This window comes from Shinella sp. GW821-FHT11G07 (genome assembly GCF_058808115.1).
Genome location: NZ_JBXARJ010000006.1, coordinates 1 through 54993 on the forward strand (window position 1 = coordinate 1; position 54993 = coordinate 54993).

The window sequence follows — 54993 nt, forward strand, 5'->3', positions numbered from 1 at the left end:
CGGCCCAATATGGGCATCGCCGGCATCACACCCGCACAAAAACTGAAGAGGGCTGCGTGAATTCTACCGTAGAGCCCCGTTAAAAACGGGAGGATTACCGGGTGATTTTTCGTATGCAGTTGGCGCAAGACCGCTGCCGCCTCTTGTGCGACAATCTTTAGACTGTGAGGAACGTATGGCTCTCCTATTCGAAAGGATGCTGGCGTTACCCGGTGGCTTTCCTGGACGCCTCGAGCATTTCCTCGCAACGGTGCAGATCCTCGATGGTATCGACGTCCACGGAGGCGGCGGCACTCATCACATATGGAACACACCCAGCGACATAGAAACTCTTCGCGCGCAAAAGCGTCTCAGTGCGGATGATGTAGATCGCACCATTCTGGCGATAGATTTTCGGCAGCTCCTGGCGCGGTTTTGATAGAGAGGGGGCATCGAAGAGCGGTTCGAGCCGGCCGCTGTCGTCTACACGGAAGCTCTTATAGGGGTGGTGTTCTTCTTCGCACACGCTGATCAGCGCCGGCACGTCGACCGCCTCATAGGCGGCAATGGCTTCTGCCAGATGACGAGCGTCGCGCAAGGGCGATGTTGGCTGCAGCAACACGATATGCTCCGGCATTTCTCCCCGTTCGGCCAGAACTGCAATCGCATGTTCTACCGCCACAAAGGTCGGGGCATCGTCGGTCGCCAGCGCCGCTGGGCGGGCGATATGCTGCGCGCCATAGCGGACAGAGACAGACGCGATTTCGGTGTCATCGGTGGTCACGTAGACGCTGCCCACCGCCGCACAACCGAGCGCTGCCTCAATGCTATAGGCAATCAGCGGTTTGCCGGCCAGATCGATGACGTTCTTGCGCGGCAAGCCTTTGCTGCCGCCACGCGCCGGAATGAGTGCCGCATAATTCATCGATCGTTCCCAAATGGCCGGAACGCCGCCCGGCCGTACCAGATATCAGAAGACCGGGCTCACCCCAGGCTGGCTGTGCCGTGTTCGAACATGTTGCAATCGTATCGCGGCAGACGATACTTCTCGTTGAGATCGGCCGCGTCAATGGATCGGGGCTCGACGCTGAACGCATATGAGACCCCAAGACCCTTCAGAATATCGACGGTATCGCGGTTGAAGGCTTGGTCTCCACCATAGGGGTAGCAGAAGCTGTTCTCTTTTGCCTCGCCGCAGAGCGAGTGAAGAAAGTCAAAAGATTCAGTGATTTCCTCCCGCTGGGCGGTGGCGTCGAGATGGCTGAGCAGGGTGTGGCTCTGCCCATGGCTTCCGATGCCCATCCCGCCATCCGCCATCTCGCGAATCTGCTCGCGCGTGAGGTAGAAGCGGGTAGCAAGACCGGGCTCGCTGCCGAAGACGCTCTCCATAAGATCCGCCAGAAGGGCCTCCTTGAAGGCCGGCCTCACGTAATAATTGATGAGCTGCTTGGCGTGGGTCGTCGCCTGGTCATTCTGCTGGCTCAAATAGGTGGTCGAGCCGAATTTTTCACTTCCCTCGATCAGCATGCCGGGTTCGATCCGCTCGTGCAGTTTTTCGAGAAGGGCATCCCCGCCGAGATGGCCGAGCAGCATGTGCACCCGGTGCACGTCGAGCAGCGCGCCGCGGCGATAGGGGCCGGACGGCACATAGAACAATCCCCAGAGGCCACGTTCCTTCAGGAGGGGATAGACGTAGCGGTAGTGATCCACCAGTCCGTCATCGAAGGTGAGGACCACGCCCTTGGCGGGCTCGCCGGTCTGAACCGCGCGGTGGAAGGCTTCGCGATCGACGAAGCCGTAGCGCTCCTGGAAAAAGTCGAGCTGCCGCGCGAAATCGTCCGCATGAAGATAGCGGAAGGACGGAAGGTCGGGTTCGCTCTTGCGAACGTAGTGATACATGATGCCTAGCATACGGGTATCCTGTTCGGGCGTTCCTGGTCGGCATCTCCGCGAAGGAGGAGGAACGGCGCGTCGCTCTTGAGAGCGTAGCCGACATCTACGTTGCGGGCTTCGAACGGCTCGAAGTAGCCGGGTATGATCGTTGCCCCATCCCTCTTCTGCCATCCCGCGGCAAGCAGGGTGGCCTGGTCCTCGCCGGTGACAGTGAGGTCGACATATTCGCACCCCTCCCGAACGACCAGATCCTGCAAGGCACCGGTAATCTCTGGCAGAAGCGAAACATCCCCCACTAGATCGACAATGCGCATCACCCGCGCGCCGTTGGCTTCCACCATCCGCAGCACGACGCAGAGATCGTCGCCGGCCATGAACAGGCGGTATTTGTAGAATGGATGCTCGCTGAAGCGGCGGCGCAGATAGGTGCCCGACTTCACGGCAAGAGGACGCGGTGGCATCCAGTCGTCCGCTGGATTCTTCTCCGTCAGCAGCCGTTGCACGGGCAGGCGCGCTGCGACCTGCGGCTCGACGGCGATGGCGAAATGGGAAAGCTCCGGATTGCACAGATAATAATGGCTGAGCGTGCCTGTCCGCCAGCCGAGCATGCGATAGATCTTCTCGGCGACCTCGGTCACACCGAGCGTGCCAACGGCCTGCCAGTTCCCCTGTGCTTCGAGCGCCCGCAGCAGAAGAAGGCCGACGATCGGGCTTTGCGCATCGTCGACCACCTTCCAGAGGGAAAGCCAGGCCACAGCGTTCGACGCAAGCGCGCCGTCATAGCGGGTCGTCGGAATGAAACCGAGCACACCTTCGATCCGGCCCGAACTGTTGCGGGCCAGAAGGAAATTGTAGTCGTCGGTTTCAGGGCAGTAGTGCTGCCAATCGAGAAGCGGCTTATGCGTCGCGAGAACGTGGCCCTTGCGCCAATGCGTATCGATGAACGCCATCAGTGCAGCGGCGTCTTCCGCTTTGGCGCGCGCGATGTTCAAAACGATCCGCTCCTACGCATCCATGGAAATGGTGAGGAAATCCGGCTGCGGGTAGGCGCTCTCCAGATTCCAGCGGTAGAGATTTTCCTCTTCTTCGGAAAGACCGCTTCGCTTGAGGAATTCCAGCATGGGCTGGTTGCGTTTGGTGGGCTGGAAGCGGGCGAAGCCGAGCTTGGCGCCCCGCTCGGCCGCCTTGGCCAAGGCAACGCCCAGCATGGCCTCCTCGATCTTCCGCCCCATGACGCGGCAGCTCATGATGAAATCCACCACTTCCGCTTCTTCGCCGCGCACATCCAGCGTGACGATGCCGGTCAGGCCCGTATCGCCGAAGCGGTCGCTGACGCGGAAGCCCCAAAGATAACGGTCTCCGTCGGCCACCCAGGTTGCAAGCTCGTTTTCATTGGCACGGCGCGTTGCCAGATTGAACTGGTTCGTCTTGTTGAAAAGCTGGACGATACGCGCCTGGTTGGCGCTGTTCAATGGCGCGATCTGCACCCTCATGTCGATGGAGCGGAGCCAGTCCTCTTCCGATCCGGCATTCTGCTGGAGTTCCTGCCGGGCGCGCTCTTCAACAAACATGGCCGCGCGCTTCTTGTCTTCCTCGCTCAGCGCAGGAAGATCGAAGCAGGTCAGGGTATACAGCGCCCTGGTATAGTCGGTCGGATCCTCGGGCCATTCGGGCACAAAGACGTCCGGCAGCGCTTCGCGCACACGCGCACGCTCAGCCGGGTTGTCGTCAAGGAAGACCACCGAAGCGAGGCCGAGATTGACCGCCTTGGCGATCTCGACGATGTTCTGCGCCTTGTCCTGCCAGTTGATGCGCCAGCAGGCGAAATCGTCCTTGCGCAGAACCATTTCGGGATGCTTCTTGATGGCTTCGAGTGCGTTGCTCTCGTAGTTCTTGCTGGCGAGGGCGAGAATGATGCCCCTGCGGGTCAGGGCCTTGAGGGCGCGCTGAAAATCGACATGGGCCTCACCGATATGGTCGTGGCCACCGAGCTTGAGGCCTTCCCAACCGACATCGCCGAGAATGCCGCCCCATAGCGTATTGTCGAGGTCGACCACGATCAGGCGCCGCGAGGTTCCGCTGAGGCCATGGATGGCGGCGGCGATCTCGCGGGCACAGACTTCAAAGAACGGCAGGGTGAAGGGCACCTTCCCGGCATACCAGAAGCGCGCATTCGTCTTCGGCGCATCGAAATTGATCAGTACGCGCTCGGTATCGAGCAGGAAGACGTTGTTTACGTCCGCCAGCTGATCGGCAAGGCGATTGTTGGCGCGGTTGACCGCGTAGCGCAGGCCCTGGCCCGGACGATAGTCGGCCATGCCGTGCCCGCGCATGCCGAGCGGAATGCTCCAGGAAAAGACCAGGACCGTTTCCTGGTGGCGGGCGGCCTCGCGCAGTTCGGATGCGAAGTAATCGACATCCCGATCAAGCGCCGCCTTATCGACGGGATTGAACTGCGAAAGTGCCTGGAACGACGGCAGCGTATTTTCGATGCGGCTGAAAACCACCAGCGTTTCTGTTGCCGCCGGATGCTCTTTCAGGCCCTGGAAGACCTGTCCATAGGGAGCGACGGCCACTTCGGAACCGGGAAGGTGTTTCAAAAGGAGCGGCTTGAGGAGGTCAGCCGTGAAATCCGCCAGAATGCGATATTTGCGAGCCATGGATGTCACCTGGGGCTTCGTCAGACGCGCGCTGCGATATAGGCAGCAACACCACTGAATTTCTGGAACTGCTCTTTGTTTTTCTCGTCGGCGAGGGCCGACAAGAGATCGATGCGACCGCCCGCATCCTTGACAAATTGCTCGAGATTGATGGTCAGGGTGAGCACATTCACGGAGTCGAGTGGACTTTCTTCCGCGATGAACCATTCGTCAAGAGAGCGCTTCAACAGCTCTTCGCCGTGCATGGCGTTGATCGAGTCGATGGCTTGAAGAATAGCGTTCTCAATTGCCGGAGCTGTCGTCATGGATTGTAAAGATCACACGTTTCCTAGAGAAGAGGCACCTGTTAGCACCCTTTTCCGGCGATGTCGACGCGCCGGCCGGCAGAGAACAGGCGGCCGCAAACAGGCTGGAATTGCCCGTTTTGCGAAGCTGACGGACCACCGCAATTGCTCTGTTTCGACTTGCGAAAAAATGCTTTTGGCCACATTTAGGGCGCCCTTCAAAGGAAGAGCGGCGTCAGCGTTTCCGGCAACTGCTCAGTCGTTGAAGTTCTTCTGCATGGGGGCTGCCCAGAAATCCCGCGTATCCAGGATGTCAGCGAACAGGAGTGCTGCATTTCCACTGCCGAAGGCGTTGTTCCGCTCATAGCGCCGACCCCACTCGTCACGCAGGAATTTTTCGATCCCGGCAACATCCAATGCAGACGTGTGGGTGATGGACCCGGCCACCGACCTGTTGCTCTGGCGCGTTCCCAAATCCAGGCTGGGCACACCGAGGAACGGCGCCTCGCGCACGCCGGCACTGCTGTTGCCCACAATCGCTTTCGCATTCTTCATGAGCTCGGAGAAATACGCGAAGCGCATGTTGGGAAGGCGCCGAAACCGAGCGTCGTCCAACCGTTCAATCTCGGCGAAAATCGCTTCGCTTCCGGGATCGTTGTTGGGCGAGATGACGACGAAATTCCTGCCACTGGCATCGAGCGTGTCAAACAGGGCCTTGGCCTGCGCGCCCATCGTATCGCGCTCGGATGTAACAGGATGGAAGGTGACGATTCCATATTCCGCGAAGGGAATTTCGTAATGACGATGCACGTCCTCGATCGTCACGCCGGACGGCCGGCGATGAAAATCCAGCTCAGGCGAGCCGATATTGTAGATATAGTCCGGATTCTCGCCGAGCGCCATGACGCGCCCCTTTGCCGCTTCCGAGCTGACGAAATGGTAGGTGCAGAGCTTGGAGTTGCAGTGGCGGTAAATTTCGTCGATCGTGCCGGAAACCTCACCACCTTCGATATGGGCGGAGCGGATGTAGTTCGTCGCGCAGACCAGGGAAACCGCCAGCGCCTCGATCCGGTCGCCGTGAACAATGACCAGATCCGGCCTGTGCTCGTAAACCCAATCGGAAAAGCCGAGCACCGTCTTGGAGAGGATCAGATCCTGCGGGTCGCCGAGCCGCTGGTTGATGAACTCATGAACCTGAATGCCCGGAAGCCGCTTTACCTCTTTCTTGGTTGCGCCGTATTTTTCCAGCATGTGCATGCCGGTGACGAAAAAAGAGACACTATGGCCCACCGCCTGCGCCGCCTGCGCAAGCGGCTCGAGCTTGCCGAAATCGGCTCGCGTCCCCGTCACGAAGAGCAAGCTCTTCGCCATTTTCGCGTCGGATGTCATTGACCGAAATCGCTCCAGCGAAGCTGCTCGTTCCGGTTCCGGTCGACCTTGATCGTCTTGCCGATCAGTTCATCCAGTTTGTAGCCCGGAATGTCACCGTTGCCCGGACGCCGTGCCCATACGTCATACTCGGTAATCACGTCGCCGGCCTTTAGCGGGCGTTCCGCCACCACCGAGCTTCTTGCAAAGCGGTAGACGGACTCTTCCAGCTCGGAGCGACGCTTCTCATTGTGCAGGGCGATGTGAATTTCGCGCGAGCGATCGATGAGGAAACGCAGTTCAGCCGGATCCATCGAACAGGAGATGTCGGGACCCACGCGATAACGCGTATCCGTGAAATGACGCTCCAAGATACAGGCACCAAGGGCGACAGAGGCCAGCGCCATTTCCGGCCCGATGCTGTGGTCGGAAAATCCGACGATCGCATTCGGGAAGGCCTCCTGCAGGTCGCGTACGCCGCGCAGCGACACGATTTCCGGCGGAGATGGATAGAGATTGGTGCATTCCAGAAGAGCGTATTCGATACCAGCTTTGTCGAGCACCTCAACGGAGGCGCGGATCGTCTCGATCGTCTGCATACCGGTGCTCATTATGACCGGCTTGCCGAACGAAGCGATGTGCCGCAGCAAAGGGATGTTGTCGCACTCGCCGCTGCCGATCTTGAAGGCTGGCACGTCGATGCTGTTGAGAAAATTCGCGGCCTGACGGGAGAATGGCGTCGATATGTAGATCAGGCCCAGGCTCTCGGCATATATCTTCAACTCAGCCTCGTCCTCCAGGGACAGCGCACAGGACTGCATCACGTCCCAGATCGAGACGTCCGCGTTCGGCGGGAAGATGTTCTTGGCTTCCTCGGTCATTTCGTCTTCGACGATATGCGTTTGGTGCTTGACCAGTTCGCAGCCGCTACGGGCCGCTGCCAGCACCATCGACTTGGCGACCTCGAGGCTGCCGCCGTGGTTGATGCCAATCTCCGCAATTACGAGCGGCGGAAAAGACGGACCGATTTCGCGCGTTCCGATTTTCATGCTTCTATCCCTTCGATGACTGTTCTTCGCACTGACGGAAATTGCCGGGGGAGTCAATATTGGGCAATTCAAGGCTTATGAACGATTCAACGCGTGTTTCATGTCGTATGACTAGCGCCTTTCCGTTGCGGCAACGGACGGTCGAAGGCGGGCGCTGCCGCAGTCATATAAGGGAGGTTGGGAAATAGGACTGAAAAATGGTGCTGCTAGAGAGATTTGAACTCTCGGCCTCTCCCTTACCAAGGGAGTGCTCTACCCCTGAGCTATAGCAGCGTCCGGCGAAACAAGGTTGCTCCGCGTAAGCGAGGGCCTATTGCCATAGCTCACCCGGCAGTGCAAGCGGCGATTTCGCGATTGGTGCAACAAATGTGATGCGTACCCACTTTTATACGGGGTCGGATTCATTCAGAGAGTATGCATGACCGACAAGGAAGAGACGAAAACCAGGAAGATCAGGACCGAGGCGGAGATCCGTGCGGAGCGGCTGGCAAAGACGCTGCGCGACAATCTCCAGCGCCGAAAGCAGCAGGCACGCGCCCGGCGCTCCGGCGCGGCGGATGAAACGACCGGGCTGCCTGCCGCAAAAAAAGACGAATCGGACGGTTAGTCAGGCTTGTCTTCGCCATGAAGGCCAAGGGGGTGGTTTGCGAACCGGGCGCGCGGAAAAAACGGGCGGCGGGCACGCTCTTCATTTTTCGCTCGCGATGTTCTAAAGAGCCGCCATCTCCGAAAGCCGATATTCTTTGAGAAAGGCGGGCCCGGCCCGTAATCGCACATGGATCGTATCCGAATTGTAGGCGGCAACGAACTGAGGGGCACGATCCCGATTTCCGGCGCCAAGAACGCTGCGCTGCCGCTGATGATCGCGTCTCTTCTGACGGACGACACGCTGACGCTGGAAAACGTACCGCATCTCGCCGATGTCGAGCAGCTCATCCGCATTCTCGGCAATCACGGCGCCGACATTTCCGTTAATGGTCGTCGCGAGCGCCAGGGCGAAGGTTATTCTCGCACAGTCAATTTCACCTCGCGCAACATTGTCGACACCACCGCGCCCTACGAGCTGGTCTCCAAGATGCGCGCCTCGTTCTGGGTCATCGGCCCGCTGCTCGCCCGCGAAGGCAAGGCTCGTGTCTCGCTGCCGGGCGGCTGCGCCATCGGCACGCGACCGGTCGACCTGTTCATCGAGGCGCTTGCGGCCCTTGGCGCGAACATCGAGATCGACGGCGGCTATATCGAGGCGACGGCCCCGAAGGGCGGCCTAATCGGCGCGCGTTATACCTTCCCGAAGGTTTCCGTCGGCGCCACGCATGTTCTCATGATGGCGGCAACGCTTGCCCGCGGCACGACGGTGATCGGCAATGCCGCCCGCGAGCCGGAAGTGCAGGACCTTGCCAAGTGCCTGAACGCCATGGGCGCCAAGATCACCGGCGCCGGAACCGCGACGATTACCATCGAAGGCGTCGACCAGCTGTCCGGCGCGCGCCACCGCGTCCTGCCGGACCGCATCGAGACCGGCACCTATGCCATGGCGGTCGCCATGACCGGCGGCGACGTCGTTCTGGAAGGCACAGACGCCTCCCTGCTCGACACCGCCCTTGAGGCGATCCGCCGCTCCGGCGCCGAGGTTACCTCCACCGAAAGCGGCCTGCGCGTCGTGCGCAATGGCGGCGGCATCAAGCCGGTCGACGTGGTGACGGATCCCTTCCCCGGTTTCCCGACGGACCTCCAGGCCCAATTCATGGGCCTGATGACCAAGTCGAGCGGCATTTCGCACATTACCGAGACGATCTTCGAAAATCGCTTCATGCACGTGCAGGAACTGGCCCGCCTTGGCGCGAAAATCTCGTTGTCCGGCCAGACGGCCAAGATCGAGGGTGTCGAGCGGCTGCGCGGCGCACCGGTCATGGCAACCGACCTGCGCGCTTCGGTGTCCCTCGTCATCGCCGGCCTTGCCGCCGAAGGCGAGACGATGGTGTCGCGTGTCTATCATCTCGACCGCGGTTTCGAGCGGCTGGAAGAAAAACTCACCCGCTGCGGCGCCATCGTCGAGCGCGTCAGCGATTGATCTTCGAACGCGGCGGAGTTGCAGTCCGCCGCACTCCGTCCTATCTCGTGGAATAGATCGGGATGCCGCAGATCCGCGGCGTCCCCGGGAAGGACTACCCTATGGACAGCCTGAAATTGCTTGCTCTCGACGCGGAAGACCTTTCCGTCGTCTCCGCCCACCTGCAGGATGCGGTCTTCAAGACCGACGGCCTCTCCTATGACGCCCGCCACCACGTCTTTTCGGTCGTCATCAACCGCTTCGTCTGGGAAACGGCCGCCGGCCGCCGCAAGGCCTTCGAACGGCGCCGCGCCGTCGTCGCCTTCAAGCGCGTCAATGCGGTGCGCTCGCTCGGAATCGACCGCAAGGATGCCGACGCCGTGCTCTCCCTGCTCGCCGTGAACTTCGCCCAGAAGGACGATGGACCGGACGGCACGCTGGAACTCGTCCTGTCGGGCAACGCCTCCATCATGCTCGATGTGGAATGCGTCGAAGTTCAGCTTGCAGATACCGGCGGAGCGTGGGAAACCAGTCTGAAACCCCGCCATCCGGCGGTTTGAGGCATGGATCCGGCGTTTTTCGCCGGGAGACGACAGGACGGACGACTTGGCGATCAGACTTGACTACCAGAGCAGCGATTTCGAAAGCCGGTTCGCTGCCTTCCTGACGACCAAGCGCGAGGTCTCCGAAGACGTCAATGCGATCGTCCGCACGATCATCGACGATGTTCGCTCCCGTGGTGACAAGGCACTCGCCGAGTACTCCAAAAAATTCGACGGCCTGGACTTTGCCGTCACCTCCATGCGCGTGTCGCTCGAGGAGATCGACGCCGCCTTCGATGCGGTCGATGCCAAGATCATCGCAGCACTCGAACTCGCCGCCCAGCGCATCGAAAAGCATCACGCCCGCCAGAAGCCGAAGGATGACATCTACGAGGACGATATCGGCGTCGGCCTCGGCTCGCGCTGGACGGCAATCGATGCCGTCGGCCTCTATGTACCGGGCGGTACGGCAAGCTATCCGAGTTCCGTGCTGATGAACGCCGTGCCGGCCAGGGTCGCCGGCGTACCGCGTATCGTCATGGTCGTGCCGGCGAAGGAAGGCGCGATCAATCCCGCCGTGCTCGCCGCCGCCCGTATTGCCGGCATCGACGAGATCTACCGCATCGGCGGCGCGCAGGCCGTCGCGGCCCTCGCCTACGGCACGGAAACGATTGCACCCGTCGCCAAGATCACCGGCCCCGGCAATGCCTTCGTCGCCGCCGCCAAGCGCCATGTCTTTGGCACGGTCGGCATCGATATGATCGCCGGTCCCTCCGAAGTGCTCATCATTGCCGATGCCGACAACGATCCGGACTGGCTCGCCGCCGATCTGCTCGCCCAGGCGGAGCACGATGTCGGCGCCCAGTCGATCCTCGTCACCGACAGCGTAGACCTTGCCAATGCCGTCGAGGCCGCCGTCGAACGGCAGCTGAAGACGCTGGAGCGCTCGGAGACGGCCGCTGCCAGCTGGCGGGATTTCGGCGCCGTCATCCTCGTGCCGGACCTCAAAAAATCGGTGCCGCTGGCAAACCGCATCGCCGCCGAGCACCTGGAGATCGCCACAGCCGATCCGGATGCGCTGCTGCCACAAATCCGCAATGCCGGCGCCATCTTTGTCGGCCGCCACACACCGGAAGTCATCGGCGATTATGTCGGCGGGTCTAACCACGTGCTGCCGACCGCCCGCTCGGCCCGCTTTTCCTCCGGCCTTTCCGTGCTCGACTACATGAAGCGCACATCCATCCTGCGCCTCGGCCCGGATCAGCTGCGGGCGCTTGGTCCTGCCGCCATCACGCTGGCCGAAGCCGAAGGGCTCGGCGCCCATGCCCGCTCCGTCGCCATCCGGCTCAACCTGGAGACATGAGGCCATGGGCACGACGGGCAGCTTCCGCCTCTGCGACGTGGTGCTGGACGACACGATCGGCCGCGCCACGCCGGATGTGGAACACGAGCGTGCCGTCGCCATCTTCGACCTCATCGAGGAAAACACCTTCGAGCCGATCGGCCATGCCGGCGGCCCCTATCGCCTGAACATTTCGCTTCTCGATTCCAAGCTGGTCTTCACCGTCCGCACCGAAGCCGGCGAGAATGTCGCCACCCACATCCTTTCGCTGACGCCGTTCCGGCGCATCGTGAAGGACTATTTCCTGATCTGCGAGAGCTATTACCAGGCGATCCGCTCGGCGACACCCAGCCAGATCGAGGCGATCGACATGGGCCGGCGCGGTATCCACAACGAGGGCTCGCAGACGCTGGTGGACCGGCTCTCGGGCAAGATCAAATTCGACTTCGACACCGCCCGCCGCCTCTTTACGCTCGTCTGCGTTCTCTATTGGCGCGGGTGAGCGGATGGAGGGCGTTTCCCCGGCACCTCAGGAAACCCGGTCGCGAACACCCCGCTCGCTTCTCTTCATGTGCCGTATGAATGCCGTGCGCTCCCCGATGGCCGAGACGATCGCCCGCAGCCTGCTGCCCGGCACCTATGTCGCCTCCGCCGGCGTGCGTCCCGGCGAGCGTGACCCCTTCGTCGATGCGGTGCTCGACGAGGTCGGCCTCTCGCTCGGCCGCCATGCGCCGCGGTCGCTCGATGAACTGGAAGACGACTACTTCGACCTCATCGTCACGCTGGCGCCCGAAGCCCACCATGCAGCCCTCGAACTCACCCGCTCGATGGCAGTCGACGTCATGTATTGGCCGACACCCGACCCGACGGTTGCGACCGGCACGCGCGAGCAGATTCTGAGTTCGTACCGCGAGGTTCGCGAATTCCTGAAAACTCTGATAGAGAAGCGCCTGAAAGACCCGGGCTGAGCCTCCAGGGGCCCGATTTTCGGCAAATGCAGAAACCCGGCGCTTCGGTGTTCACAAAGCACCGGGGATTGTGTAGTTTCCGGCAAATTTTTCGAGGCGGGCATCCGGCTCGCCCTCATCCACCTACAGGAATATCATCACAAGATGGCAAAAGAAGAAGTCCTCGAATTCCCCGGCACCGTGACGGAACTGCTCCCGAACGCAACGTTCCGCGTCAAGCTCGAAAACGAGCACGAGATCATCGCGCATACCGCGGGCCGCATGCGCAAGAACCGCATCCGCGTTCTCGCCGGCGACAAGGTTCTGGTCGAGATGACCCCGTACGACCTCACCAAGGGCCGCATCACCTACCGTTTCAAGTAAGCCAGAGGGGCCGCGCCCTCGCCCGGCTGATGCCGCAGAGCGAAGACCGGCGCCCCCGGAGACCCCATGGCGCAGACCGACACGCTCATCCTTGCCTCCGGCTCGCCACGCCGCGTCGAACTGCTCGCGCAGGCCGGCATCGAGCCCACTCGCCTGATGCCCATGGACATCGACGAGACGCCGAAGCGCGCCGAGCATCCCCGCTCGCTGGCGCGGCGTCTCTCGACCGGCAAGGCTCAGGCAGCGATCGCCGCCATCAAGGGCGATCCCGCCTTTGCCGGCAGCTACATCCTTGCCGCCGACACGGTCGTCTCGGTCGGCCGCCGCATCCTGCCGAAGACCGAGATGATCGACGAGGCGTCGAGCGCGCTCCATCTCCTCTCCGGCCGCAGCCACCGCGTCTTCACCGGCGTGTGCCTGATCACGCCGGACCGCACCGTGCGCCAGAAGGTCATCGACACCAAGGTGCGCTTCAAGCGCCTCTCGACCACCGACATCGAACGCTACCTCGCCTCCGGCCAGTGGCGCGGCAAGGCGGGCGGCTACGCCATCCAGGGCATTGCCGGCAGCTTCGTCGTCAAATTGGCCGGCTCATACACCAACGTCGTCGGCCTCCCCCTCTACGAAACGCTCGCCTTGCTTTCCGGCGAAGGTTTTGACGTGCATGCCGGCTGGGCGGACGCCTGACATGACGGACGAAAGCAAAAATCCGGCCGCGACGGTCGCGCCCCTGCGCAAGGCTGTCCCATGTCCGATCTGCAAGCGGCCCTCGGCCCGCGAGCACTATCCCTTCTGCTCGCCGCGCTGCCGCGACGTCGATCTCAACCGCTGGCTCTCCGGTTCCTACGCCATTCCCGTTGCCGATGATGAAACGAAGGCCGACGAAGACGACATGTGACGCCTTTGTCACACGGCAAAAACACAACCTTTTCCATAGCTTGCAAGACCCGTCATTTTTCCCGCAAAAAACCGCCCATAGGGCTGGACACATTTTTGCAAGATGCTATAACCCCGCTCGCTCCCGGGGCGAAACCAAGCGCCCCACGGATTTCCAAGCGAAATCCACATAGATGCCCGGATAGCTCAGTTGGTAGAGCAGCGGATTGAAAATCCGCGTGTCGGTGGTTCAAATCCGCCTCCGGGCACCACTCTAAGCCCTTATTGCGCCTATCTTTTTCCATATCCGCACATATCCTAAACTAACCCGGTTTGACAGTTTCAGCCATCGGGTTTGACAGCTTTTGTTTTCCGTCTGTTCATTTCAGCATTGAGATCGGTCACCGCAGCCGAGGTCTTTTTCGACACATCGGCGCGGCGTGAATAGTGCTTTGCCATGGCTTCAGTCTTCTGCCCGAGCACGATGGCGATGGTCTCATAGTCTGCGCCCATCTCTCGCAAGATCGTCGCCACCGTGTGACGCAAGCCCTTGAGCGTCAGCCCCGGCCTAACCTTTTCCTCTTTTTCCAGCGCCAGTTTGATCGGCCGCCAGGAGGCCCGAAACCCTGAAACACTCCACGGCCGCCCGTAACTGTTCGCGCAGAGCGTTATGGCGTCGTGCGCGGGCGCGGCGGCGAACGCCGCTTTGACCGGTGGCAACAACGGCAACAGCACCGCCCCGCCCGTCTTGCCACGCCGCGTATCGATCAGGTCGTTGACGATCGCGGTTCGCGGCAGCTTGAGCGCGTCTTGCGGATCGAGCCCGTAAAACATCATGAGCGCGATCGGCGGCACCATGTGCGCGGGAAGCGCGGCCATCACGGCGTCGCGCTCGTCATCGCCCCATGGGCGGTTCGCCTCCGGCGCACCCTTCGGTTTCCGGATGCCCTTGATGGAGCCTGCGGGATTGTCGCGGACATAACCGCGCTCCTTGCCCCAGGCGAAGAGCAGCGAAAGAACCTGGCGAATGTAGTTGCCGAAACGCCGCCCCCGGCTGTCGCCGGCCTTGTCGCGGATGCGCACGACCAGCGGCGGCGTGAAGCTGGAAAGCGGCGTGTTCTCGATCTTTCTGAGATAGTCGAAACACTTCTGGTAATCGGCCTGCGTGCGCGTGGCGAGATCGCGGAAAGCGGCGCTCGCACGATAGCTCTTGATGAGCATGCCGAGCGTGCCGGGTTTCGCATCATCCGCCGCCTTGTGCAGCTCGGCAATGCGATAGCACTCGCCATAGAATTCGAGGCTGTGCAGCGGAAAGCGATCGAGGTCGATCGCCGTTCCCGTCCTGCGGTGGTAGCAGCGCCATTTGAAAGGCGGCTTCTTGTCCTGGAATATCTGGAAGCCCTTGAGCTTCTTGCGCTCGGCCATCAGTCGAGCCTTCCAATGATATCGTCATCGCTGGTCGCGCCGTCCTTCAACGTATCAATCCAGCGGTCGAGATCCTGCATGTCGTACAGCCGCGCGCCATCAGGCATCTTCACCGGTGACACCTGACAGGCAACAGGAAAGCGCTTGACCGGAAGGCCGCAGTAGTCTGCGGCCTCCTTCGGTTTCAGCATGCGCCGAGGCGCGAGCTTGATATTTAAGGTGGCCGATGCCATCCCTATGCCTCCACCCTTCGGATCAGATCGCGCTCCGAGACGATCGAGCGGGGCCCGACCGTATATCCGTCGATGAAAGGCGCGGCATACAAATCCCCCCGCACCCCCTCCGGAAATTGCCGCACATGGCTAACTGTACACGACCCGTCAGCCTTCAGAACTTCGTAGTAACCGTCGCCAGTGAAGCAGCTTGGCTTGACTGAAACCGTAACCCATTGACCGCCGTCTAGATCGGTCATGATCTGTCCGCTGACGATCGGGCAATCCGGGTTCATCTTCCGCAGTATCGATTTCAGTTCCCGGATGCACTGATTGAGTTCGTGCTCGAGAGAGATGGCTGTGGGCTGCACCACGTCGGAAGAAATCCGATCGGGTGCAGCCATCGCCGCGGCTGGCAGAGTTGCGGCGGAGCCGGCGGCGGCGAGTTTCAGGAGATGGCGGCGAGGAAAGCGCTTGCCCATGTGTCACGCCCTCACTTCGCGGCCGGCGAATTCCAGCGTCTCGATTGACGTGGAAAGGGCCTTGCTCGTTTCCCGCAAAAGGAAGGTCAGGCCGTTGAGTGCGCGACTTTCGCCATGCTGGTCGTGACGCTCGGCGATATCATCGGCGACACGGATCAGGATTTCCAGAACGGCGAGCCGTTCGACCAACGTGCACTCCACATCCATGATGGCCTGCACGGCACTTGCTTTCGGATGCGGCTTGGGTGTAACCTTGTCTTGCATTTCGATAGTCCTCCAGGGCTGTTGATACCAAAGAGGGCGCTGCGGTTTTCTTAGGACCGCGCAGCGCCCTCTTTCATTTCCAGCGGATCGAAAAGCGCACGCTTCAGATGGAAAACGATCTCAGCGTTCATTGAGCGCTCGTTGCGTTCGGCCTCTTCCCTAATCCGGTTACGCATGCCGTCAGGCATGCGAACGATGAATGTGTCGGCTAATTGGCTCGGGTATTTCTTCACCTGCGTCTCCTAGCGATTTGCTATGAAGTAAACATAGCGGCTCGCTAGGATTGCCGCAAGCGCAAAACATAGCTACTCGCTACATAAAACGCCGAGGGAGCTTCAATGGCCAAAAAGACGTACCCCAGTGACGCGCAGGACCAATACATGGTTCGCTTCCCCGACGGCATGCGCGACCAGATCAAGGATGCCGCTGAGGCCAACGGCCGATCCATGAACGCGGAAATCATCACCCGCCTGGAGGCATCGCTCGCGGGAGCGACAGGGGGAGTGGGGGGTATCGATCAGATATTCGCTCAGGCCATCCAAGGGCTACTGAGCCGGCCGGAGCCGCCGGCGCCTGCGATCATCAAACGCCTCGAAAACGCGCACGCGGCATTCCGCCAGGCCGAGTCGCAGCAGCTCCGTGACTTCCTCGATCTCGTTCAAACCCTCGATCGCGGCGACGATATGTTCGGCACGTCCTATGAGGAACAGACGGCGCGCGCTAGGGAATATGAGGTCAATGAGTTGCGATCTCGCGCCCACCAATTAGGGTTCCGACTGGAAGCGGATAAAAAATAGCGTAGGGAAGATTCGATGAACTGCTACGACCTGATCGCATCGATCGTCCAGTCTCTGACGTCATTGGCATGGCCGGCCGCCATGGTCTGGATCGTGTATCTCTTCCGCGAAAAGCTCCGCGAAATCTTGCCATTGCTCCGCTTGAAACATAACGACACCGAAGTGTCGTTCCAGCTTAAGGAAGCCGCTGACCTAGCTGAGGCCCTCCCCGCACCCCCTGCCGGTGCGGCGCCGGCTGAGGAGCTGCCGCCCAGTGAGCAATCCCTCCGCCTTGCAGAACTTTCGCCCAGAGCCGCGATCATCGACGCTTACCGCGCGGTAGAAGCTGAAATCATGAAGATTGCTGAGGAGCGCGGTATGAGGCCCGATGGCACCTTGTATCGCGTCGTCGTCGAGAAGCTACGAGAAATGCAGGTTATTGATACCATCTCCTACAGCCTCTTTCAGGAACTGAAACTAATTCGTAATCGCGCGGTCCATGAATCACGTTCATACGAATTCACGAAGGAAGATGCACTCACATTTCAGACCCTTGCGGCACGGCTTGTAAAATCACTCCAGGCGCGCCCAGCCGTCTAGCGGGATGGGCAAGGTGATGACGAAGTAGGTTCCTGATTCGCGCAAAGTCGCGAGCCGGAGGCAAATTATTCCGGAATTTTGAATTTCTCGGAAAATCGCTTGTGTAAATTCAACGACTTACAGTTACACCTTTAACAGATTGATTCCGCAGGGTTTCTAATATGTTCTCCACAGGCGACGACCTTTAAAGGTTGAATCCGCATGCCTGTGAATTGCTGTGAGTAGTAAACCAGCCCTTGACGGGAATCGCCCAGGTGAGGTTACTTACCCTTGCCCGCCGCATGGTGGACCGAGACGAGAAAGCCGGGGTTCGCCAAAACCCCGGCCTCGTATCGTAACGCAAATGGCCCGGAAGGCCTGCGAAGCGATCTCTGCAACAACGCGACACTGCCGCGTAGAGACCGAGCTGTCAAGTTTTCCGGGCCCCCATAAACCTGTGAAAGTTGACAAACATGTCTCAGAATACCCCTTACCATCTCACCCCCGATGATGCCGTTCAGGTCTGGCTCCGCCACTGGAACGGTGACTACCAGCACGTCATCGCCGCCGACTTCGGCGTCAACCAGGGCCGCGTCAACGAAGTCCTGAAGGGCAAGCGCTACCCTGGCAGCGAGACCATCGCCCGCCACAAGCGCGACCTGCACTAAGAGAGGTGGATCATCATGGCTGTCTATATGATCACCTATGACCTCAATGCGCCTGGTCAGGATTACAATCCTCTGATTAAGGCCATTGAGAGCTATACGCACTGCAAAGCCCTGAAGTCGGCGTACTTCATTGACTCAGCGCAGGATGCAGCACCAATCCGCGACGCGCTGATGAAGCTCATCGATGGCAATGACATGCTGTTTGTCATGGAACTGAAAAAACACTGGGCGGCGAATCGAACGACGACCGCTACTGAGTGGCTGAAAAACCCGGCTCGGAATTGGGGATAAACACACTTTGATGGCCGGGCGAAGCCCGGCCATCTTTTAATCAAGGAGGAGCCATGACCCAGGACAAACCTGTAATCCGCATCTACATCGAGAAGGACGGCAAGGTAGAGGACGCCGTGCATGACATGTCGCTCGATGAGCTTGGCGGCATCCTACCGGCCGTCGGTGACTGCATACTCGCAGCCGGCGTCCTTCAAGGCGTCAACCGCTACAACCCAAAGAACCGGGAAATGTGGGAAGTCCGCAAGCGCGTCTTCAATCCCCGTGACTTGAACGACTATATCGCGCTTGTCGTGCGGGAGCGCCCGCTGCTGCCCGAGGAAGAGGATTTCGCCCCGCGGGGATGATGGCGACCGCGAGGCCGCCATCGCTTCATATTAGGACATCCGGCGGCGCGTATCGCGTTCCATAGCGCGTCGCTGCTGCCGGTTTATACCCGGAAAGTCCGTCACGTTCTGCCGCTCGGTTGCCGGAACTATCATCTCCCCCACGCGGTCATTCCAACGGTAGATTGTCTTCGTCTCAATACTATCCGGCGTCAGCACGGTCATATCGAGAAAGCCGCCGATGACATGGCGTGGGGTCTTGTTCTGCGACCATGGCGCCGCCGGCTGAGGTATCGCACGGCAATACTCGAAAAGCTGCGCGCCGAACTGGCTCCAATATTCTGCCGGTGTCTCACCGCGCCATGGCGCTCTGATCCCGATGTCTGAAAGGCCGATATCGCGCATGCCAGTAGGAACCGACATGACCATCTGCCCGGGATCAGAGACCTGAAGTGTGGCCGCACCTCCTGCCGAGACATTGCAGATTTCCCGGTGCTTGGTTTTGCCGTCCTCCCCCACACCGGCCATGACGAGCTGCAGCGCATTGTCGTCTTCGGCCGAGAAGGCAAGATGTTGCGCCTCCTCTTCCAGCTTCACCATCGCGTCATCAAAGCCGAGGGCGTTTATCCAACCCATAACCGTCGGCGCGATGCGGTCGAGATATTTGAAGTTCCCCCGGCCGCTGATGACAGCAGGTGCTCGCTCGGATACCCACACCTTTCGCCGAATACCAGTGACGCGGCCGGCGGCATTGTAGATCGCCCCATCGGTCAACATGACCACCTGAAAATTTGTTGCTACAGACAGGATGGCGCTCATCGGCCTACCTCCTCTTCATCGCTGAAACTGACCTCTCTGGCGAGCATTGGCGCGACTACGCTTTCACACAGGTCGCCCATGGTTGCCGCATCCTTGGCGATGGCCGCACGCTGCTCAGGGCTCAAGGCAATGTGTTTGTCGATCGCCGCATTCAACGCCTCCTGCTCGAAGCGGGCCTTTGCCGCCGCGCCTCCCACGAAGCCGAACAACTCGACCTCCTGCCGCATGTCACGAAGACGATCCCGGCCAGCCGACAATGCCGGATCGCCCGTCGTGGGGTCCGCGTTCAAGCTGTATCGCGGGTCTTTGCCGGGAACGGGGCCGAAGAGCGGCAGTGTCGTTTCCACCCGGCCAAGCACGCGCTCATACACGCTCTTGAGGTAGTCCCAGATCGGGCTCGAGGCGTAGTCTGTTTGCTGCTTGATGCCGTGCGCATCGTTCGCAGCGGTGAAGCGCCGGCCGGCGACATTGTCGATTTGGCCGATGTATTCGGGAAGGACAGGGAAAGGCTTGATGCCCTGCCCACCCCCCATCCATGACGGCAACTGGTTGATGCGTTCAATGATGCCGTTCAGGAAGTGGGTAACGTTCTGGATGCCCTTATCGACAAACGACGAAACCGTGTTGAGCGCCCCGATGAAGGCACCTTCGATCATATCCGGGAAGTTCTTCCAGAGGAATACGATGTCCTGATAGACCCACCGGAACTCCTTGAAGATCATTTCCCCTATATCAACCGCAGCCGAGCCGAGGTTTGCTCCGACATAGTTGAAGGCGAAATCGAAGGCATCTGTGACCGGCTTCATGATGCCGGACAGGTCCTGTTTGATCACGTCCACGGTCTCGGAGAAAACCCGTCCGAAGGTGACGGACTGGCCGCTGGCTTCCGCGATGTTATCGCGCATCGTGCCGAGTGCTCCCGCCCCTACAGCCGCAACCGCACCGATCGGCAAGAGGCGAGTGACGAGCGTTCCCGCCATCCCGGCCGCATCAGCCAGGGCGGCCTTAAAACCGCCCGCACCGGCATAGACCTGCGCGAGCTGCGGTCCCTGCTGCGCAAAGACCATTGCAGGGTTCATGCCGCCATATAGGGAGGTGGCCGTATCGAGATACTGATAGGCGGCGTTCTGGCGACGGAAACGGGCGCTGTTGTCGTTCGACGCGATCAGCGTCTTGTCGGCCATGAGCTGCGCATCACGCACGCGGTTGATGGCCTCGACCTGCTGCTGTTTGAGGCGCACGATATCGCGCGTTGCCTCAGTTTCGGTCGTGACGCCGAGAAGAACCGCCTGATTGATGATGCCAAGGCTGCGTGTCATCTCGCGTTCGGCGCGCAGCTGCGCGTGAAACACCGGGTCCATCTTCGCCTTGAGATTATCATAGGATCGCGCGACCGCATCGACGGAGCGCGGCCCCTGCGTTTCAAAGATACCGTACTGGCGCAAAGCTTCGTCATGCGCTTTCTTCATCGCAGCATCTGCTCGCGCCACGTCCATCGCGAGATGATCGTATGCGGCAGATGCGCGGCGCTGGCCGGCCTCGACGCCAGAGGCGTCAATCACCAGCTCAACGATGCGCTGCTCGCGTTCAGCGGCCATGGATCAGCTCCTTTACGATTGGAGTAACTGCATGGAGCGAAAGCTCCGGCGGCACATCCGCCATAAGCGCCACGCTATCGATGCACTCTTCGATAAGCGCCCACGCCTCGCGCTTGCGGTTCGCGCGGCGCAACTGGCGGACGCGCTGCATAGCCCCGTGCAAGGTTTCGATATAGCGGTCGAACTGAGCATGGACTTCCATGCCCTTTTCGAAGGTCTTGACGGCTGCGTCACGCTCGATCCGCAGCGTCTCTAGTTCAAGGTTTTCCATTTGCTCACCTCACCAATATGAGGTGGCGGAGCTATCGCCCCGCCACCATTGTCGATCAGGCCGAGAACTTGAGAAGCTTCAGAGCGTCGTCGTTCGTGAGGCCGCCGCCGACGCGACGATAAGCGTAGAACAGGACGTTCGGCTTGTCGGTGTACGGATCGGCGAGGAGCTTCACATTTGGCTTCTGCACGATGCAGTAAGACAGCTTCATGTTGCCGAAGGCGATGGAGCAAGCCCCCGAAGCGATGTCGGGCATATCCTCGTTGATCTCGACGGGGTAGCCGAGAAGCGAAGGCTGTGCGCCGGCCGTGATGCCGTCACGCCAGATGTAGTCGCCGGTATCGTTCTTGAATTTGTCGATGCGACCGGCCGTGTTGGAATTCATCTGCCAGACCGCGCCCTTGCGATAGGGGGCACGCAGCGTCCAGACGAGGTCCTTCAGCTTGTCCGCCGGGCTAGTGGCCGGAAAATTGCCGTCGACGCCGGTCTTGATGAACTGGAGCGTCCCCCATTTGCGCGCGAAGTCGCCGTCCGTCGACATAGGGTAATTGAGAAACCCGCGCGGCTTCTTGATCGCATTGCCGTTGACATAGGCCGCGCCTTCGGTCCGCTCGAATTTATCCGTGATTTTCCCCCACACCCACTGGCCGATATCGCGGTCGCTGTCATCCAACAGGCGCTGCGTGACGGGTTGAAGGCTGTAGATCTCATCTACCGGGATTTTCCACTTCCCGATTTCAGGCGTATCCGTCTTCGGGCGAGCCTCTTTTTCGCCCGCCCAGGTGGCGCCGGCCTCGCCGCGATCATCGATTTCTTCGAATGCATCGCCGGTGGTGATCGTTTCGACGCGGGACAGGCGGAACATGGGCGAGGTGTCGAACAGCCGCTTGGTCAGGTCGCTCGACAGGTGGGAGAGAACCGTATAGCCGCCATCAGGATCGGAACCGACACTGAGGGATTTAAGCTCGGCATCATTCCGGCCGCCGCTGCGAATGAACGTGGAAACCGCCTTGTACTCGGCGGTCCGATCACCATCGTTGCCGCCAGCGCGCGGGCCGCCATTGCGGTTCATACGCGCCTCCAAGTCCTCGCGCTCCTTCTTCTCGTCCGCGATCTGCTTTTCCATACGCTCGGTGAAGGATTTGAACTCGGTCGCCTGCTCCCCGAGCAGAGCCGCAATATCGGCGATGGATTTGACCTCAGGGGCCGATTTCGTTTCGAGGCGGGCACCTGCCAGCTGTTTGAGATTGATCACTTCCATGATTTCAGTTCCTCAGTTCGCGCCTTGATCGCCTGCGCCAGGTCGGCAAGGTCGCTGGTTTCATCGGCTCCGAGTGCCGACCAGCCGCCAGCGGCGACGCGTGCGGCAGCAGCCTTCGACAAGCCGCCGTCGCGCAAGAGGTCGATCAGTTCGGATTTGGTTTGGAGGCTCTTCACGGCAGAGACGCGCGCCCGCTGGTTGGCAGGAATAGCCACGACGGACACTTCCCAAAGCTCCAGTTCGGTCAAGACACGAAAGCCCTCACCGGAGCGTTTTGCCCCGCCCTTTGCGACGAGGTAACCAATGGAGAGGCCGGAAACATCACGCTGTTTCAGGTGCTCCAGAGCATCACGACCGCGCTCGGTCTGCGTGTTGAGCTTGCCGCGAACGAGGAGACCGTAATCATCCTCCTCCATCTCCGACCAACGTCCAATCGGCTGGGCCATGTCGTGGCTCCAGAGCATAGCGGGCATGGTGCCCGCCGCCTTGTGCTGCGAAATGGAACGCCGGAAAGCGCCTGGATCGATGATATCGCCGTAGCTGTCGGCAGGCCCGCCGAAAGCGCTGGCGTAACCCTCGATGACGCCGGAGGCCAACGCGCTGGAAAAGCGAACTTCCAGCGCTGGCGACAGACGCACAGAAGCATCGGATTTGGTCGAAATGGGGAGTTTCATAAGGCCACCTTCAGATACGACAAAGCATTCGGGCTGGATGCCCGGATTGATGCTTCGCGCCCGGTTTGGTGGCCGGTACTGCCGAAGGTGGTTGTCGGTTTGCTCCCCGGCTAGGCCAGTGAAGGACCCGATCAACGCAAATCGGAGAATGCCACCAGACCGAAATCGCGTCAATGCTTCTCGCCGGCCGAGAAGTTTTCGCCGGTGATGTGGTGAAACATGCCGGCGTCGAGCTTGTCGGCAATGTCGCGGAAGTGCTCGGCGGCCATCATCGAGCCGCCATTCAGGCACATGTGCGCCGCGCAGAATGTCAGCATCCGATCAAGGATCAGGTCGAAATCAACCCCATCCTGCCGGAGCAGGAGCCGTGTGGAATAGTCTATCGCCTTGTCGCAAAACTGCTCGTGCGGCGTTGCTGTCGGTGCTTCAGTCATCTGCTATCCTCGATCTTAGGATTGTGGGAAAAACACATCGCGCCGCCGTGCTTTTTCAGCGGACTGACGCTTTAACTAGCTGTATTTGCTTCTCATTTTTTCGACTGTGGCCGGCTCCCTTCGTCCAGAAATCCGTTTCGGTGGGAAAAACCATCGACAAAAAATAAATCTGGCCGTGCCACCCGTGCGGTCTCGGCCCCTGTGGCCTTCCAGACTTTTGCCCCCCCCCTGCTCCCTTGGAATTTCATCCCCTCATCTTCCTCTTTCCTTCATTTGGGCAGCTAGGACAGCAAGGTTTAAATAATGGACATGTAGAATACTAATAGGGCAGAGATTATTTAATGAAATCAACAAATGGACAGCTAGGACAGCAAGAAACTAACCTACACCATGAGGCAAATTTATTTTCTTTTGCTTCACTTCATCTCGCGCATATAGCGCCGCGCGGATTTTGCTGTCCTAGCTGTCCATTTGTTGATTTCATTGTCATATCTCTGCCCGAGCCCTTTGGCTTGGTGTCCGACTGTGGACAGCTAGCTGTCCTTGATGTCCGCGCTACCGCGCCGAGGGTGTGGGCCTGGCGCGGACATGAGCGCCAGAAGGTCGGCTTCGCCATACTCAGAGGGTCCGGGCGAGTGAGCAAGTCGGACACCGACGTAGATCGTCCCATTGGAACGTCGCCTGGGCACGCCGGCTGCCAGCATAGCCTTCCCGAAAGCTGATCTATTTATAGGGGGGCGGTTCCGGCGATGAAGCCAGTCTGACATTGATGCATGCGCCATCGAGGCGGGCACCACCGACGACCTATCAGCGACAAGACACTCTTGAATGAACTCACTGATGTCGGCATGTCGACCACCAGTCGCCCGAACCGACCAACATGCATCTGGGTCTGGAAGATGGAGTGCAGCCCACAGTCGTTTCGCTGATCGCTCACCGAAGAGGTGCCGCGCCTCTCGAATGATCTGAAGGCGGCATTCCAGGCTTGATTGTAGAGCTTCGGGAAGCCCGCCAGAGTTTGACAAATCGCCGCTAAGCCTTTGAAGTTCAGGCGGCGGTTTGACAGAATTTCCCTCAGAAGCTATTGAACAACCAGAAATAGCGCAGGATTGAAAATCCGCGTGTCGGTGGTTCAAATCCGCCTCCGGGCACCATTCCTAATGGCTTGGCTTTTCTCAATTTTTAGCTCGTTAGTTCGGTCTCATCCTTGTCGCGTCTAGACAGGATTTTCTACCGTTCTAGACGGTTCCTGTTTTCCTTCTGTTCACCTCGGCGTCAAAGTCACCGATGGTCTGAGCCATCTGCTTCGACATGTCGGCACGGCGTGAATAGTGCTTGGCCATTGCTTCGGTCTTTTGGCCGAGCATTTCGGCAATGGCGCTGTAGTTCTTGCCCATCTCTCGAAGAATGGTGGCAACGGTATGCCGCAGGCCCTTGAGGGTTAGCCCCGGTTGGACTTCTCCAGCCTCTTCCAACTTGGCTTTTATCTTCGCCCAGTTCGTTGAGAAGCCGTTATAGGTCCATGGCTTGCCGTAACTGTTGGCGCATAGGGTGATTGCCGAGTGCTTTGGCTCCGATGCTATGGCGTCCATGACAGGCTGCGGCAGGGGCACCCATACAGGCGTCTTACCACGGCAAGTTATCCAGCCTGCCGCCTGATGCCGCTGTGCGGGGCAGTGTGAGGGCATCCTGGGGGTCTAAGCCGCAGTACATCATGAGCATGATTGGCAAGCGCATATGAGCTGGCAGGACGCCAGAAACCGCATGGCGCTCAGCATCCAGCCAAGGCCGATTCGCTTCCGGCGCGTCGGTCGGCTTGCGCACGCGCTTGACCTTCGCCACGGGATTAACAGCCATAAGCTCTTGTTCGATGGCGTGCTCGAAGAGCATGCTAAGGACGGTGAGCGTGTAGTTGGTGAACTTCCGCTTCTTTTTCTCGAAGGTCTTATCCCGCAATCTGGCGACCCACCCTTGCGTTAGCTCTGATAGGGGCGATGGGCCGAGGGGCTTCAGATACTCAAGCACCTTCTGATAGTCCGACTTGGTGCGGATCTTCAAAACTTGAAAGCCCGTTGAGCGGCGGCACGTTTCTATAAGGGCAGCAACGTTTCCCGGCTTGGCTTCTTTGCCTTTGGTCTCCACCTCTATGGCGTTAAACTCGGCGAAGAATTCCGGCGTGCCGAACTCGGCTGCAATGCGGCGCCCCGATTTGCGGTGATAGGCGTACCACTTCCCGCTTTTCGGCTCGAAGTAGCGTTTGAGCCCCTTAATCCGAACAATCGTGCCCGTCATAGGGCGTCCAATAGTTGATCGGCCGTGCGCAAGGACTCGCCCGCACCGGCTAAGCCGTCGATCCACCGGTCGATCGCGCGAACATCGTAGCGCTCCATACGCACGCCGACACCCAGTGCGATAGCGCGCACGGGGCATACTGAACCAAATGTCGGGACGCTTAAACCGCAGTAAGACGCCGCCTGCGACTTCGGCATCCGGGTAGTAGGTGATGCCGAAGATGGAGGATTTCTTCACCCGGGCGCCATCGGGACCATAGGAAAAGTTGACAGTCACATCCGCCGCCGTGCCGTTCAGCAGTGTCATCTTAGGCCGCATTCGCTCGATCACAGCGATGCCATCAAGACCCCAGCCGTATCCGAGCCAACCTTGATATGTACCGTTCACAGCCGTCTTTCGGCTTGAATTGTAGTTCAAGAAGAGTTTGGGCTCCAAACCGCGGAACGCCGGCACCTTGATCGGGAACTTATAGCTCAGCCCGCCATTGCTCATGACCTCTGCCAGCGACGGAAGCACAGGGGTGGGGGTTTCGTCCACACCCGTGATTTGCCCGTCAGTCGCCGCATTGTTTTCCGTAGATACGGCAGCGGACGCGGATGCGCGAGAGGATGACTTTTCCGGCGTTGCCAGATCGAGTTTGGGTTGCATACTTTCCAGATCGTCCGGGCTTAGTATCTGCCCGTCACGTTGCCCTTCATAGGCATGCGGCTCAATCGGAACCTTCAGGCTGTCGTCGATTGTCCCGGCGTCATCACCACCAGTGCTTTCAGTCAATTGTGGCAGATTCCCGATCGGAATCTCGTCGGCCAGGGCTGGGGAAATCGAAAAGGAGGAGACGAAGAGAAGTAAGCAACTGACAACGCAACGAAAATGACGAAGCATGAAGGAGCACCTAGCCAAAGATCGGATAGCGCTATCGAAGCCCTGCGCCACAATCGCTAAATTACTCAATCTTTAAACAACCTATGAGTTTTCAGCCCCTGAGCGATCATTGGCCACCGGATTTAAACCTGTGGATTATCGCCACACACTATAGCGGATCGCAGCAAACGCCTCTTACGCTAGCGCTCACACATCCGAGGGGACCCGGTGGATAGGTTGAGAATTTGCGCCGGAGCAATGGCTTTGGTGCTTTGCGGCTGCGCCGCCGAAACCGCTGCCGAGAGATGCTTAGAACATCGCCGGTAGCCACTGCCGCTAATGCTTTTGACACGACCATCGCCAGTTCCATGATGAACCTGTGCTGGTCCCCCTCCGGTCGTTTCGTTTTAAGGAGTGCCAGCGCGGCCGCCAGTGTCGTAGCTGGAGTTCTTCGCCTCTTCTTTAATCTGTAGGGGCGGTTGCAATGAGTGACGTCCCACCGACGATCCTGTTTCATACCGGCGAGCTGCCGATTTATGCTCTCGGCTACATCAAGTAGTGTATTGCCTGATTCTGCTATAGACATGGGTGAGAGTTTCGAAGTGCCGAGGTGCCTGACTCTCAGCCGGCGAATGACTGGAGAATATTATGGCTTTCGATCCAATTGGCGCATTCTCAAAATACGCCAACGCTGAATGTTCAGTTCAGCTTTGGACGGCGGATCATGCGGTTGCAGTATTGCCCTCGTTGACGACCGCCGTAGCTTATGCTCGCGAGAATGGCGCCGGCTGGAAGGAGGTTGAGATCACTGTCCACATGCCGAGTGAAGACATCGTCTACGCGACGGGGAAAGTTCGGTCGTTAATCGAATTTTTGCGGAAATCAGGCGCTTGAAACACAAAAGACGTCTCCACACGATAGTACCAGTCACCCTTTGCACCGATGTTTCGGTGGCGCTAAGTCTCTCGGCCCCGCACTCCTGTGCTGGTTATATGCTGCAAAAATAGCGTCGAATTTGACGCACTGCCAACGAGCGTAGTCCTGGAGCAAAACCTGAGAGACGGACAGGTCGCCTTGGTTGCCAGGAATGCTCCAGACAAGTAGCCCTTCCGCCCGCGCCCGAGAAAATACTCTCTGCAGATGACCGCGCGACAGGGTGTGCCGGGTAGATATCCCGCTCGCATGGAGCCGACCGAGACAAACAGGCTTATCAAGATTTGTAATGGCAGGTAGCCGGCAGATGAGTTCGTGGAGGATGTTGCTTCCCGATTCCGTGCGGACGAACAGATCTACGCTCGCAGGCGGCTCGGCGGGCAAGCTGGTAAGCGCGATCGCCGCCATCCAGCCGATCAAGAGCGGAAAGATGGCTTTCCAGCCACCGACCGACCAAGGCTTCGCCATGGGTGCTCAGTTGCAGCGGCTTGACGCGCCTGTCGCTGCTTTCCTGCGATAAGAGCAATCCATAAGCATGCATTTCCGCCAGATGGGCGGTCAATGTGTTCTTGCTGAAGGTCTGCTGTTGAGCGAAGAATTCGATCAGCGAGCCGGCTGTCAACGGCGGGCGTGTCTCGTCATGTTTTCGCTCAAAATGAAGGGCGATGATTGCCTGTGTGATCAACCATTTCTGCATGCTGGCGACATAGCGCACCACTCTCGGCGCAACATCATGCATCGCGAGCAGTTGTTCCGCGGCATCGCGCAGGACGGCAAAGAATGCGGGGCCACCGCTCCCTGTCATCGGATTGAAATCAGCGTTCGGTTCTGAAGGCTGCGTTGTGTCGATTGCGCCAAACACTGAAAGATCTCCTTCCCAGCGCTTCTACCAGGCCAATTTCGCACTATGATATTGCTTCGTCATGCGCGTGACTCAATTTTGGGTGCACCGGTGTGCCAGCTGCTTCTTGTGTTGATCCTGTCTTTTTCTCTGGTTATGAGTGCATAACCTTTAAGGAAGCGTCATGAAATCAATTATTTGGCGTCTGCCACCCAACTTCGCCATAGCATTGCCGATGTAAAGGCAAGCCTTCCTCATTTCAAATAACAAGCAGGAATATCTCCACCATCCTGGCGGCGTCGCGGCCGGGAGCGTCTGCCCTTGTGCCGCAGCGGCTGCTAACCGCCGTGCCGCCCGGGCACATAATTGTTCAGAGGTCCCAACGTGAGCACGTTTGCCGAAATCCACTCCCAGATCCAGCCCGGCCTGCCCAAACAGGAGATCGACCTCGACGATAACGGCGCCACGCTGACTGTGGCGGAGGCTGCGGAGCTTATCGCGGCGGGCGGGCATTTCGGAGAAGACGACGTCATTACCATCAAGGACAGTGCCATCAATCTGGAAGGTTTGAGCGCAGCCGGCATCGATGGCATCGCAGGCTTGGGCGGCTCCGCGCTCGTCGCGACCGATCGCGCACTGGACCTCACACTGGCACAGATCAAGGCGCTTGCCGGTGCCGATATCACGGCGATCAGCCGTTATGAGACCATCAGCGCGACCTCGCCGGATGATACGCGGGTCAATACGTCCACGAGCGGTAACCAGAACCAGCAACACGCTATAGCCTTGGCAGACGGCGGCTATGTGGTGGCATGGCTATCCTACCAGAGTAGCGACGGCAAAACAGGAATCTACACGCAGCGCTTCGACGCCGACGGCAAGAAGGTCGGCGGCGAGACACCCGCCAGCACCTATGCGGGCAACCTTGGCTTTCCGGTCGCCTCTAAGCTGGCAGACGGCGGTTACGTCATCGCATGGCAATCCTCCGGCCAGGATGGATCGGGTGTCGGCCTCTATGCGCAGAAGTTTGATGCCGACGGCAATCCGGTTGGTGTTGAAACGCAGGTCAATACCGAAACGGCAGGCGCGCAGGTGCGCAACAACGTGACGGCGCTTGTCGATGGTGGATATGCCGTGAGTTGGGTGAACGCGGACGATGGATCCGTCCGGGCCCAGCTGTTCGACGCTGGCGGCAACGCCGTGGGAAGCGAAATTCTTGTGGGCACCGACTATCGGGAGAGCGACCAGCAGCCTATCGGCATAACGGTCCTGTCGAATGGCAACCTCGTCGTCGTTTGGACGGCTCTGGACGGCAGCGGTATGAGCGACGTGCGCGCCCAGCTCATCAGCGCCGACGGCAACAAGATCGGCGGTTCATTCCTCGTCAACACCGATACGTCGTCCTACCAGTTCAATGCGATGCTGTCCAAGCTGCTCGGCGGCGGGTTCGTCATCACCTGGGTATCCTTAGAGGGCGACGTGCGTGCCTTGTACGCGCAATTGTTCGATGGGTCCGGAAACCCTGTCGGTGGGGCAACAAAGGTCCCAACCACTCCGGACGGAATCCAGTCCAACCAAACGGTTACGGCCCTTGCCGATGGCGGTTATGTCATCACCTGGCTCGCCGACGACGGCTCGTCGACCGGCGTTCACTCGCAAGTCTTCGATGCCACAGGCGCCAGGGTGGGGCTGGAAACCCGCGTCAACACTACGGTGGACGGCGAACAGCGCCAGCAGGACGTGGTGGCATTGCCGGATGGCGGCTTCGCCGTCACCTGGGTGTCGCCGCTTCTCAATGGAGCCGAAATCTTCGTCCAGATCATGGATGCCGAAGGGAACAAGGTGGGCGGAGAGACCAGCGTCACACTCGGAGGACGCGGGCTCGAATCCAATCCCCGGATCAGCGTCCTGCCCAATCGCGACGTTGCGGTCACCTGGCGGTCCTATGACGGTAGCGGCTCTGGCATCTTTTCCAAGCACTTCACACATGACACCGAAGCGGTTTCCTTCAAGGCGAACGCCGATGCCGTCTCCGCTCTGACAAGCGGCGATGTCGAGGATTTCGCCGAACTTGGCGTGACCACGATCAAGGTCTCCGATGCTGGCGCGGTGACCCTTACAAAGGATATCGCTCTTTCCCTGAGCGCCCTAGCGAGCTTCAAGATCGCAGGCGCGATTTCGATGACGGTGACCGGCTCCGGCGCGGCGCTGGACGATCTCTCCGTGGCGCAGATTTCGGCCCTGAAGACCCTTGGTGTGACACATATCGACGTGACCGACCAGGTTATTGCGCTGACATTGGCGCAGGCCGACGCTTTCTTGACGGCCGGCATCGAGTTTGCGAGCACCAATGTCTTCACAGTGACGCTGACGGCGAGCGAGCTTGCGGCGCTCACGGCTGAGAAAATCACGACACTTGCGCAGATGGGTACCGATATCCTCGATCTTCCTGGCAATGCGGCATCGCTCACGCTCGAACGGGCTGGCCTGCTGATGGATGCTGGACTGCGGTTTGCTGCCGGCGATGTCATCACGATTGCCGATACGGCTACCCATCTCGCCGCCCTTGCCAATGCCGACGTTGCCGCACTCGGCGCCTGGGGCGTTTCCCTCATAGACCTGACCGACGACGCTTTCACGCTGACGGTCAGTGCGCTCGGCGTCTTCCGCGCGGCCGGCATCCGCTTTGCGGCAGGCGACGGGATATTTGTCGAAGACAGCGCGGCAACAATCGGAGGGCTTGGCGCCGCCGAAATCGCTGAGCTCGTCGCAAGCGGCGTCGATGGTGTGCGAACGCTCGACGGCCCTGTCGCGCTGAACACTGCGCAACTGGTGGCCTTCGGAGCAAACGGCATGTCGGTCACTGCCGGTAGCGACAGCGTGACGGTCGTCGATACGGCAGAAAATATCGCGGCACTCGGCACAAGCGCGATCGCCTACTTCCTGGCGCTGGGCATTACGTCACTCGATGTGAGCAACGACCAGGTCACGCTGTCCCTCGCACAAATCAATGCCTTGCGAAGCGCCGGCGTACAGATCGCCGGCAACGATGTCGTCACCCTTTCCGTGACGGGCGGCCAGGCGGCAACGCTTACCGGCTCAACGCTGACGTCCTTTGCCTCATTCGGCGTCAAGTCGCTGGCCACCGACGAGGCGGGCCTCTCCTTCACGGCCGCACAGGTCTCCGCAATCAAGACGAACGGCATGACCTTCGCCTCCGGCTATACAGCAACCATGGCTGACAAGGCCGCCGCGCTGCTGGCGCTCACCGGCGGCGTGATCGACAGCTATGTCGGCATCGGTCTGGACAAGATCAAACTCACCGACTACGCGAGCACGATCGCCGGCTTGACGATCGCCAACATCACAACCTTGAGCCGACTCGGCGTGACCGCCGTCGACGTCACCGATGGCACGGTCAACCTGAGCATGGCGCGCGCGATGAGCTTTGCCGCCAACGGCCTGGTGTTCGATGCGGCCGATACGGTCATCGTGACCGCCACGGCAGCGTCGCTGAAGGACCCTGATATCACCGACATTCCGGCATTGAAGTCCATCAACGTCGACAGGATCGACGTTTCCGACAACGCACTGACACTTTCGCTGGCGCAGGCCGACGCTTATGTCGGCGCGGGGATCGGTTTTGTCGCGGCAGATGCGATTACCATCAAGCTCAGCTACGCCGAGGCGAAGACGTTTGCCAAGGCGACGGGCGACGTGCTCGGCGCAGCCGGTGTCGACCGCATCGAGATCGACATGACGGCCACGGAGCTGAAGTCGCTGACCTACACCGAGCTGAAGGCCTTCCTCGCCGCCGGCGTCGATGGCATTACTGGTTTGACGTCCGTCAGCTTTTCCAACCTGACCTACAATCTCGTCACCCACACCTTGAACTATAACCCCGTCCTCACCTCGACTGGCGGCGGTGCGACGGCCACGATTTCGATCGCGGAGAACACGAAGGCCGTCACCACCGTCAAGGCAACCGACAAGGAGGCGGCAACGCTCACCTATTCCATCGTCGGCGGCACGGACAAAGCGCTCTTCACCATAGATGCCCGCACCGGCGCTCTTCTTTTCAAGGCTGCGCCCGACTTCGAGACCCCCAAGGACAGCGGCAAGAACAATATCTACGACCTGATTGTGCAGGTCAGCGACGGCCGGCTGATAGATACGCAGACCCTTATGATCAACGTGAAGGACGTCAACGAGGCGCCTGCGGTTCCGGCGCTGACCGGCACCGGGCTGAAGGAAAACGCCGCGACCGGAACACTCGTCGGCACATTTTCGGCGAAGGACCCGGAGGGCAAGGTGCTTACCTACAAGCTCCTCGACAGCGCCGGCGGCCTCTTCAAGCTCTCGGGCGCCAGGCTCGTGACGGCGAAGGCCATCGACTACGAGAAGGTGCAGAAGGACACGGTGACGATCGAAGTATCCGATGGCGTGCACAAGGTGACGAAAGTTTTCACCATTGTTGTCACCGACCTCCTGGAGACGACCAGCGGAACGGCAAAGGGAGACGTGCTGAAGGGGGGCATAGGCATGGATCGGCTCGTGGGCCTGGCTGGCAATGATGTGCTCTACGGCTATGCTGGCAATGACACGCTTGAGGGGGGTGACGGCAATGACGTGCTTAACGGCGGGGTTGGCGCAGACTATCTGTCTGGCGGTATCGGTTCTGACCTAGCTACATACGACAATGCGGCGGCGGCCGTGATCGTCAACCTGTTCAATCCCGCCAGCAACACCGGTGAGGCTGCCGGCGACCGATACAATTCAATCGAAAATCTAACCGGCTCGGCCTTCAACGATGCGCTGACGGGCAACAACGCCAACAACAGCATCGCCGGCGGTGGTGGCAACGACACCATTTCCGGGCTCGGCGGTAGTGACAATCTGGCCGGCCAGGACGGCAACGACACCCTGATTGGCGGCGCGGGTGCTGATGCGCTGTCCGGTGGCGCTGGATCGGACAGGTCTTCTTATCAGACGGCAACTGCCGGCGTGGTCGCAAGCCTGACAACCCCCGCCAGCAATACCGGCGACGCAGCGGGCGACACCTATTCGTCGATCGAAAACCTGACCGGTTCCGCTTTCAACGATGCGCTGACTGGCAACAGCGGTAACAACATCCTGATCGGCGGCAATGGCAACGATACGCTGAACGGCAGGGCCGGCAATGACACGCTGACAGGGGGCGGCGGAAACGATACGTTCCTGTTCAACACAGCGCTCGGAGCAACAAACGTCGACACGATCACCGACTTCAGCTTCGTCAATGACACGATCTCTCTGGACAACGCCATCTTCACGGCGGTGGGTGCGAACGGTGGGCTTTCCTCAGCCGCTTTCCGTATCGGCTCAGCCGCCGCGGACACAAGCGACCGGATCATCTACAACTCTTCGACCGGCACGTTGATCTACGACAGCAATGGTTCTGGTTCCGGTGGAGCCGTCGAGTTCGCCAAGCTTGCAACAGGCCTTGCGTTGACCAATGCCGACTTCTTCATCATCTAGGAGGATGGCCCCTTCAAGAAAGTCTTAGAGCCGCGCAGATCGATAAGGAGGTAAGCGCGGTGTGTGAGGCGAGGCTATTGGGAGCGAGTCATGCCGGCCTGCTGGCTAACGAGGTTTTGGAACTCATTGATGCGGTCTTCGTGATGGCCGCAGAGCTACTTCCAGCGCCCAGTTGCGCGGAGACGGGCCGTGATGGAACCAACCCTGGCACCAGAGACGTTGAACACGTTGAAGCCGACCGCAGTATTCGACGGCCCGCCGGACAAATTGAATATGTGCGGTACAGGGGTCGCACCGGGGCCGTTAGCCACGGTTCCCGTCACATTGGGGGCAACCCCGGACGCGAAGGCGTGCGGAAAAACCCAACTTGTATCCGCCGTCGGAGCGGGCGGAATTGCGATCGTGGCCTGTATCTGCAACCAACCGTCCTTATGCTTCCGGTACTCAAAACCAATTCCTGAGGCATTGCGTAGGCCATCATGCCAGTTATCGACTCCGGCATCCTTTATGCCCTGCGCCGCCGTGCTCTCCGCGATGTTGTTCGATGCCTCTTCACAATTGTTCGCAGAGGCGAGGAAACTGATGGCGTGCCCCGAAGGGCCTCCCGCTACAAAGGTGTTCCCGGTGGCGTTCATGCCGTCGCCACCGTAGGTTATGTCGCCAGCAGCGGCGCTGCCCGGGACGCCCACGTTGTTACCCACGAACTGAACCCCCGTTACGGTGACTGCCTTAGCCGTGACACCATTAGGCGTAGTAACGATGCCGTTACGGGCGCTATCCCGAATTGTGCCGCCCGTAATGCCGAGGCGTTCGACAGCTGCGTCGATGACAATTGATCCAAGAGATCCTTTGGCGTCGCGGAATTGGCACCCTGTGAAGAAAATGTTGCGGTAGCGGCGCTGATTGGTGGAACCAGTGAATGTCACGTGCGATCCGAACGACGTGTCGAAATAGCAGTTTGTAGCGAGTATGGATGCGACCGTGCTATCTTTTTCGGCCCCGGTCGGGTTAATAAGCCAGTGGCTTTCAGTTCCCTGGAAATGGCACGTCGTGAAATAAATGCCGTCGCAAACATTGATCCGTACAGCAGCTTCAAGCCCGCTTTCATTCAGACCCGATAACTGAGCAAAGATGTCGCAATTACTGATGTGGAGATCGTATGCCTTTGCCGCTTCGCCAACCGTTTCAAAATTGAAGCCGAAGCGGCCCCTCTCCCCCGGGAGATAGCGGGGCTGCGTCAAATAACAATTTCGTATCCACCCTTGAACACCGTTGAAATGGAAGCCGTCGTAGACGTTTTCGAACTCGATGTCCTCGAAGTATGCACGAAGAACGGTCTTCACACCCCGTATGTGGGCGCCGGAAAGCTTCCGCCCCGTCCCACGATATCGGATCGTCACGCCCGTAGCCTGCGGCTCCAGCACTCGATTTTCGGAGGGATGGTCGAAAGAAATGATATCGATATCGTTGCGCAGAGTTTCGACGAAAGTTCGCTCCGATCCCGCACCAATCAACCCAGTCGCATGACCAGAGAAAACAATACCGTCGCTCACCAGGTATCGGCTGGGGAAAAGCCTTTTGAACCCGCCAAAAGCCGACGAGGCGTTTAACGCTGCGGTCATGTCTGTCGTGCCCGGTGTGGTATTCTCTTCCCAATGGTCAGGATAAACATCGCCCGCCGGGGACCACTTTGCACCATCAGCGGTCGTCAACGCCGTACCCGCTGTATCGCGGATGTAGTGGAGCAAGATGTCGCGTGAAGCCACAGTCAAGGTTCTGACCGTATTGGCTACGTTTGCGGCCTCCGCAGCGGCTCTGTTCTGAAACGGAGGTAGGAGATCATCTGTCGTAAGCGGAGTTGCCGGCATAACTCACCTCGTGTGGAGACTGAAATTGCACGCCTTTCTTCAACATCGATGAAAAAGCGGAAGACGCGCCGTGCAATCGTTGACTGTTTTTCGGCACCGCGCAAGAACAGCCTGCCACCTGTGGATGCTACCGGCCGCTCAACAGCCTAGCGATTCTCTTGAGGGCGTCCGCAAATGAAATGCCAAGCGCGGCGCCGCCTATGCCGAGAGCTCCCATGCCGAGAAGCTTCCACCGCCTCAACCCGTCTGTGACGGGCTTCATTTCCAGCGCGGCCGCACCTCGGCATGAATTTGCGTTAGCTTTGACGAACCGAAACAAATTCGCCAATATTTTGACCGAGGGGCGCCTCTTGGAAAGACCTATGCTAGCTTTCGGACATCACGACAAATCTGTTTTGAATATATTTACCGCCTCGTCCGTAAAAGCATCGTCGATCGGTTTCGTGAAGTGCTCGCGAAACCGCCAGAAAGATTAATACGGAGACGGACGAATGGCATGGTTGCAGCTAACGACGGAGAACAACTCCCCCATACTGCTCGATTCCGAGAAAATACTGTTCGTCAAACCACATGCTGTGGGGTCCCATATCACTCTCACGATCAGCGCCGAGAACAAGGAAGGCAAGGCGTCCCTCAGAACGGCAACCGTTCAAGAGGACGTTTCGTATATCGGCAAGCTCATGAGAGCCACCGTATCTAAACGGTAGCAATCACCCAACGCGACGCGTTTACGTCCGTGGTGGCCACTCCTCAGACTGTCGAGCTACCGAAGATGGAATAGAGTTGCTGCTCTGACGGAGGCAGCAGCTTCGCGCTAGAAGCGGTCATTGCATTGGAGTTGTGGGCTTATAGGCCGGACCATGTAAGTATGACGCATGACAGCAGCGATCATGACGTTAATCGATCTCGAAAATAAGCACTTCGCGGCTCTTGGTGGCTGGCTCAGCAGTGAGCGCGACCTCGTGCAATGGGGAGGGCCTGATCTGACCTATCCGATCACCGACCATCAGCTTGAGCAGATGCTGATCGAGGGAAAAACAACACCACCCAAACGTTTATGCTGGATGGCTGCTGATGCCACTCAAGCTCTTGTAGGTCATGTCCAACTAGCCCTGGATTGGAGAAATGGTGTCGCCCGGATCGCACGCGTCATGATCGCACCGAATAGTCGAGGACAAGGCCTCGCGGTTCCCATGCTTAAAGCAGTCGTGGAAAAGGCCTTCTCCTACCCGGAAATCGAAAGGGCGGAACTGAACGTTTATAGCTGGAACGACCCCGCTATTCGGACCTACACCAAGATTGGGTTTTCCCATGAGGGGGTAAGGCGATCGTCTGTCAAAGTGGGCAACGAGCGGTGGGATACCGCAATTATGGGATTGTTGCGGCCAGAATGGAAATCAACCCAAGCCAGCTGACTATTTGTGGGCGATAGCGGCCGAGACGCAGAGGCCAACGTGTTTTTTGCTGGCCTCCCCTTTCCCGCTGGCGATCCTGTTTTAGGCAGGCGGGCCTCCCGAGGTGGAAATAGCGTACGCCATGGCGTAGATGGCGATTTCGCAGCAATAGCAGACGTTCACTGGCAGAATCGGCTAATTTCGGTCGTCTCGTACGCTAGCGGATGCGCTCATGCCAACTTTGGTCGAACTCGTTCCTTACGATCCGAATTGGATAAATGATTTTTTGGCGGCTGAACTTCTGCTGAAAACGATACTCGGGGACTGTGTTGTGGCCGTCGACCACATAGGAAGCACGGCTGTGCCGGGTTTGGCCGCAAAGCCGATACTAGACCTTGATATCACTCTATCGGACATAGATGACGTTCCGAAGGCAAGCGCGGCCCTCGTCGACGCAGGCTTCGAAGCTCGCGGTAATCGGTATGATGACGATGTTTGGGCCTTCCTTTTGAATCGCCATGCACCGCAGATCAGGGTCTATCTCTGCTCTCCCTCAAACCAGACTCATAGGCGGCGGATGCTGTTTCGAAACTACCTACGTCAACACGATGACACGGCCGCGGCGTACGTAGCCCTAAAACGGCGACTTGCGAAGCGGTTCCCCTATGACGGAGATCGCTACACGTCGGAAAAAGATGCTTTCATCTCCAAGATAGTCTGCGCAGCACAAAAGGATGCGGATTGACTGTTTAGGGCCGATAGCGGTCGTTGCGCGGAAGGCGCTTCTCGTGGCGGTTGAGAGTTCGACAGGGAGAAAAGCGCTAAGAAAGCGGACGCCTGTCCTACACTTTCATCCGCCCTCTCCCATTGGGAACACCGGCAAGAACAAAGCCCCTAGGGAGCACTTGAGTTGCCGCGGGTGCAGTTTCTCTGTATAAATGTTCCAATCGCCGCAGATGGGGCGACTAAGGGCAGCACGCGATGATCACCGAAAAGACTCTGGGCTACGCGCTGAAGGAAAATAGCAGGGTCATTTCAGCGCTTGTGGTGAGAAATGCTGTCACCCGGTTCAGCAAGAGCCGTTTCGGCTTCATATGGATATTATTGGAACCGGCCGCCTATGTGGGGATCTTCTTGGCGGTTCACTCGTATTTCAAAGCGACAATTCCTTTTGGCGACAATGCGGCACTGTTTATTCTAGCCGGCGTGTTTGGATTCCGGATGACACGCGGCATCTCCCGCAAAACCGAGCGCGCCATCATCAGCAACCAGCCAATGCTGACATACCCTCTCATCCGGCCTCTCGATACGATCTTCGCAGCGTTCCTACTCGAGTCGACGATCTGGATCATAATCTGTGGCCTGTTCATGACCGGCCTCGCCTACACCATGGAGCGATCGATCATCGTATATCCGGGCGATTTTATGGAATGCCTGCTGGCCATACTGTTCTTCGCGCTTGCGTTCGCGACGTTCAATGCCGCGTTGGGGGGGCTGATTCCCCGCTACGACACATTCTTGAATATCTTGAACCTGCCGCTGATGTTGCTCTCGGGCGTGTTCTATATGCCGACACAGCTTCCACCGGAGGTTCAGGACATTCTTTGGTGGAACCCGTTCCTGCATTGCGTGGAATGGTTCCGCACTTCCACCTACATGGACTACACGCCACTGCTCAGCAAACGTTACCTTCTGGGGATGGCGACCGGGCTGTTGGCTATCGGCCTCACGATGGAGCGGTTGTTTCGAGCGGATATCATTAGCAGAGCGTAATACCACTGCGCCGGAGCGGCATTGACCGAGCCGTATCAGCCCAAATACTGACGGAAGCAAACGGGCTTCGGAGAACGCAACACGCCGACGGACTTCGATTGGACCGGCCCCGATAGTGTCGCCTATATCGGGCGGATGTGGAGAGACATCCCCGGCCCGTCTAATGGGCGGTGGCAATGACGTGGCTCGTATCCCCGAGGGCTACGCGGAGCGAAAGAACTACCCGATACCGGCTTTGTCGACACGGCGCGGATCGCCGACATGCAGAAGTGGCTCGTCCACCACTGTGCTAGCGCAGCGACCAAGTCCCCACTCGAGGAGGCTCTCGCCTACATTGCCAAATACTGGGGACGGCCCGAAGCTGTTCCCCAACGAGGGCCGCATCGAGATCGACAACAACAGTGTCGAGCGGACTATCCGGCAGATAGCCCTCAATCGGAAGAATGCGCTCTTTGCAGGGCACGATGCCGGAGCCGAGAACCTGGCGACTATCGCCTCGCTGATCGAAACATACAAACTTAACGCCGTCGATCCACAAGTCTACCTGACCCACACGCTCTCAACCATCGTCAGCGGGCAAAAGCGAGCCGAATCGATGATCAGCTTCCGTGGAATTATCAGGCTGCGTAACGTTCGTCAGGGATCGCGTTAGGTCCACCATTGTAACCGCCGATTTCGCAGTGATCAGCCCCGTGAGGTCATCCATACGCCAAGCAACGTCACCGCCAGCCCGGCAAACATTGCGAAGGTCAGAGGCTCCGAGAACAGCATCCAAGCCCATAGCATTGTTACGGGTGGGCTGAGGTAGATGGCGGCGCTCACCTTGGCAACCGGGAACAGCCGGAGACTGGTATAGTAGACCGCATAGGCGAGGAACGTTGCGATGAACACCAGCCAGATCATCCCGACTGCAAAGTCAGGAGTCAACGGTGGAGCAAGGCTGCCCTGCGTCAATGCGCAGAGGCCGAAGAGGACCGAACCCATGAGCGTCTGGATGCAGAGGCTCTGATGAACCGGCATATGCTGCGTCTTACGTCGCTTGTGGAGGACCGAGGCCACGGCGAATACCAGCATCGAACCTACTGTCAGACCGTACGCCCAGATCGGAGCGGTGCCGAAACTGAGGCTATCGAAAGAGACAATCAAGACGCCGAAGACGGCAATCGCGGTGCCTAGCCATTGCCGGTGCGTCAACCGCTCACCGAGGACGGGTTGGGAAAGGGCGGCAATAGCAAGCGGAAGAAGGTCTGCGATAAGCGCGACCAGCCCGGTTGGCACTTTCTGCTCTATGGCGAGCGCGAAGCCTCCCAGATAAAGGAAGACCGCTTTGATGCCGAATAGCGCCTGATCCCTGACCGCACGCATCGATATCCTTGGCCCGATGGCCAACGCGAAGGGCAGGAGGATCAAACCCGAGAGCAAAGTCCGCCAGAAGAGCAGAAGCATGACGCTCGCCTCCTGATTGGCATATCGAATACCGACGAACCCAGAACTCCATCCGATGATGAGAAGCGTGGCAAGCAATGGCCATAACAGCGGATGGCGAATGGCAGTGACGGAAGGCAGAGAGGTGTCGGTCATTGGGGCTCTATCGCGAGGACACTATCTACCGGTACGGGGAAAACACAGGAATCGCACATGACAAATATCGATGCGCACATGACATTCCTTAATTTCCGTCATGATCTGCGAGGTTCGTGGTAGGCTCGTTCAACAGACAATCATGTGGATATCGCCATGAACGAACTGAACAGTCGCCGCCTCGAAATCGACGCTCTGCGAGCGCTTTGCGCAATCCGCCAACATGGAGGCATTACCAGAGCCGCCGCCGCACTCGGTCTCTCCCAATCCGCCGTGAGCCATAAAATCAAAAGGCTTGAGGTTAGCCTCGATTGCGCGCTGCTCGGACGGAAATCGGGAGGACCGATGTTCACAGCCGCTGGCGAAGACCTGCTCGACTACGCTGGCCGCATTCTTGGGCTGCACGACGAGGCGCTGATAAGTCTCTCCAAGACGCCACTCGCTGGAAGACTTCTACTGGGGCTCACCGAAGACACGGCATGTACTGATCTCGCTCGCATCTTTGGCCGCTTCAGGCGGCTTCACCCAAACGTCGCGGTCCGAACCAAGGTGCGCATGAGCTTGGTGCTCCGCGCCATGCTGGAGCGCGGAGAACTTGATGCTGCAATCGTCCAGGTCTTCAGCCACGAGGTGCGACCGAACGACCTGGTACTTTACAGAGAGAGCCTTCACTGGGTGAAGCATCCTGAGTTGCTAATCCGGCAGGATGAACCAATACCCTTTTTGTCGTTCGATGACGAATGTTTCTATCGACAATGGGCACTCGATGTCGGCCAGGAGAACTCAGTTCTCGAAACCGTGTTTGAGTGCTCAAGCGCTGCTGGGATTGTGTCCGCCGTCAACGCGACAATGGGCGTAGCGATGCTGAGTGACCGCCATATCCGAGGGGAGATGCAGATAATGACCGACCGCCTGCCTCTGCCTCCGTCCTTAGCATACGTTATCCGGCGGGCCCGTAAGTCAAGAAATCCAGCACTTGATAGCTTGGTCAGAGAAATTGAGAGGGACATCGGTCGTCAGGGAGGATTGGCACTGGCTGGCTGACATGACCACGTCCACAACGATATATAGTAAGCGGGTCGCGCCAGCAAATCGTCATCCGGAGGATTGTCGCCCTCGATGTCCTTGGACGCCTCTCGACGCTTTGCAACGTCCCTCGCCTCGCCCGCTTGCGCACGCGTGTGAAGCGACAACGATCGACGGAAAGACAAGATTGAATTCGCCATGGCCTCACCTCACGCAAAAATCTGTATTAGCACTAACGCTGAACCCCGACGCCGATGCCCATGCCGACAGGTCCAGACATTGACCCACCCCCTACCGTCACCCAATGTCGATCGGATACCCGTCGAGACCATAGGTCACGACCTTGAATCCTCGGTCGATCGACTGCTTGGCGCTGTCGTGGTGGTGCTTGCATAGGGATTGCAGGTTGGATGGGTCATGGAATAGCACCATGTCGCCCTTGTGGGCCTTGCGATGGTCAACGACCTCGGCCGCCGTCACCTCCCGCCTCGTGCAGGATCTCAATACCCTCGTTCTTCGACAGGAAAAGTCCTATCGAGCCAAAGACCGATTTGTTTCCGAAGAGCAATGCGCCGCCCGCGCCGAGTACTGGCGAACCGTTGCCGAGAACGTGAAAAAGGCACTCGGCGCGAAAGCCCTCCATGATGGAAGCTGGACCGCTATCCGACTGTGCTACCGGCTGTATGACAGCCCAGAAAAAGCCGGCCCGCCCTGCTAGCTCCCAAGCAACAATCATGGGTCAGAGCGGGCCAAACTCGGTTCAAAAGATTACGACACCGGCAGCGTAACGCCGGGGAAATATGTGACCACCTGCTGCTGAGCAGCGGTCTTCATACCAGCCCGGTTAAGGTTACCATTCGTATTCGGATCATCAGCCGCAGGTCGGTTAACGATGCGCCATACGGTATCACAGACGATACCACGGATTTCCTTAGGTTCAGGACTCGTTGATCAGAGCCAGAAGATAACGGTTGCAGCGAGAGCGATGGCGGAGAGGAAGGCCATTAGGCACCTGTCATAGCGCGTCGCGACACGCCGCCAGTCTTTGAGACGCCCGAACATGATCTCGATCCGGTTGCGCCGTTTGTAGCGCCGTTTGTCGTATTTGATGGTCTTGTTGCGGGATTTCCTACCCGGAATGCAGGGAGTGATCCCCTTCGCCTGTAAAGCGTCACGATACCAGTCGGCATCATAGCCACGGTCGGCCAGCAGCCATTTGGCCTGGGGAAGCTCATCAAGCAAGGCGGCAGCACCGGTGTAATCGCTGACCTGACCGGCCGTTATGAAGAAACTGATCGGGCGGCCACTCGCATCCGTTACGGCATGAAGCTTGGTGTTCATGCCGCCTTTCGTGCGCCTAATCAGGCGGCCCGCGCCCTCTTTTTTACCCGCAGGCTGGAAGCCGTGCGGTGGGCCTTGAGATAGGTCGCATCGATCATGATGGTATTGTGCTCTGCAGCTTCGGGCACGGCCAGGCCGTCCATCATCTGGATAAAGATGCCTTTATCGCCCCAGCGTTTCCAGCGGTTATAAAGCGTCTTCGCCGGGCCATATCCTTCGGCGCATCGCACCACCTGAGCCCGTTGCGGTTGACGAAGATGATGCCGCTCAAAACACGTCGATCATCAACGCGCTGGCGACCATGGCTCTTGGGAAAATAGGGCTGAAGACGAGCCATTTGCTCGCCCGTCAGCCAAAACAAATTGCTCATCAGTCAGGCTCCTATACGCCAGCCTGAATCACAGCCGTTTCTTCAAATCAATGGGTCCTGAGCCTAGCGAGCTAGCGCAGTCTTAGCACATCTTAGTATCGCCTTATGTAAATCAATTACTTGCGGCTAGTTCTTCCAATTGAAAATCCGCGTGTCGGTGGTTCAAATCCGCCTCTGCGCACTATTTTTTCCATTTATTGCCGCAAGCTGGACTGCCCGATGAATTCGGGGTTCCCGCTCTGACACATCCTCCTCCCATCACAGAATTCGATAGATCTGTCAGCGAAACTCGCGTGAACGGTCTCGCGAAACCGGATAGACCTTCGACGCTTCGTCTCTCCTGGCGATGGCCGGATTTCTGTTTGCGGAGTTTTCATGAGCATCGTCGAAAGCCTTAGCCCCCGTTCGCTCCGGGCGCCGGAGAGCGGGATCGTCGAAGTCGTCAATTATGCGCGCGGGCGTGAGGGGCTGATCCCGCTTTGGGTGGGCGAAGGGGATCTGCCGACGCCGCAGTTCATTGCGCGCGCGGCGTCCGAGGCGCTGCTTGGGGGCGAGACATTCTATACGTGGCAGCGCGGCATTCCCGAGCTCCGGGCGGCGCTGTCGCGCTATTATGCCCGGCGCTTCGGCAAGGTGCTGCCGGCCGAGCATTTTTATGTCGTTGGTTCCGGCATGCAGGCGATCAAGCTTGCCATTGAGGCGCTCGTCTCACCGGGCGACGACATGGTGTATCTGACGCCGGCCTGGCCGAATTTCGCGGCGGCGGCGGAACTGTCCGGGGCCAATCCAATTGCCGTGCAACTCGATTTTACCGGCGGGCGCTGGCAAGTCGATCTTGGTCGCGTCGAGGCGGCAATCACGCCGAAGACCCGCGTGCTCTTCGTCAACACGCCGTCCAATCCGACCGGCTGGACGGCGACGCGCGAGGACCTGGAAAATCTTCTCGCCATCGCACGGCGCCATGGCCTTTGGATCATGGCCGACGAGATCTATGCGCTCTATCACTATGCCGGTGGACGCGCTCCCTCCTTCCTCGATGTGATGGAGGATGGCGACCGGGTCATCTTCGTCAACTCCTTCTCGAAGAACTGGTCCATGACGGGCTGGCGCGTCGGCTGGATCGTCGCACCGCCGGAAATGGGCCAGGTGCTGGAAAACCTCGTGCAGTATTCCACCTCCGGCGTGCCGCAATTCCTGCAGCAGGGCGCAATTACCGCGCTGGACGAGGGCGATGCCTTCGTGCAGGCGAATATCGACAAGGCGGCCAGGAACCGTGACATCTTCTGCGATGCGCTGATCGCCACCAACCGGGTGGAGACGCTGAAGCCGGATGGTGCGCTCTATGCCTTCCTCAAGATCGACGGCGTGACGGATTCGCGCCTGACGGCACTCGATATCGTCGACCGCACCAATGTCGGCCTTGCGCCCGGCACGGCCTTCGGTCCTGGCGGCGAACTTTTCATGCGTGCCTGTTTCCTGCGGGATCCCAAACAGGTCGCAGAAGCGGCCGACAGGCTGGCGCGCTACATCGCGGCCCGCTGAGGCCGTTCACAACTGGTCGAGCAGGAAGTCGGCGCGCTCGACCACCGACACCTTGGGCAAGATCACCGTCTCATACCCAAGGGCGGGATAGAGCTTTTCGAGCCGGTCATATTCTTCCAGGGCGGCATCGAAGCCATGGCGGCGCTCCGCGTCGCCGGCATAGATTTGCGGCCAGGGCGGCGTGAGGAAGACACGCCTGTTGTAGCGATGCCCGGCCGCCGACCCGGCCAGGACCGGCTCCCCGCCTGACGCCTCAAGCGCCGAAGCGGCATCGACGAGGCCACGATCGAAGAAGACGAGCCCCGGGTGATCGCGCATCGCTTCGCGATCGGCGAGCGCCATGGCAATGGCGCGACGGGCGAAGGCAGCCAGGTCAAGCCATGGCAGGGCCTCGCCACCGCTTGCCAATTCCTCCTGCACGATGCGGCGTCCCGGTTCCTCCACGACGGCATGGCCGCGCCGGCGAAGTTCTTCCAGCAGGGTCGATTTTCCGCCGCCCGAGCAGCCGGAAAGCACGATGAAGCGGTCGGACATGATGTTGCCTTTCTGGAACGGGAAAACGGCGCGGCGCGATTGCGGTTGCGTCCTGCCGGTCGGCAAGGTGATATGCCTGAAATTCGGGCGATTCGGAGGGTTATATGGCGGTTCTTGTCACGGGCGGCGCGGGTTATATCGGCAGCCACATGGTCTGGGCGCTCATCGACGCCGGCGAAGAGGTGGTGGTGCTGGACCGGCTTTCCACCGGCTTCCGCTGGGCCGTGGCGCCGGAAGCACGGTTCTATGAGGGCGACATCGCCGATGCCGCGCTGCTGGCACAAATCTTCGCCGAAAACGCCATCGACGCGATCATTCATTTTGCCGGTTCGATCATCGTGCCGGAATCGGTTTCCGACCCACTCTCCTATTACGAGAACAATACGGTCAAGTCACGGGCGCTGATCGCCGCCGCCGTCGCGGCGAAGGTGCCGTATTTCGTGTTCTCCTCCACCGCCGCCGTCTACGGCACGCCTGATGGCACCGAGCCGGTGCTGGAAACGGCCGCGCTCCGACCGGAATCGCCCTACGGTTCCTCCAAGCTGATGACCGAGATCATGCTGCGCGATACCGCCGCAGCGCATGACTTCACCTACACGGCGCTGCGTTACTTCAACGTCGCCGGCGCCGATCCACGCGGCCGCACCGGCCAATCCAGCGCCGGCGCCACCCATCTCATCAAGGTCGCCAGCCAGGCAGCCCTTGGCAAACGCGACGGTATGGATGTCTACGGCACGGACTACCCGACGCCGGACGGCACCTGTATCCGCGACTATATTCACGTCAGCGACCTTGCCAATGCGCATCTCAAGGCGCTGCAGCGCATGCGTGCAGGCGGTGGCTCGATCGTCGCCAATTGCGGCTATGGCCGTGGCTTCTCGGTTCTGGAGGTTCTGGAGCAGGTGAAGGCGGTATCCGGCATGGATTTCCCGGTGCGGGTCGCCGGCCGCCGGCCGGGCGATGCGGTTCTGATCGTCGCCAATCCCTCGGTCGCGATGAAGGAACTCGACTGGAAGCCGGAGCATGACGACCTCACCTTCATCGTGCGCACCGCTCTCGACTGGGAAGATCACCTCGGCAAGCGCAACCAGCGCTGACCCTTAGGCCTCGCCGAGCTGCGCCTTCTCGTAAGCGATGGCGTGCTCTATGAGCTGCGCCCAGATCTCTTCGTAGAAACCGCCGTCGAGAGCGTGGGTCTCGGCGTTGTGGCGGGCGTTGTCGCGCACTTCACGAACGCGCTCGGGAACGTCGGCGGGAATGCCGAGGCCGGCCTTGATCTCGGCAGCGCGGCGAATGAAACTCCAGCGTTCGGCAAAGAGCGCCATCAGCGCATGGTCAACCCGGTCGATGTTTTCCCGGATTTCCGCCATCGTCGTGCAGTCTGCCGCAATCTTCGCCATTCCGGTCTCCTTCATGGGCACCCGGATAGCAGAGGAATGTTTGGGGGGAAAGGCATCTCTCCGCCGCGAGACACAAGGTCACGGTCGGGGCCACATGCAGGCCCGGGGGTAAAGCGAAAGGAGGGTGCGGTCCTGTCTTTCGCTTGCGGGCCTGCATGCTGGCCGAGGCGGAACCTAGGCATGTAAGCTGGCGCGAAGCTGGATGATATCACGTTACGTGAAGTCACGTTCCGATCACCAGTTTGATGGCGAAGCCGACCACGGTGACCACCAGCACACCGCCCGCCCACAGGCCCACGAACCACAACAATTTCCGCCCTGTCGAGTTCTCCGCCATCAATGGTAGCCCTCCTCCGGATCGACCTTGCCGCGGAAAACCCAATAGGCATAGGCCGTGTAGCCGAGGATCATCGGTACGAGCACCAGGGCGCCGACCAGCAGGAAGGAAAGGCTTTCCTCGGGTGCGGCCGCCTCCCAGATCGTCAGCGAGGCCGGCACGATATAGGGATAGAAGCTGATGCCGATGCCGGCAAAGCCGAGCACGAAGAGGCCGAGTGCGGCGATGAACGGCCGTGAATCGTGTTCGGTGCGCAGCCCGTGGATCAGCAGGGCGAAGCAGCCGAGCACAAGCAGCGGCACCAAGACGCTGAAGGCAACGGTCGGCCAGCCGAACCAGCGGTCGAAGTAGAGTGGCTCCATGAAGGGCGTCCACAGGCTGAAGATGCCCATGGCGGCGAGCGTGCCGATGCCGGCCTTGAGCGCGTAGCCGCGGGCACGGGCAGCGAGATCGCCGCTCGTCTTCATCACCAGCCAGGTCGCACCAAGCAGGGCATAGCCGACGAGGAGGGCAAAACCCGTCGCGATGGAGAACGGTGTCAGCCAATCCCACCAGCCGCCGACATAGGCGCGATTTTCCACCGGAATTCCCTGCACCAGCGCACCGAGCGCCACGCCCTGGGTGAAGGCCGCAACCATCGAGCCGCCGGCAAAGGCGATGTCCCAGAGGAACTCGCCGCGCCGCGTGCGCCAGCGATATTCGAAGGCGACCCCACGGAAGATGAGGCCGAGCAACATCAGGATGAGCGGCATGTAGAGCGCCGGAAGGATCGTCGCATAGGCGAGCGGGAAGACGGCCATCAGCCCGCCACCGCCGAGCACCAGCCAGGTCTCGTTGCCGTCCCAGACGGGCGCGACAGAGTTCATCATCACGTCGCGGTCGTGTTTTTCCTTGAAGAAGGGGAAGAGGATGCCGACGCCGAGATCGAAGCCGTCGAGGATGACATAGGCGAGCACGGCAAAGGCGATGATCGCCGCCCAGATGAAGGGAAGGTCAAACGCCATGGTGGTGGCTCCCGGATTTGCTGGCAAGGGCGGCGGCCGGCGTGATACCGGCGGTGCGGAGCGGACCGTCCTGGAGGTCCGGCATCGGATCCCGCGGCAGGCGGCCCATCAGGCGCAGGATGTAAAAGGTGCCGGCGCCGAAGACGAGGAAGTAGACGACGATGAAGGCGATCAGTGAGGTCGCGACGGCCGGTGCATCGATGGGGGCGACGGAATTGGCCGTCAGCAGGTGGCCGTAGACCGTATAGGGCTGGCGGCCCACCTCCGTCGTCACCCAGCCGGCCAGTACGGCGACGAAACCGGCGGGACCCATCAAAACAGCGGCGCGGTGCAGCCAGCGGTTTTCGCCGAGCGTGCCCCGCCACCGACACCAGAGCGACCAAAGCCCGATGGAGAGCATGGCAAAGCCGATGGCGACCATGATACGGAAGGACCAGAAGACGATGCCGACCGGCGGATGCAATTCCTTCGGTACGGAATCCAGCCCGGCGAGCGGGGCGTTGAGGTCATGCTTCAGGATAAGGCTCGAAAGCTTCGGGATCTCGATGGCATAATCGACACGCTGCTCGGCGGAGTTCGGAATGCCGAACAGAATGAGCGGCGCCCCGTCCGGATGGCTCTGGTAGTGCCCTTCCATCGCCATGACCTTGACCGGCTGATGCTCCAGCGTGTTCAGCCCGTGCATGTCGCCGGCGAAGATCTGGATGGGTGCGACGATCGCCGCCATCCACATCGCCATGGAGAACATCTTTCTGGCACGCTTTGGCGCATCGCCGCGCAGCAGGTGGTAGGCGCCGACACCGCCGACGACGAAGGCGGTCGTGAGATAGGCGGCGAGCACCATGTGCACGAGCCTGTAAGGGAAGGAGGGGTTGAAGATCACCGCCCACCAGTCGACCGGCACGAACTGGCCGACATCGTTGATGGCAAAACCGGCCGGCGTCTGCATCCAGGAATTGGCGGCAAGGATCCAGGTGGCCGAGATCAGCGTGCCGACGGCGACCATGAGGGTCGCGAAGAAGTGCAGCTTCGGACCGACGCGATTGAGGCCGAACAGCATGACGCCGAGGAAACCCGCCTCAAGGAAGAAGGCCGTCAGCACCTCGTAGCCCATCAGCGGCCCGATGACCGGCCCGGCCTTGTCGGAAAAGACGCTCCAGTTCGTGCCGAACTGGTAGGACATGACGATGCCGGAAACCACACCCATGCCGAAGGCGAGCGCAAAAATCGTCTTCCAGAAATTGAAGAGCGAAAAATAGACCTCGTCCTTCGTCCAGAGCCACAGGCCTTCCAGTACCGCGAGATAGCTCGCCAACCCGATCGAGAAGGCCGGGAAGATGATGTGGAAGGAAACGGTGAAGGCGAACTGGAAGCGGGCAAGCAGTGTTGCGTCCAGCGATTCGAACATTGGCCACGACCTTTCTGAAGCCGCCGCAATCCCAATCAGGCTGCGGTCACCTTAAAGAATGCGGCGCAAAACAGGCAAAGGTCAATTCCGTCCGTACACCCACGTTGCCGCAGCGCGACAATCGCCCGCGTGCGGCATTTCCGCCCCGACCTTGGCAGGGCCGAAACGAACGAAGCTCCCGGCGGGGGCGCACCGGGAGCTTCGCGAAGGCGTCGAACGTGGCACTATGCCTTAGCGGGCATCGGGGTTCGCGCCCTGATAATAGTCACCGTTCGCCGGGCCGACCTTCACGCTCTGGCGGTAGCCACCGTCGGCAGCATAACCGCTGCCGATGCTGTTGGTGCGGACGCGATCGATTCTCTGGCTATCCATTTTCTGGTTCTGCTCCGATTCCGGATAGGCACCCTTGTAGTAGTCCCCACCGGCGAGAGCGGCCGAGCCACCGAAAACGGAAGCGGCAAAAAGAGCGGTTGCGAAAGCTGCGTTAATGGTCTTGGTCATTGTCTTGGTCCTTTTCATATGTGCTTTGCATCAAAGCTTGAAGGGAGTTTCAGCCAGGCTTTTCGGCATCGGTTACGACATCGCCATTCCCTTCGCTTATCTCCGGAAGCGGGTATTGCCGCTTTCGTCAAATAAAGATGGTCCCTCATTTTGTGGGCCGCAAGGGTCTCAAAATGGAAACAGTCGTCAACGTTTTTCGAACAATGAAAATTGTCGCTTTAGCGCACAACCGAAGGCGCCAAAAACCAAGAAACCGTCCATCTGGACGGTTTCTGTCAAAGAGGAAATGACATCTCAAGATATTGATTTGGCGGGGATTTTAAATACGCGAATCCACGCAAGCACGCCGAGGGTGCAGCGAACGGCAGGAGCGTTAAGGATTGAGGCACTAAACGGCTCGGCACCGATTTCAAGAGTTTCACGAATGTGTGACACTCAAAAAATCAGAGCCGAAAGCCGCCAAAACACGGAATGAATCGTGGCAAAATTGTGGTGAAACCGCCCTGTGGACCGGGTCCCACTCGCGTCGCCGAAACCGCTGCGCGGGCGTCAGGCCGCCCGCAGGTAATGTTCCGTCAGTTCCGTCCAGAAGGCCGCACCGACGGGCAGCAGGTCGTCGTTGAAATTGTAGGCGGGGTGGTGGAGCGAGTGATCGTTTTCGCCGCTCTTGCCACCGAGGAAGAAATAGGTGCCCGGTCGCTCCTTCAACATATAGGCGAAATCCTCGCTGCCCATGAAGGGGCGCTGGAGGTCGACGACCTTGTCGGCACCGGCAAAGCGCGTGGCGAGTTCACGCACCAGATCGGTCTCGGCCTTGTGATTGATCGTGGCGTCATAGAAGCGCTGGTAGTTCACCGTCGCGCTCATGCCGTAGCTTTCAGCCTGGCGTTCCGCAATGAGGCGGACGCGACGCTCCAGCTCGTCGCGCACCTTCGGATCAAAGGAGCGGATACCGACAACGATTTCCGCTCGGCTCGGTATGATATTGCTCGCCGAGCCCGAATGGAACGAGCCGACCGTCACCACCGTCGGATCGATCGGGTGGATGTTGCGCGAGACGATGGTCTGGAGCGCCATGACGATCGAGGCGCCGCAGACGATCGGATCCAGCGTCTCCTGCGGCTCCGCACCGTGGCCGCCGACACCGTTCACGGTGATGCGCGCCTCGTCGACCGCCGCCATGATCGGGCCCTCACGGAGCGCAAACTGGCCGAAGGGCAGACCGGGCTCGTTGTGGAGGGCGAAGACGGCGTCGCAGGGGAATTTGTCGAACAGTCCCTCCTCCACCATGATTTTTGCACCGCCGAAATTCTCCTCCGCCGGCTGGAAGATCAGGTGCACGGTGCCGTCGAAATTGCGCCGTTCGGCGATCGCCTTGGCGGCACCGAGCAGCATGGTCGTGTGTCCGTCATGGCCGCAGGCATGCATCTTGCCGGGCGTCTTGCTGGCATAGGGAAGGCCGGTTTCCTCGAAGATCGGCAAGGCATCGATATCGGCGCGGATACCGATCGACTTGCGGCTGGTGCCGTTCGTCAGGGTGGCGACGAGGCCGGTCGTGGCAAGGCCGCGCGTGACTTTGTAGCCATAACTTTCCAGATGGCGCGCGATGACATCAGAGGTGCGCACTTCTTCCAGGCCCAGTTCCGGGTGCTCGTGCAGGTCGCGGCGGATCGCCACCATTTCAGGCATGGAGTTCTTGAGAGTCGTATGGATTGTCATGTCATTGTCCGTTTTCAGGCACCGCGTGTGGGAATTCTGCTTTCGAAATAGCGAAAGGCGACCACCAGGATAGCGGTCAGGCAGAGATAGATGAGAGCAAGCAGCAGCAGCGGCTCATAGGTGATGTAGGTTTCCTGCCGCACCTTGGAGATGACGGCATAGAGGTCGATGACGGTAATCGTCGCCACCAGCGGCGTGGCCTTCAGCTGCAGCACGGTTTCGCCGTTCAGCGTCGGCAGCGCACGGTGCACGGCGCGCGGCAGCCAGATGCGGCGGAAAACGGTGAAAGGGCTCATGCCATAGGCGCGAGCGGCTTCCAGCTCGCCGGGCGGCACACCGGCAAAGGCGCCACGCATCACCTCGCCCTCATAGGCGGCGAAGGACAGCGTCAGCGCCGCCACACCATAGGGCCAGGCCTCGCGCAGATAGGGCCAGAGAAAGGAACTGCGGATTCCCGGAAACTGCGGAAAGAGAGAGCCGAGGCCGTAATAGAGCAGCCAGAGCTGGAGCAGCAGCGGTGTGCCGCGGATGATCGTGCAGAAAACGCGGGCCAGCACCTTCAGCGGCCAGGGGCCGGTCACCTGCACCAGCCCGATCGGCACGGCGAGGAAGAAGCCGAGGATCGAGGTGCTGAAAAGCATCAGCAAGGTCACACCGACGCCGTGGACAAGGCGACCAGAATATTTCGGCACCCAGTCCCAGCGCATGAACCAGACGATACAGAAGACGAGAAGGGCCGCGATCGCCATCAGCACGATGCGATGCGGCTTGAACATGCTCGCCTTCGTCGGCAGTTCGGTCAGCGCGAGGGCGGAAATGGTCGGGTCACTCATCAGGCGGTCCTCGCCATGCCACGCCGATAGTGGCGCTCGATGAAGCCGATCAGCACGTTGGAGACCAGGGTGATCATCAGGTAGAGCACGCCGGCCGCGCAGAAGAACAGCAGATAGGCCTTGGTGCTGCCCGCCGCCTGGCGCGTCACCAGCGTCAATTCGCTGAAGCCGACGACAGCAAGCAGTGCCGTATCCTTGGTGGCGATCAGCCAGAGATTGGAGAGGCCGGGAATGGCATGCGGCAGCATGGCCGGCAGCGTGATGCGGCGCATGATCTGCGTTGGCGACATGCCATAGGCGCGCGCCGCTTCCATCTGCCCCGCCGGCACCGCCTTGATCGCGCCGCGCAGCACCTCCGTCGAATAGGCGCCCTGCACGACGCCGATGACGAAGATACCGGCCGCAAGGCCGCTGATATCGACCGGGCCGAAGCCGACCAGTGCGGAAAGCTGGTTCAGCACATCCGTGCCGGCATAATAGAGAATGAGGATCAGCACGAGTTCCGGCACCGCGCGCACCAGAGTCGTGTAGACCTCGAGCAGGTCCTTGGTGACCGGGCCGCCGTAAAGCTTGCCCATGGCGCCGCCGGTGCCGAGAATCAGGCCGAGCGTGTAACCGCCGACAGCAATCTGGAGCGATTGCCAAAGCCCCGCCAGCATGACCCCGCCCCAGCCGGGTGGGTCGAAGGCAAGCAGGCTCCAGTTGATCAGCGATCCGGCATCGGCCATAGGGTCTCGTGTCCGTTCGAGGGGAACTGCCGGCGACGTGCGCCGCCGGCATCAGGCACAAGGCAGGCGATCAGCCGCCGTAGATGTCGAAGTCGAAATACTTCTTCGAGAACGTGTCATAGGTGCCGTTGGCGCGGATCGCCTTGATCGCCGCGTTGATCTTGTCCTTCAGCTCCGTCTCGCCCTTGCGCAGGCCGACGCCGACGCCGAGACCGAGGATTTCCGGATCATCCTTCACGGTGCCCTTGAGGTCGCAGCACGCGCCCTGCTCCGTTTTGGTGAAGTCGGTGAGAGCGATGGAATCCGCCTGCACGGCATCGATACGGCCGGCGGCGAGGTCGTTGTTGGCCTCGTCCTGCGTCTGGTATTCCTTCACCGTCACGCCGGCGGGCGCGAAATACTTGTTGGCATAGACCTGGTGGATGGTCGCCACCTGCACGCCGAGCGTCTTGCCGGCAAGGCCTTCCGGCGTCGCATCGAACTTCACGTCCTTGGCGCCGATGATGCCCGGAGGCGAGTTGTAGTATTTGTCGGAAAAGTCGATCGTCTGCTGGCGTTCCGCCGTGATCGACATGGAGCCGATGATCATGTCGATCTTGTTGGTGGTGAGCGCCGGGATGATACCGTCCCAGGCGACCGGTGTCACGACGCAGTCGAGCTTCGCTTCGGCGCAGATCGCCTTCATGAAGTCCACTTCCCAACCTTGCCAGTTGCCGGAGGCGTCCGGCGAGGTGAAGGGCGGATAGGGCTCGGCGGCAAAACCGACGCGAACCTGCTGGGCCGCCGCACCCGAGACGGCAGCAAGGCCGATCGCGGCGGCAAGGGCGATTGTCTTCAAGGCACTCTTCATGATTTTCCCTCTGTTGGTTTTTTTGGGTCTCAGTGAATGGAGCTGATGAACTTCTTCAGCCGCTCCGATTTCGGCGTTCCGAACAGTTCGTCCGGCGGGCCCTGTTCCTCGATGACGCCGTTCGCGAGAAAGACGACGTGGCTCGCGACATTGCGGGCAAACTTCATTTCGTGGGTGACGAGGATCATCGTGCGCTTCTCCTTGGCGAGGTCGCCGATGACGGAGAGCACCTCGCCGACCAGTTCCGGATCGAGCGCGGAGGTCGGTTCGTCGAAAAGCATGACATGGGGCTGGATGGCGAGCGCCCGGGCGATTGCGGCGCGCTGCTGCTGGCCGCCGGAGAGAAAGGCGGGATAGGCGTCGCGCTTCTCATGGAGCCCGACACGGCGCAGCAGCGTCTCGGCCCGGGCGATTGCCTCGTCCTTCCTGATGCCGAGAACATGCACCGGCGCCTCGATGACGTTTTCGAGGATGGTCATGTGCTGCCAGAGATTGAAGCTTTGGAACACCATGCCGAGGCGGGAGCGCAGGCGCTGCACCTGCTTGCGGTCCGATGGCATCATGCCGCCATGGCCGTCCGCCTTCATGGCGATCGTCTCGCCATGGATGGTCACCGAGCCGGCGCTCGGCAGTTCCAGCATGTTGATACAGCGCAGAAATGTCGACTTGCCGGAACCCGAACCGCCGATGATGGCAATGACGTCGCCTTCATGCGCGGTGAGCGAAACCCCCTTGAGAACTTCAAGCGGCCCGAAGCGCTTGTGCAGGTCCCGGACCGCGATTGCCTCGGCACGTTCCGTCATCGTGGAGAGGTCTCCAGCGCACGGAAAATCGATGCATGGATCATGCCAAACTTCCCCCGTTTTCAGCGTTCCCGCGGGCATCTTCG

At 59.8% G+C, this 54993-nt stretch carries 59 protein-coding genes, 2 tRNA genes and 3 pseudogenes; 26 read left to right on the forward strand and 38 right to left on the reverse strand.

From position 1 onward, the window contains the following. Window positions 1-205: 205 nt before the first annotated feature. From AC1RT2_RS12935 to AC1RT2_RS12970, 8 genes are all read right to left on the reverse strand, one after another. Window positions 206-904 (reverse strand): acylneuraminate cytidylyltransferase family protein, encoded by a 699-nt coding sequence (locus AC1RT2_RS12935; RefSeq protein ID WP_493102378.1) that lies wholly within the window; start codon window positions 902-904, stop codon window positions 206-208. 59 nt (window positions 905-963) lie between these two features. Further along, entirely contained in the window at window positions 964-1890 is a 927-nt protein-coding gene (locus AC1RT2_RS12940) for a polysaccharide deacetylase family protein (RefSeq protein WP_493102380.1), read from the reverse strand. After that, window positions 1884-2864 carry a hypothetical protein gene (locus AC1RT2_RS12945; RefSeq protein WP_493102382.1) on the reverse strand — a complete coding sequence of 327 codons (981 nt, stop codon included), beginning with the start codon at window positions 2862-2864 and terminating at the stop codon, window positions 1884-1886. Before AC1RT2_RS12945 ends, AC1RT2_RS12940 begins: the two co-directional genes overlap by 7 nt. Before the next feature lie 12 nt (window positions 2865-2876). Continuing rightward, entirely contained in the window at window positions 2877-4532 is a 1656-nt protein-coding gene (locus AC1RT2_RS12950) for an HAD-IIIC family phosphatase (protein WP_493102384.1), read from the reverse strand. 20 nt (window positions 4533-4552) lie between these two features. Beyond that, window positions 4553-4837 carry a hypothetical protein gene (locus AC1RT2_RS12955; RefSeq protein ID WP_493102386.1) on the reverse strand — a complete coding sequence of 95 codons (285 nt, stop codon included), beginning with the start codon at window positions 4835-4837 and terminating at the stop codon, window positions 4553-4555. A gap of 234 nt (window positions 4838-5071) precedes the next feature. Further along, window positions 5072-6187 (reverse strand): UDP-N-acetylglucosamine 2-epimerase, encoded by a 1116-nt coding sequence (gene neuC, locus AC1RT2_RS12960; RefSeq protein WP_493102388.1) that lies wholly within the window; start codon window positions 6185-6187, stop codon window positions 5072-5074. Between the two features lie 14 nt (window positions 6188-6201). After that, window positions 6202-7305, reverse strand: coding sequence for an N-acetylneuraminate synthase family protein (locus tag AC1RT2_RS12965; protein ID WP_493102390.1), 1104 nt, complete (start codon window positions 7303-7305; stop codon window positions 6202-6204). Between the two features lie 126 nt (window positions 7306-7431). Next, window positions 7432-7506: transfer RNA gene (locus AC1RT2_RS12970), tRNA-Thr, on the reverse strand. A 145-nt stretch (window positions 7507-7651) separates the two neighbouring features. On the opposite strand from AC1RT2_RS12970, the gene AC1RT2_RS12975 reads away from it, so the two are divergent. The 10 genes from AC1RT2_RS12975 (at window position 7652) to AC1RT2_RS13020 (ending at window position 13643) form a co-directional block, all read left to right on the forward strand. Then, the gene (locus AC1RT2_RS12975; RefSeq protein ID WP_069060062.1) at window positions 7652-7840 is read left to right on the forward strand and encodes a hypothetical protein; all 189 of its coding nucleotides are present in this window, start codon (window positions 7652-7654) and stop codon (window positions 7838-7840) included. A 168-nt stretch (window positions 7841-8008) separates the two neighbouring features. Continuing rightward, window positions 8009-9301, forward strand: a complete 1293-nt coding sequence (gene murA, locus AC1RT2_RS12980; RefSeq protein WP_069060063.1) for a UDP-N-acetylglucosamine 1-carboxyvinyltransferase — start codon at window positions 8009-8011, stop codon at window positions 9299-9301. A 101-nt stretch (window positions 9302-9402) separates the two neighbouring features. Next, on the forward strand, window positions 9403-9840 hold the full coding sequence (locus AC1RT2_RS12985; protein WP_493102393.1) for a DUF2948 family protein: 438 nt from the start codon (window positions 9403-9405) through the stop codon (window positions 9838-9840). A gap of 46 nt (window positions 9841-9886) precedes the next feature. Then, on the forward strand, window positions 9887-11185 hold the full coding sequence (gene hisD, locus AC1RT2_RS12990) for a histidinol dehydrogenase (protein ID WP_493102395.1): 1299 nt from the start codon (window positions 9887-9889) through the stop codon (window positions 11183-11185). A 4-nt stretch (window positions 11186-11189) separates the two neighbouring features. After that, entirely contained in the window at window positions 11190-11666 is a 477-nt protein-coding gene (locus AC1RT2_RS12995; RefSeq protein ID WP_444800948.1) for a UPF0262 family protein, read from the forward strand. Window positions 11667-11670: 4 nt separating this feature from the next. After that, a complete protein-coding gene (locus AC1RT2_RS13000; protein ID WP_069060067.1) occupies window positions 11671-12132 on the forward strand; it encodes an arsenate-mycothiol transferase ArsC in 462 nt (153 codons plus the stop codon). 144 nt (window positions 12133-12276) lie between these two features. Continuing rightward, window positions 12277-12495, forward strand: a complete 219-nt coding sequence (infA, locus tag AC1RT2_RS13005; protein WP_069060068.1) for a translation initiation factor IF-1 — start codon at window positions 12277-12279, stop codon at window positions 12493-12495. Between the two features lie 66 nt (window positions 12496-12561). Then, window positions 12562-13182, forward strand: a complete 621-nt coding sequence (locus tag AC1RT2_RS13010) for a Maf-like protein (protein WP_493102398.1) — start codon at window positions 12562-12564, stop codon at window positions 13180-13182. 1 nt (window position 13183) lies between these two features. Continuing rightward, the gene (gene yacG, locus AC1RT2_RS13015) at window positions 13184-13393 is read left to right on the forward strand and encodes a DNA gyrase inhibitor YacG (protein WP_493102400.1); all 210 of its coding nucleotides are present in this window, start codon (window positions 13184-13186) and stop codon (window positions 13391-13393) included. A 174-nt stretch (window positions 13394-13567) separates the two neighbouring features. Continuing rightward, window positions 13568-13643, forward strand: a tRNA-Phe gene (locus AC1RT2_RS13020). A 70-nt stretch (window positions 13644-13713) separates the two neighbouring features. On the opposite strand, the gene AC1RT2_RS13025 is transcribed toward AC1RT2_RS13020, so the two are convergent. From AC1RT2_RS13025 to AC1RT2_RS13045, 5 genes are read right to left on the reverse strand one after another with little or no spacing between them, the layout of a single operon-like run. After that, a complete protein-coding gene (locus AC1RT2_RS13025; RefSeq protein ID WP_493102402.1) occupies window positions 13714-14796 on the reverse strand; it encodes a tyrosine-type recombinase/integrase in 1083 nt (360 codons plus the stop codon). Beyond that, a complete protein-coding gene (locus AC1RT2_RS13030) occupies window positions 14796-15029 on the reverse strand; it encodes a hypothetical protein (protein WP_493102404.1) in 234 nt (77 codons plus the stop codon). Before AC1RT2_RS13030 ends, AC1RT2_RS13025 begins: the two co-directional genes overlap by 1 nt. A gap of 2 nt (window positions 15030-15031) precedes the next feature. Next, on the reverse strand, window positions 15032-15490 hold the full coding sequence (locus tag AC1RT2_RS13035; RefSeq protein ID WP_493102406.1) for a hypothetical protein: 459 nt from the start codon (window positions 15488-15490) through the stop codon (window positions 15032-15034). Between the two features lie 3 nt (window positions 15491-15493). Next, entirely contained in the window at window positions 15494-15754 is a 261-nt protein-coding gene (locus AC1RT2_RS13040; protein ID WP_493102408.1) for a hypothetical protein, read from the reverse strand. A gap of 50 nt (window positions 15755-15804) precedes the next feature. Further along, window positions 15805-15987: an Arc family DNA-binding protein gene (locus AC1RT2_RS13045; RefSeq protein ID WP_493102410.1), complete on the reverse strand. Its 183-nt coding sequence runs from the start codon at window positions 15985-15987 to the stop codon at window positions 15805-15807. A gap of 105 nt (window positions 15988-16092) precedes the next feature. Between AC1RT2_RS13045 and AC1RT2_RS13050 the strand changes: the two genes are divergently transcribed. From AC1RT2_RS13050 to AC1RT2_RS13070, 5 genes are all read left to right on the forward strand, one after another. After that, window positions 16093-16551, forward strand: a complete 459-nt coding sequence (locus AC1RT2_RS13050) for an Arc family DNA-binding protein (RefSeq protein ID WP_493102412.1) — start codon at window positions 16093-16095, stop codon at window positions 16549-16551. Window positions 16552-16566: 15 nt separating this feature from the next. Beyond that, window positions 16567-17130: a DUF4145 domain-containing protein gene (locus tag AC1RT2_RS13055; protein ID WP_493102414.1), complete on the forward strand. Its 564-nt coding sequence runs from the start codon at window positions 16567-16569 to the stop codon at window positions 17128-17130. 452 nt (window positions 17131-17582) lie between these two features. Next, entirely contained in the window at window positions 17583-17777 is a 195-nt protein-coding gene (locus AC1RT2_RS13060) for a hypothetical protein (protein WP_493102416.1), read from the forward strand. A 15-nt stretch (window positions 17778-17792) separates the two neighbouring features. Continuing rightward, window positions 17793-18068, forward strand: a complete 276-nt coding sequence (locus AC1RT2_RS13065) for a hypothetical protein (RefSeq protein WP_493102418.1) — start codon at window positions 17793-17795, stop codon at window positions 18066-18068. Window positions 18069-18121: 53 nt separating this feature from the next. Next, window positions 18122-18415 (forward strand): hypothetical protein, encoded by a 294-nt coding sequence (locus AC1RT2_RS13070; protein WP_493102420.1) that lies wholly within the window; start codon window positions 18122-18124, stop codon window positions 18413-18415. 30 nt (window positions 18416-18445) lie between these two features. Here AC1RT2_RS13070 and AC1RT2_RS13075 read toward each other — a convergent pair whose 3' ends face one another. From AC1RT2_RS13075 to AC1RT2_RS13110, 8 genes are all read right to left on the reverse strand, one after another. After that, window positions 18446-19213, reverse strand: coding sequence for a hypothetical protein (locus AC1RT2_RS13075; protein WP_493102422.1), 768 nt, complete (start codon window positions 19211-19213; stop codon window positions 18446-18448). Continuing rightward, on the reverse strand, window positions 19210-20811 hold the full coding sequence (locus AC1RT2_RS13080) for a phage tail length tape measure family protein (protein WP_493102424.1): 1602 nt from the start codon (window positions 20809-20811) through the stop codon (window positions 19210-19212). Before AC1RT2_RS13080 ends, AC1RT2_RS13075 begins: the two co-directional genes overlap by 4 nt. Then, window positions 20801-21082, reverse strand: coding sequence for a hypothetical protein (locus tag AC1RT2_RS13085; RefSeq protein WP_493102426.1), 282 nt, complete (start codon window positions 21080-21082; stop codon window positions 20801-20803). The genes AC1RT2_RS13080 and AC1RT2_RS13085 overlap by 11 nt, the downstream gene beginning before the upstream one ends. Window positions 21083-21137: 55 nt before the next feature. Beyond that, window positions 21138-22343: a phage major capsid protein gene (locus AC1RT2_RS13090; protein WP_493102428.1), complete on the reverse strand. Its 1206-nt coding sequence runs from the start codon at window positions 22341-22343 to the stop codon at window positions 21138-21140. Next, window positions 22334-23017, reverse strand: coding sequence for an HK97 family phage prohead protease (locus AC1RT2_RS13095; RefSeq protein WP_493102430.1), 684 nt, complete (start codon window positions 23015-23017; stop codon window positions 22334-22336). The genes AC1RT2_RS13090 and AC1RT2_RS13095 overlap by 10 nt, the downstream gene beginning before the upstream one ends. Before the next feature lie 170 nt (window positions 23018-23187). Beyond that, complete coding sequence (locus tag AC1RT2_RS13100; protein WP_493102431.1) at window positions 23188-23451, reverse strand: hypothetical protein; 264 nt, start codon at window positions 23449-23451, stop codon at window positions 23188-23190. Window positions 23452-24689: 1238 nt separating this feature from the next. Further along, a complete protein-coding gene (locus AC1RT2_RS13105) occupies window positions 24690-25043 on the reverse strand; it encodes a tyrosine-type recombinase/integrase (RefSeq protein WP_493102433.1) in 354 nt (117 codons plus the stop codon). A gap of 34 nt (window positions 25044-25077) precedes the next feature. Next, on the reverse strand, window positions 25078-26625 hold the full coding sequence (locus AC1RT2_RS13110; RefSeq protein WP_493102435.1) for a hypothetical protein: 1548 nt from the start codon (window positions 26623-26625) through the stop codon (window positions 25078-25080). Window positions 26626-27252: 627 nt separating this feature from the next. Between AC1RT2_RS13110 and AC1RT2_RS13115 the strand changes: the two genes are divergently transcribed. Further along, the gene (locus tag AC1RT2_RS13115; protein ID WP_493102437.1) at window positions 27253-27498 is read left to right on the forward strand and encodes a hypothetical protein; all 246 of its coding nucleotides are present in this window, start codon (window positions 27253-27255) and stop codon (window positions 27496-27498) included. Window positions 27499-27814: 316 nt separating this feature from the next. Here AC1RT2_RS13115 and AC1RT2_RS13120 read toward each other — a convergent pair whose 3' ends face one another. Further along, entirely contained in the window at window positions 27815-28399 is a 585-nt protein-coding gene (locus AC1RT2_RS13120) for a hypothetical protein (protein WP_493102439.1), read from the reverse strand. A gap of 363 nt (window positions 28400-28762) precedes the next feature. Between AC1RT2_RS13120 and AC1RT2_RS13125 the strand changes: the two genes are divergently transcribed. Continuing rightward, window positions 28763-33895 carry a beta strand repeat-containing protein gene (locus AC1RT2_RS13125; protein WP_493102441.1) on the forward strand — a complete coding sequence of 1711 codons (5133 nt, stop codon included), beginning with the start codon at window positions 28763-28765 and terminating at the stop codon, window positions 33893-33895. A 155-nt stretch (window positions 33896-34050) separates the two neighbouring features. On the opposite strand, the gene AC1RT2_RS13130 is transcribed toward AC1RT2_RS13125, so the two are convergent. Both AC1RT2_RS13130 and AC1RT2_RS13135 read right to left on the reverse strand, forming a co-directional pair. Continuing rightward, complete coding sequence (locus AC1RT2_RS13130; RefSeq protein ID WP_493102443.1) at window positions 34051-35643, reverse strand: hypothetical protein; 1593 nt, start codon at window positions 35641-35643, stop codon at window positions 34051-34053. Between the two features lie 247 nt (window positions 35644-35890). Further along, window positions 35891-36025 (reverse strand): annotated as a pseudogene (locus AC1RT2_RS13135) (DUF1515 family protein); the annotation flags it as partial. 613 nt (window positions 36026-36638) lie between these two features. Here AC1RT2_RS13135 and AC1RT2_RS13140 point away from each other — a divergent pair. From AC1RT2_RS13140 to AC1RT2_RS13155, 4 genes and pseudogenes are all read left to right on the forward strand, one after another. Further along, window positions 36639-37178, forward strand: coding sequence for a GNAT family N-acetyltransferase (locus AC1RT2_RS13140; protein WP_493102445.1), 540 nt, complete (start codon window positions 36639-36641; stop codon window positions 37176-37178). A 211-nt stretch (window positions 37179-37389) separates the two neighbouring features. Further along, window positions 37390-37902, forward strand: a complete 513-nt coding sequence (locus tag AC1RT2_RS13145) for a GrpB family protein (RefSeq protein WP_493102447.1) — start codon at window positions 37390-37392, stop codon at window positions 37900-37902. 236 nt (window positions 37903-38138) lie between these two features. Further along, a complete protein-coding gene (locus tag AC1RT2_RS13150; protein WP_493102449.1) occupies window positions 38139-38930 on the forward strand; it encodes an ABC transporter permease in 792 nt (263 codons plus the stop codon). A gap of 270 nt (window positions 38931-39200) precedes the next feature. After that, a pseudogene (locus tag AC1RT2_RS13155) lies at window positions 39201-39560 on the forward strand (IS66 family transposase); the annotation flags it as partial. Between the two features lie 54 nt (window positions 39561-39614). On the opposite strand, the gene AC1RT2_RS13160 reads toward AC1RT2_RS13155, so the two are convergent. After that, complete coding sequence (locus AC1RT2_RS13160; RefSeq protein ID WP_493102451.1) at window positions 39615-40511, reverse strand: DMT family transporter; 897 nt, start codon at window positions 40509-40511, stop codon at window positions 39615-39617. A 156-nt stretch (window positions 40512-40667) separates the two neighbouring features. On the opposite strand from AC1RT2_RS13160, the gene AC1RT2_RS13165 reads away from it, so the two are divergent. Further along, a complete protein-coding gene (locus AC1RT2_RS13165) occupies window positions 40668-41555 on the forward strand; it encodes a LysR family transcriptional regulator (protein WP_493102453.1) in 888 nt (295 codons plus the stop codon). Here the strand turns inward: AC1RT2_RS13165 and AC1RT2_RS13170 are convergent. Continuing rightward, a complete protein-coding gene (locus AC1RT2_RS13170) occupies window positions 41528-41737 on the reverse strand; it encodes a hypothetical protein (RefSeq protein ID WP_493102455.1) in 210 nt (69 codons plus the stop codon). The genes AC1RT2_RS13165 and AC1RT2_RS13170 overlap by 28 nt on opposite strands. 97 nt (window positions 41738-41834) lie before the next feature. After that, a complete protein-coding gene (locus AC1RT2_RS13175; RefSeq protein ID WP_493102457.1) occupies window positions 41835-41969 on the reverse strand; it encodes a hypothetical protein in 135 nt (44 codons plus the stop codon). Between AC1RT2_RS13175 and AC1RT2_RS13180 the strand changes: the two genes are divergently transcribed. Then, entirely contained in the window at window positions 41968-42255 is a 288-nt protein-coding gene (locus tag AC1RT2_RS13180) for a hypothetical protein (protein WP_493102458.1), read from the forward strand. The two genes, AC1RT2_RS13175 and AC1RT2_RS13180, sit on opposite strands and share 2 nt — an antisense overlap. 233 nt (window positions 42256-42488) lie before the next feature. On the opposite strand, the pseudogene AC1RT2_RS13185 reads toward AC1RT2_RS13180, so the two are convergent. Next, window positions 42489-43248, reverse strand: a pseudogene (locus AC1RT2_RS13185) (IS5 family transposase). A 375-nt stretch (window positions 43249-43623) separates the two neighbouring features. Here AC1RT2_RS13185 and AC1RT2_RS13190 point away from each other — a divergent pair. Then, entirely contained in the window at window positions 43624-44790 is a 1167-nt protein-coding gene (locus tag AC1RT2_RS13190) for a pyridoxal phosphate-dependent aminotransferase (protein ID WP_493102460.1), read from the forward strand. A 6-nt stretch (window positions 44791-44796) separates the two neighbouring features. Here AC1RT2_RS13190 and AC1RT2_RS13195 read toward each other — a convergent pair whose 3' ends face one another. Next, entirely contained in the window at window positions 44797-45324 is a 528-nt protein-coding gene (locus tag AC1RT2_RS13195; RefSeq protein WP_493102461.1) for an AAA family ATPase, read from the reverse strand. 104 nt (window positions 45325-45428) lie between these two features. Between AC1RT2_RS13195 and galE the strand changes: the two genes are divergently transcribed. After that, window positions 45429-46421: a UDP-glucose 4-epimerase GalE gene (gene galE, locus AC1RT2_RS13200; protein ID WP_493102462.1), complete on the forward strand. Its 993-nt coding sequence runs from the start codon at window positions 45429-45431 to the stop codon at window positions 46419-46421. A 3-nt stretch (window positions 46422-46424) separates the two neighbouring features. On the opposite strand, the gene AC1RT2_RS13205 is transcribed toward galE, so the two are convergent. From AC1RT2_RS13205 to AC1RT2_RS13220, 4 genes are all read right to left on the reverse strand, one after another. Then, on the reverse strand, window positions 46425-46724 hold the full coding sequence (locus AC1RT2_RS13205) for a chorismate mutase family protein (RefSeq protein ID WP_444800954.1): 300 nt from the start codon (window positions 46722-46724) through the stop codon (window positions 46425-46427). A 336-nt stretch (window positions 46725-47060) separates the two neighbouring features. Next, complete coding sequence (gene cydB, locus AC1RT2_RS13210; RefSeq protein WP_493102464.1) at window positions 47061-48065, reverse strand: cytochrome d ubiquinol oxidase subunit II; 1005 nt, start codon at window positions 48063-48065, stop codon at window positions 47061-47063. Beyond that, on the reverse strand, window positions 48055-49473 hold the full coding sequence (locus AC1RT2_RS13215) for a cytochrome ubiquinol oxidase subunit I (RefSeq protein WP_493102465.1): 1419 nt from the start codon (window positions 49471-49473) through the stop codon (window positions 48055-48057). Before AC1RT2_RS13215 ends, cydB begins: the two co-directional genes overlap by 11 nt. Before the next feature lie 231 nt (window positions 49474-49704). Next, the gene (locus tag AC1RT2_RS13220; RefSeq protein ID WP_493102466.1) at window positions 49705-49974 is read right to left on the reverse strand and encodes a hypothetical protein; all 270 of its coding nucleotides are present in this window, start codon (window positions 49972-49974) and stop codon (window positions 49705-49707) included. Here AC1RT2_RS13220 and AC1RT2_RS13225 point away from each other — a divergent pair. After that, complete coding sequence (locus AC1RT2_RS13225; RefSeq protein ID WP_493102467.1) at window positions 49961-50449, forward strand: hypothetical protein; 489 nt, start codon at window positions 49961-49963, stop codon at window positions 50447-50449. The genes AC1RT2_RS13220 and AC1RT2_RS13225 overlap by 14 nt on opposite strands. 74 nt (window positions 50450-50523) lie before the next feature. On the opposite strand, the gene AC1RT2_RS13230 is transcribed toward AC1RT2_RS13225, so the two are convergent. The 5 genes from AC1RT2_RS13230 to AC1RT2_RS13250 all read right to left on the reverse strand — a co-directional run bounded on the left by AC1RT2_RS13230 (window position 50524) and on the right by AC1RT2_RS13250 (window position 54907). Next, window positions 50524-51693: a M20 aminoacylase family protein gene (locus AC1RT2_RS13230; protein WP_493102469.1), complete on the reverse strand. Its 1170-nt coding sequence runs from the start codon at window positions 51691-51693 to the stop codon at window positions 50524-50526. A gap of 14 nt (window positions 51694-51707) precedes the next feature. Further along, window positions 51708-52526, reverse strand: coding sequence for an ABC transporter permease (locus AC1RT2_RS13235; RefSeq protein WP_493102471.1), 819 nt, complete (start codon window positions 52524-52526; stop codon window positions 51708-51710). After that, window positions 52526-53254 (reverse strand): ABC transporter permease, encoded by a 729-nt coding sequence (locus AC1RT2_RS13240; protein WP_493102473.1) that lies wholly within the window; start codon window positions 53252-53254, stop codon window positions 52526-52528. Before AC1RT2_RS13240 ends, AC1RT2_RS13235 begins: the two co-directional genes overlap by 1 nt. Window positions 53255-53324: 70 nt before the next feature. Then, a complete protein-coding gene (locus AC1RT2_RS13245; protein WP_493102475.1) occupies window positions 53325-54104 on the reverse strand; it encodes a transporter substrate-binding domain-containing protein in 780 nt (259 codons plus the stop codon). Window positions 54105-54133: 29 nt separating this feature from the next. Then, window positions 54134-54907: an ABC transporter ATP-binding protein gene (locus tag AC1RT2_RS13250; protein WP_493102477.1), complete on the reverse strand. Its 774-nt coding sequence runs from the start codon at window positions 54905-54907 to the stop codon at window positions 54134-54136. Between the last annotated feature and the right edge of the window lie 86 nt (window positions 54908-54993).

Bases quoted from the DNA above. Each gene is read 5' to 3' on its own strand.
- AC1RT2_RS13145 (WP_493102447.1), top strand. From the start codon at position 37,390: ATGCCAACTTTGGTCGAACTCGTTCCTTACGATCCGAATTGGATAAAT.
- AC1RT2_RS13055 (WP_493102414.1), top strand. From the start codon at position 16,567: ATGAACTGCTACGACCTGATCGCATCGATCGTCCAGTCTCTGACGTCA.
- AC1RT2_RS13190 (WP_493102460.1), top strand. From the start codon at position 43,624: ATGAGCATCGTCGAAAGCCTTAGCCCCCGTTCGCTCCGGGCGCCGGAG.
- AC1RT2_RS13225 (WP_493102467.1), top strand. From the start codon at position 49,961: ATGGTCTTGGTCATTGTCTTGGTCCTTTTCATATGTGCTTTGCATCAA.
- AC1RT2_RS12955 (WP_493102386.1), bottom strand. From the start codon at position 4,837: ATGACGACAGCTCCGGCAATTGAGAACGCTATTCTTCAAGCCATCGAC.
- AC1RT2_RS13240 (WP_493102473.1), bottom strand. From the start codon at position 53,254: ATGGCCGATGCCGGATCGCTGATCAACTGGAGCCTGCTTGCCTTCGAC.
- AC1RT2_RS13235 (WP_493102471.1), bottom strand. From the start codon at position 52,526: ATGAGTGACCCGACCATTTCCGCCCTCGCGCTGACCGAACTGCCGACG.
- AC1RT2_RS13140 (WP_493102445.1), top strand. From the start codon at position 36,639: ATGACAGCAGCGATCATGACGTTAATCGATCTCGAAAATAAGCACTTC.
- AC1RT2_RS12985 (WP_493102393.1), top strand. From the start codon at position 9,403: ATGGACAGCCTGAAATTGCTTGCTCTCGACGCGGAAGACCTTTCCGTC.
- AC1RT2_RS13035 (WP_493102406.1), bottom strand. From the start codon at position 15,490: ATGGGCAAGCGCTTTCCTCGCCGCCATCTCCTGAAACTCGCCGCCGCC.
- AC1RT2_RS13250 (WP_493102477.1), bottom strand. From the start codon at position 54,907: ATGACGGAACGTGCCGAGGCAATCGCGGTCCGGGACCTGCACAAGCGC.
- AC1RT2_RS13105 (WP_493102433.1), bottom strand. From the start codon at position 25,043: ATGGACGCCATAGCATCGGAGCCAAAGCACTCGGCAATCACCCTATGC.
- AC1RT2_RS13115 (WP_493102437.1), top strand. From the start codon at position 27,253: ATGGCTTTCGATCCAATTGGCGCATTCTCAAAATACGCCAACGCTGAA.
- AC1RT2_RS13245 (WP_493102475.1), bottom strand. From the start codon at position 54,104: ATGAAGAGTGCCTTGAAGACAATCGCCCTTGCCGCCGCGATCGGCCTT.
- yacG (WP_493102400.1), top strand. From the start codon at position 13,184: ATGACGGACGAAAGCAAAAATCCGGCCGCGACGGTCGCGCCCCTGCGC.
- AC1RT2_RS13050 (WP_493102412.1), top strand. From the start codon at position 16,093: ATGGCCAAAAAGACGTACCCCAGTGACGCGCAGGACCAATACATGGTT.
- AC1RT2_RS13160 (WP_493102451.1), bottom strand. From the start codon at position 40,511: ATGACCGACACCTCTCTGCCTTCCGTCACTGCCATTCGCCATCCGCTG.
- AC1RT2_RS13040 (WP_493102408.1), bottom strand. From the start codon at position 15,754: ATGCAAGACAAGGTTACACCCAAGCCGCATCCGAAAGCAAGTGCCGTG.
- AC1RT2_RS13180 (WP_493102458.1), top strand. From the start codon at position 41,968: ATGTCGCCCTTGTGGGCCTTGCGATGGTCAACGACCTCGGCCGCCGTC.
- AC1RT2_RS13065 (WP_493102418.1), top strand. From the start codon at position 17,793: ATGGCTGTCTATATGATCACCTATGACCTCAATGCGCCTGGTCAGGAT.
- AC1RT2_RS13095 (WP_493102430.1), bottom strand. From the start codon at position 23,017: ATGAAACTCCCCATTTCGACCAAATCCGATGCTTCTGTGCGTCTGTCG.
- infA (WP_069060068.1), top strand. From the start codon at position 12,277: ATGGCAAAAGAAGAAGTCCTCGAATTCCCCGGCACCGTGACGGAACTG.
- AC1RT2_RS12935 (WP_493102378.1), bottom strand. From the start codon at position 904: ATGAATTATGCGGCACTCATTCCGGCGCGTGGCGGCAGCAAAGGCTTG.
- AC1RT2_RS13000 (WP_069060067.1), top strand. From the start codon at position 11,671: ATGGAGGGCGTTTCCCCGGCACCTCAGGAAACCCGGTCGCGAACACCC.
- AC1RT2_RS13175 (WP_493102457.1), bottom strand. From the start codon at position 41,969: ATGGTGCTATTCCATGACCCATCCAACCTGCAATCCCTATGCAAGCAC.
- AC1RT2_RS13170 (WP_493102455.1), bottom strand. From the start codon at position 41,737: ATGGCGAATTCAATCTTGTCTTTCCGTCGATCGTTGTCGCTTCACACG.
- AC1RT2_RS13230 (WP_493102469.1), bottom strand. From the start codon at position 51,693: ATGACAATCCATACGACTCTCAAGAACTCCATGCCTGAAATGGTGGCG.
- AC1RT2_RS12975 (WP_069060062.1), top strand. From the start codon at position 7,652: ATGACCGACAAGGAAGAGACGAAAACCAGGAAGATCAGGACCGAGGCG.
- AC1RT2_RS13100 (WP_493102431.1), bottom strand. From the start codon at position 23,451: ATGACTGAAGCACCGACAGCAACGCCGCACGAGCAGTTTTGCGACAAG.
- AC1RT2_RS13060 (WP_493102416.1), top strand. From the start codon at position 17,583: ATGTCTCAGAATACCCCTTACCATCTCACCCCCGATGATGCCGTTCAG.
- AC1RT2_RS12950 (WP_493102384.1), bottom strand. From the start codon at position 4,532: ATGGCTCGCAAATATCGCATTCTGGCGGATTTCACGGCTGACCTCCTC.
- AC1RT2_RS12995 (WP_444800948.1), top strand. From the start codon at position 11,190: ATGGGCACGACGGGCAGCTTCCGCCTCTGCGACGTGGTGCTGGACGAC.
- cydB (WP_493102464.1), bottom strand. From the start codon at position 48,065: ATGGCGTTTGACCTTCCCTTCATCTGGGCGGCGATCATCGCCTTTGCC.
- AC1RT2_RS13110 (WP_493102435.1), bottom strand. From the start codon at position 26,625: ATGCTTCGTCATTTTCGTTGCGTTGTCAGTTGCTTACTTCTCTTCGTC.
- AC1RT2_RS13150 (WP_493102449.1), top strand. From the start codon at position 38,139: ATGATCACCGAAAAGACTCTGGGCTACGCGCTGAAGGAAAATAGCAGG.
- AC1RT2_RS13080 (WP_493102424.1), bottom strand. From the start codon at position 20,811: ATGGCCGCTGAACGCGAGCAGCGCATCGTTGAGCTGGTGATTGACGCC.
- AC1RT2_RS13090 (WP_493102428.1), bottom strand. From the start codon at position 22,343: ATGGAAGTGATCAATCTCAAACAGCTGGCAGGTGCCCGCCTCGAAACG.
- AC1RT2_RS13220 (WP_493102466.1), bottom strand. From the start codon at position 49,974: ATGACCAAGACCATTAACGCAGCTTTCGCAACCGCTCTTTTTGCCGCT.
- AC1RT2_RS13070 (WP_493102420.1), top strand. From the start codon at position 18,122: ATGACCCAGGACAAACCTGTAATCCGCATCTACATCGAGAAGGACGGC.
- AC1RT2_RS13030 (WP_493102404.1), bottom strand. From the start codon at position 15,029: ATGGCATCGGCCACCTTAAATATCAAGCTCGCGCCTCGGCGCATGCTG.
- AC1RT2_RS13165 (WP_493102453.1), top strand. From the start codon at position 40,668: ATGAACGAACTGAACAGTCGCCGCCTCGAAATCGACGCTCTGCGAGCG.
- AC1RT2_RS12940 (WP_493102380.1), bottom strand. From the start codon at position 1,890: ATGCTAGGCATCATGTATCACTACGTTCGCAAGAGCGAACCCGACCTT.
- AC1RT2_RS13195 (WP_493102461.1), bottom strand. From the start codon at position 45,324: ATGTCCGACCGCTTCATCGTGCTTTCCGGCTGCTCGGGCGGCGGAAAA.
- murA (WP_069060063.1), top strand. From the start codon at position 8,009: ATGGATCGTATCCGAATTGTAGGCGGCAACGAACTGAGGGGCACGATC.
- galE (WP_493102462.1), top strand. From the start codon at position 45,429: ATGGCGGTTCTTGTCACGGGCGGCGCGGGTTATATCGGCAGCCACATG.
- AC1RT2_RS13010 (WP_493102398.1), top strand. From the start codon at position 12,562: ATGGCGCAGACCGACACGCTCATCCTTGCCTCCGGCTCGCCACGCCGC.
- AC1RT2_RS13205 (WP_444800954.1), bottom strand. From the start codon at position 46,724: ATGGCGAAGATTGCGGCAGACTGCACGACGATGGCGGAAATCCGGGAA.
- AC1RT2_RS13215 (WP_493102465.1), bottom strand. From the start codon at position 49,473: ATGTTCGAATCGCTGGACGCAACACTGCTTGCCCGCTTCCAGTTCGCC.
- neuC (WP_493102388.1), bottom strand. From the start codon at position 6,187: ATGGCGAAGAGCTTGCTCTTCGTGACGGGGACGCGAGCCGATTTCGGC.
- AC1RT2_RS13025 (WP_493102402.1), bottom strand. From the start codon at position 14,796: ATGGCCGAGCGCAAGAAGCTCAAGGGCTTCCAGATATTCCAGGACAAG.
- AC1RT2_RS13085 (WP_493102426.1), bottom strand. From the start codon at position 21,082: ATGGAAAACCTTGAACTAGAGACGCTGCGGATCGAGCGTGACGCAGCC.
- AC1RT2_RS13075 (WP_493102422.1), bottom strand. From the start codon at position 19,213: ATGAGCGCCATCCTGTCTGTAGCAACAAATTTTCAGGTGGTCATGTTG.